Consider the following 52,335-nt stretch of genomic DNA (forward strand, 5'->3'; position numbering starts at 1 on the left):
CCCGGGTCGGCCAGCGCCGCCTTCTTGGCGCCGAGGACGCTGGCCAACGCCTTCAGGTCGAGCGAACCGGCCACGGGCACCACGGCCACGACCAGCTCGCCGCCGACGTCGACCAACAGCGTCTTGAAGATCCGGCGCGGGTCGACCCCGGTGGCCGCGGCCGCCTCGTCCCCGTAGTGCCGTTCCCCGTCGCTGTGGGCGTACGGGTGCAGCGTGTAAGCGACGCCCGCGCGGGTCAGCGCCACCGTCGCCGGGGTTCCCCCGCTCGCTCGCGCCATGGGAAAGTGATAGCAGACCCGGCCCCCGGCGTCCTCGGCGCCGCCTACCTGCTCCGACCCGTCCGACCGTGACGGTGCTCTGGCAGCCTGACGGTCTGACAGCTCGGTCAGGTCAGGAGGCGGAGGCCGGCGGTGACCGCGATGGCCACCAGGAAGACGACCAGGAAGCCGCGGCGGAGCAGCAGGGCGACCACGGCCGCGGCAACGCCGGCGAGGGTGCGCCAGTCGAGGGCGTAGTGGCCGCCGCCGTCGAACAGCTGGACGGCGACGAGCGCGGACAGCATGGCCACCGGCAGAAAGGCGGCGGTCCGCTGCACGCGGGGGCGGTTCAGGACCGACTCGGGCAGCGAGAGGCCGGCGAGCTTGAGCAGGTAGCCGCCCAACGCCGCCACCAGCAGCCCGACCCAGAGGCCGGTCACGGCTCCGGCGTCCGGGTCCGGCGCGGCAGCAGGCCGGCCAGTACGGCGACGCTCGCGGCCGCGATCACCGGGACTCCTTGGGGAACCAGCGGCACGAGCACCAGCGCCAGCCCCGCACCGGCCACGGCGACCCACCGCTGCGCCGCCCCGGCCAACCGGGGCCAGAGCAGCGCCAGGTAGACCGCCGGGGCCGCGGCGTCCAGCCCGAACGTGGCCGGGTCGATCGCCGCTCCGGCCAGCGAGCCGATGAGGGTGCCGACCTGCCAGAGCACGCAGAGGATGATCCCGGTGGTCCAGAACGCGTAGCGCTGCAGCGGCCGGGTCGGCTGGCCGACGGCCATCGCGGTCGTCTCGTCGATGACGAGGTGGGCGGTGCCCAGCCGTCGCCACCCGCGGGGCTGCAGGATCTCGGCCAGCGGCAGGCCGTAGAAGCCGTTCCGGACGCCGAGCAGCAGCGCAGCCGCCGCCGCCGCGAACGGCGACCCGCCCGCCGCGGCCACCCCGGCGAAGGCGAACTGGGACGCGCCGGAGAACATCACCAGGCTCAGCACCATGGTCTGGCCCAGGCTCAGGCCCGAGCTGACCGACACCGCCCCGAAGGATGCGCCGAACGCCGCCGCGTACAGGCCGATGCCGATCGCCGCACGGAGGACCGGTCGCCGTTCTGCCCGGTCGAGCGGGACAGGGACGGTCACCGCAGCGCCCCGAGCACCGCCACCAGCAGCGGCGCCACGACCAGCGCAGGCAGCAGGTTGCCGACCGGCACCTGCCGGATCCGCAGCAACCGCAGCCCGACGCCGATGAGCAGCAGCCCGCCAGCCGCGGTGATCGCGGCCAGGTGGGCCGCCGGCAGGACGTCGCCGAGCAGGTAGCCGACCACCGTGAGCAGACCCTGGACGACCGCGACGGTCAGCGCCGAGACCATCACGCCGACGCCGAGCGAGGCCGCGAAGGCGATCGCGGCGAAGCCGTCCAGGACCGCCTTGAGGACCAGCTGCTCCGGGCCGCGGCCGAGCCCGTCCGACAGGGAGCCGAGGATGGTCAGCGGTCCGACGCAGAAGACCAGCGAGGCCGTGACGAAACCCTCCAGGAAACGTTCTCGACCCGCCTCCCCAGCGCTGGCCCCGCCTCGGCTGAGCAGTCGACGCAACCAGCCGCCGAGGTCCTCGAGCCGGCGTTCGACGTCCACGAGCGAGCCGGCGATCCCGCCGAGCAGGACGGCGCCGAGCACGATCAGCACCGGTGCGGACGAGCCGACCTCAGCGGCCAGGTCGGCCGACTGCACCTCGACCGCCGCGAGCGCCCCGATCAGCAGGGTCACCAGACCGAGCCCGTCGGTGACGGTGTCGCGCGTCCGCTGGGGCAGCCGGTGGCCGAGCAGCAGGCCGACCCCCGAGCCGGCGAGCACCGTGGCCACGTTGACGGCCGTGCCCAGCCCGGGGAACGTCATGGTGGCCGACCCTACCGGGGGCTGGTCAGGTCAGCCGACGGTGACGGTGACGGTGACGGTGACGGTCGCGAGCGTGGGGTCGGCGGCGTACGCGATCCGGACGCCGGCGGCCCTGGCGTGGTGGAGCGCGGCGACGGTCCCGGCGGTGACCTGCTCGCCGGGGGCGAGGACAGGGATCCCGGGCGGGTACGGCGCGATCAGCTCGGCGCTGGTCCTCCCGACGGCCCGCGCGAGCGGCACGGCTTCGCGGCCGGCGAAGAACGCCTGCCGGGGGGCCATGGCCACCACCGGGTCGACCGTGTACGCGGTGGCCGGCGCCACCGGCCGTGGGGCACCGCGGTGCCGCGCGATCGCGTCGATGAGCGCGCCGACCAGGGCGTCCAGACTGGCGGCGGTGTCGGCCATGGTCGCGACGGCGACGATCACGTCACGGTCCGCCGACTCAACGGGCAGCCGGGCCGCCAGCAGGTCCCGCTCGATCGCGTTGCCGTCGGCTCCCGTACCGGGCAGCAGCACGGTCAGCTTGAGCGGGTCGACCCCCGCTCCGTCCAGCACGACGAGCCCGGGGACGTCGCACAGCCGGTCGCGCGCCGCGCGTACGGCGATGATGGCCCCGCCCAACAGCTCCCGCCCGTCCCGCTCGAGCAGCGCTCGCGCGGCGTCGGTGCTGGCCAGGACAGCGCCGGCCGGGCTCGTCGTCGCGGTCGCCTCGACGCCGGCCTCCAGCCTGGCCTGGTCGAGCCGGCCCGTCCGCGCCAGGATCAGCGCGGCCTGGCTCCAGGCCGGCAACGTCTTGTGCGCGCTCGTCACCATCACGTCCGCCCCGAGCTGCAGGGCGTGCGGGGGCAGGTCGGGGTGAAAGCCGAAGTGCGCCGCCCAGGCCGCGTCGACGACGAGCGGCACACCGTGTTCGTGGGCGGCCGCGGCCAGGCCGGCCACGTCGCCGACCGTCCCGACGTAGGAGGGGTCGCCGACCAGGACCGCTCGTGCACGCGGGTGTGCGCGCAAGGCCCGGCGGACGGTGTCCGGGGCGACGCCCAGCGGCAGTCCGGTCGCGGCGTCGACCTCCGGCCGTACCCAGACCGGGGTCAGCCCGGCCAGCACCAGGCCGAGCAGCAGCGAGCGGTGCAGCGTCCGGCTCACCACGACCTCGTCGCCGTCCCCGGCCAGGGCGAGCGCGACCGCCTGGTTGGCGTGGGTGGCGCCGCCGGTGGAGAACCGGCAGTAGTCGGCGCCCCACAGCTGCGCGGCCCGGGCCTCGGCCCGGGCCAGCACGCCGGTGCTGAGCTTCATCGTGTCCAGGCCGGCGTAGAGCGGGACGTCCCCGGCGACCACGTCGCCCACCAGGTCGGTCCGCTGCTTGTGCCCGGGGATCGTGAACGGGGCGGGCGGCTGCTCGTGGAACCTCAGCCACGCGTCCAGCAGCGGCGCGTCGCCCCTCAAGCCCCTCGGGTCAGTCGGCATGGCCGGTCCTCATGGCCGCGAGCCTAGGAGGGTGGTGTCGAACGGCCGCCGTTCGACACCACCCTCCTGCAGGCGGAGGGATGCTCGAGCGTCTCGCCTACGATGTTCCCCGTGCTTCGGATGATCGACCTACGCGGCCGGGCCGCGGCCGGCGAACCGCTCGACTACGCCACGGTGGTCCCGAGGGCCGCCTTCGACGTGACGGCGGCGGTCGAGGTCGTCCGGCCGATCTGCGATGACGTCGCTGCCCGAGGGGCCGTAGCCCTGGCTGAGTACTCCGAACGCTTCGACCACGTCGTCCCGGCCAGCTTTCGGGTGCCCGCCGAGGCCCTGGCCGCCGCGGAAGCCGCGCTCGACCCCGACGTCCGCGCGGCCTTCGTCGAGTCGATCCGACGCCGCCGTACGGTCAGCGAGGCCGAGCTGGGGCAGCGCGGCGTCGAGGTCACCCTCGCTCCCGGCGCCCGGGTGGCCCAGCGGATGATCCCGGTCCGCCGGGTCGGCCTCTACGTGCCCGGCGGGCTGGCGCCCCTGTCGTCCAGCGTGATCATGAACGTCGTCCCGGCCCAGGTGGCCGGCGTCGCGTCGATCGCCGTCGCGTCGCCGCCGCAGCGCGAGTTCGGCGGCCTGCCGCACCCCAGCATCCTGGCGGTCTGCTCGATCCTCGGCGTCGAGGAGGTGTACGCCGTCGGCGGCGCCCAGGCGGTCGCGATGTTCGCCTACGGGGTGCCCGACCTGTGCCCGCGCGTCGACCTGGTCACCGGTCCGGGCAACATCTACGTCGTCGCGGCCAAACGGCTGCTCAAGGGTCGGGTCAACATCGACTCCGAGGCCGGACCGACTGAGATCGCCGTGCTCGCCGACGCGAGCGCCAACCCGGTCCACGTGACCGCCGACCTGGTGTCCCAGGCCGAGCACGACCCGATCGCCGCGGCCGTCCTGGTCACCAGCTCCGCAGAGCTGGCCGCCGCGGTCCAGGCCGAGCTGGGTGGCCAGGTCGCTGCGACCAAGCACGCCGACCGGGTCCGGACCGCCCTCGGCGGCGCCCAGTCGGCCGTCGTGCTGGTCGACGACCTCGACCAGGGCACCGCGGTGGTCAACGGCTACGCCGCCGAGCACCTCGAGATCCAGACCGTCGACGCCGAGGCGCGCGCCGGGCTGATCACCAACGCGGGCGCCATCTTCGTCGGTCCGTGGTCGCCGGTCTCGCTCGGCGACTACTCCGCCGGCAGCACCCACGTCCTGCCCACCGCCGGCTGCGCCTGCCACTCCTCGGGCCTGAACGTGCTCAGCTTCCTCAAGGCCGTCAACGTCATCACCTACTCCGAAGCCGCGCTGGCTGAGGTCGCCCGGCACGTCGAGGTGTTCGCCGACGCCGAGGACCTGCCCGCCCACGGTGCTGCGGTCAGCCGCAGGTTCTCATCGTGAGCGCCCCGCCCCCGACGAGCACCGTGGCGGAACCGGCGGCGCTCCCCGTCCGGCCCGAGCTGGTGGGGGAGGTGCCGTACGGCGCCCCGCAGCTGGACGTGCCCGTCTGTCTCAACGTCAACGAGAACCCGTACCCGCCGAGCGAGGCGGTGGTCGCCGACATCGCTGCCGCCGTTGCGGACGCGGCGCGGTCGATGAACCGCTATCCCGAACGCGACGCGCTCGCGCTGCGCGCCGACCTGGCGGCCTACCTCGGCCACGGCCTGACCGGCGACCAGGTGTGGGCGGCCAACGGCAGCAACGAGGTGATGACCCACGTGCTGCAGGCCTTCGGCGGACCGGGCCGCAGCGTGGCGACCTTCACCCCGACCTACTCGATGTATCCCGAGTACGCCCGCAACACCCACACCGGCTGGCTGACCGTGCCCCGGGCTGCCGACTTCACCATCGACGTGGCCGCTGCGGTCGCGGCCGTGAAGCGGCTGCAGCCCGACGTCGTGCTGCTGACCAGCCCGAACAACCCGACCGGTACGGCGGTGAGCCTCGATACCGTCGCCGCCGTCTGCGCGGTAGCGCCCGGCGTGGTCGTCGTGGACGAGGCCTACCACGAGTTCGCCCGGACCGGGACGCCGAGCGCGCTCGAGCTGCTGCCCGACCACCCACGGCTGGCGGTCAGCCGGACGATGTCCAAGGCGTTCGCGTTCGCCGGCGGCCGGCTTGGCTACCTGGCCGCGTCGGCGGCGTTCGTCGACGCGCTGCGGGTGGTCCGGTTGCCGTACCATCTGTCTGCCGTCACCCAGGCGGTGGCGCGCGTCGCGCTGGCCCACGCCGAGGAGATGCTGGCCGCGGTCGACCGGCTCCGGACTGCCCGCGACGACCTCGCCCGCGACCTGGTGGCCCGCGGGCTGGCCGTGGCCGACTCCGACGCCAACTTCCTGCTCTTCGGCCGGTTCGCGGACCGGCACGCCGTCTGGCAGGGGCTGCTCGACCGCGGCGTCTTGATCCGCGAGGTCGGCCCCGACGGCTGGCTGCGGGTCTCCGCCGGGACCCCGGCGGAGATGGCCACCTTCATCGACGCGCTCGACCGCGTCCTCCAGATGAATCGCGTCCTCCAGGTGAGTCCCGTCCTCCAGGTGAATCCCGTCCTCCAGGTGACCCGATGACGGCCCCCCGCACCGCCAGCCTCGAGCGTTCGACGAGCGAGTCCAGTGTCCGGCTGTCGCTGGACCTCGACGGGACGGGGGAGTCCTCGATCTCCACCGGTGTCGGCTTCTTCGACCACATGCTGACCGCGCTGTCGAGGCACTCGCTGATCGACCTGCAGGTCGAGAGCACCGGCGATACCCACATCGACGCGCACCACACCGTCGAGGACACCACCATCGTGCTCGGCCAGGCGCTGCGGACCGCGCTCGGCGACAAGCGCGGCATCCGCCGCTTCGGCGACGCGGTCGTGCCGCTGGACGAGGCCCTCGCGTCGGCGGTCGTCGACGTGTCCGGGCGGCCGTACTGCGTGCACTCCGGCGAGCCCGAGGGCCAGGCGTACGTGCGGATCGGCGAGGTGCCCTACACCGGCTCGCTGACCCGGCACGTGATGGAGACCCTCGCGTTCCACGCCCACCTGTGCCTGCACCTGACCCTGCTCGCCGGCCGCGACCCGCACCACATCGTGGAGTGCCAGTTCAAGGCCGTCGCCCGGGCGCTGCGGTCCGCGATCGAACCCGACCCGCGGGTGACCGGCGTCCCGAGCACGAAGGGCGCGCTGTAGTGGCGGCTCCGGTCGTGGTGCTCGACTACGGCTCCGGCAACCTCCGCTCCGCCGAGCGCGCCGTCGCCGTGACCGGGGTCGAGGTCGTCGTCACGGCCGACCTCGACCAGGCGCGCGCGGCTGACGGCCTGGTCGTCCCCGGGGTGGGCGCGTTCGCGGCCTGCATGGCCGGGCTGGACGCCGTCCGTGGTGGGGCGCTGATCGCCGAGCGCGTCGCCGCCGGCCGGCCCACGCTGGCGATCTGCGTCGGCCACCAGGTGCTGTTCGGCTCCGGGGTCGAGCACGGCGTCCGCAGCGCCGGCGTCGGCGTCTGGCCCGGTGTGGTCGAACAGCTGCAGGCGCGTCGACTGCCGCACATGGGCTGGAACACCGTGCAGCCTGCCGCCGACAGCGGCCTGTTCGCCGGTGTCGAGGACGAGCGCTTCTACTTCGTGCACAGCTACGGCGTCCGGATCCTCGCCGAGGCGCCGGGCCGCCGGATCACCTGGGCCGAGCACGAGGGCGACCGGTTCGTCGCCGCGGTGGAGGAGGGCGCGCTGTGGTCGACCCAGTTCCACCCCGAGAAGTCCGGCAGCGCCGGCACCCGGCTGCTGACCAACTGGGTCGCCACCCTGTGAGCGCCTCCACCGACGGCTGGACCGTCCTGTTCGACCTCGGCAACGTCGTGCTGAGCTGGCAGCCTGCCCGCGCGTACGAGCAGGTCCTGGCGCCCGAGCTGGTGGGTGACTTCATGGCCAGGATCGACTTCGACGAGTGGAACCGCACCCACGACTCGGGCCGACGCTACGCCGACAGCGAGGCCGAGCTGGTCGCCCGGCACCCCGAGCACGCCGAGACGGTGCTGGCCTACCGCCGCCACTTCGACGCCACCCTGGACACGGTGCCCGGCACCGGCGCGGTGATCGCCGAGCTGCAGCAGGCCGGGGTCGGACTGCACGCGCTCACCAACTGGTCCGCGGAGACCTTTCCGGTCGCCCGCAGCCGGTTCGGCATCCTGCGCCGCTTCGCCGACATCCTCGTCTCCGGCGAGGAGCTGCTCGCCAAGCCCGACCCGGCGATCTTCACCCTCGCGCTGGACCGCTTCGGGCTGACCGCCCAACGCACGGTCTTCGTCGACGACTCACCGCCGAACGTCGAGGCCGCCCGGTCGCTCGGCATCACCGGGCTGCACTTCGTCGGCGCCGACCAGCTGCGCGAGGACCTGGTCGCCCTCGGTCTGCTCACGCCGCGCGAGCCACTCGGCCGGTCGGTGCTGCACCTCACCGAGCGAGTCTGGTGGGAACAGGCCCAGACGACGGGGGACTACCCCTGGTCGAGCCGCCGCGCCACGTACGAGGCCGAGGGCTTCGTGCACCTCAGCTTTCCCGACCAGACGCCCGCCACCCGACAGCGCTACTACGGCGACGTCCCCGACGCCGACCTCGTCGTGCTCGAGCTCGACCCTGACCGGCTGTCCGTACCGGTGGTGGTCGAGGACCTCGGCGCCGGACCGTTTCCCCACCTCTACGGGCCGCTGCCCGTGGCGGAGGTCGTCGCGGTCCACACCATCAGCGACGACCCGGGCTGACGGCGAGACGTCACGAGGCGTTCGGCTCGTGTTCACCCGGCCTGGCTAGCGTGCGGCACCCCGCACCCCTCTCCAGGACGGATCCCGATGCGACGCGCGCTCTACGTGGCAGCCTTCGACTCCCAGCTCAAGTGGTGCGGCCGGATCCGCGACGAGCTCGAGCTGCGCGGCTTCACGACCGAGGTGGTCCGGCCCGACAGCCGCTCAGCGCTCTCGGAGCAGCAGATCGCCGACGCGGGCTTCGACGAGGTGCCGATCCTCAGCAAGGACGAGCTCGTCGACCGGATGATCGCGTCCGACGTGGTGGTGCTCAGCCTGCAGGGACCAGCCACCCAGGTGCTGCTCTTCGCGCTGGCTGAACGGCTGGAGGCGACGGAGCGGCTCGACGGCGCAGCCGGACCCGGCCCGGTCGTGGTCACGGGCTGGGTGGGCGTGATCATCGAGAAGATCACCGCCGGCTACCTGGCCCGCTGCGGTTCCGACGTGGTCGCGGTCAACTCGGTGTCGGACCTCGAGCACTTCCAGCACGCCGCCCGCCACCTCGGGCTGCCCGCGGACAACCTGCTGCTGGCGGGGCTCCCTTTCCTCAGCGCGGCACCGTCGCCCGCGATCGAGGGCACGGTCAAGCGGCTGCTCTTCGCCGACCAGCCGACCGTCCCCTCCGCGGCGGCCGAGCGGGAGTACCTCTACGCCGGGGCGATCGCCTACGCGCGGGCCCACCCCGACCGCGAGGTGCTGCTGAAGCCCCGGCACCGGCCTGATGAGGACACGTTCCACAAGATGCGTTTCCATCCCGAGGTGTTGCTGGCCGGGGTGGACGTGCCCTCGAACTTCTCCATCGACTACACCGCGATCGCCGAGCTGCTGCCGAGCGTCGACCTGCTGGTCACGGTGTCCTCGACGGCCTGCCTGGAGGCCCTCGACCACGGTCGCCGGGTGGCGCTGGTGCTCGACCTGGGCGTGCACGAGCGCTACGGCAACCACGTCCTGCTCGAGAGCGGGCTGCTCCGGACCTGGGAGCAGATCAGCGCCGACGACCTCGGGACGCCGGACCCGCAGTGGCTGGCGAGCTACTTCTTTCCCCGGGACCGAAGCTCCAACCAGGCGATCGGGGACCGGGTCGAGGAGCTGCTCAGCTCCGGCGAGCGCCCCGCGGCAGGGGTGCGGGCGTCCGCCTACTTCCGCAGCGCCGCCGCCTACGACCGCGTCCGGCCCCAACGCGAGCTGCGCCCGGCCTCGTCGGGCCGCCGACGGCTGCGTCCCCGCGACTTCGTCCCGCCGGTGCTGCACCGGCCTGTCCGCTCCGGCGTCCGCGAGCTGCGTTCGGTGGTCACCCGGTTGCGGTTGCGGCACGTCGAGAGCGGGGTCGAGGCCCAGGAGCCAGACCAGGCACCGTCAGCTTCTCGCCGGATGTTTCCCTGACGTTCACAGGTTCTCGTCCGTCTGGCCACGTCGGCTGCCTACCGTTCCGCTTATGAACACCTCACCTGCAGTGCAGCCGGGATCTGCGCTCCTCGCAGCCCCCACCCGGCGTCTTGGCGCCCGCGAGGTTGGCCCGGGCCGTCCCGTGTACATCACCGGCGAGATCGGGATCAACCACAACGGCGACCTGGCCAACGCCTTCGCCCTCATCGACCAGGCGGCCGCCGCCGGCTGCGATGCGGTCAAGTTCCAGAAGCGCACCCCCGAGATCTGCACCCCCCGCGACCAGTGGGACATCGAGCGGGACACCCCGTGGGGGCGGATGAGCTACATCGACTACCGGCACCGGGTCGAGTTCGGCGAGGACGACTACCGCCAGATCGACGCCCACGCCCACTCCCGCGGTATTGCCTGGTTCGCGTCCCCCTGGGACGTCGAGGCGGTGGACTTCCTCGAGCAGTTCGACGTGCCGGCCCACAAGGTCGCCTCCGCCTCGCTGACCGACGACGAGCTGCTGCGCCGGCTGCGCGCCACCGGGCGGACCATCGTGCTGTCCACCGGGATGAGCACGCCCAAGCAGATCCGGCACGCCGTCGAGGTCCTGGGCAGTGAGAACATCGTGCTCTGCCACGCCACCAGCACCTACCCGGCGCGCCCGACCGAGCTCAACCTGAGGATGATCCACACGCTCCAGTCGGAGTTCCCCAACGTCCCGATCGGCTACTCCGGGCACGAGACGGGCCTGCAGACCACGCTCGCCGCGGTCGCGCTGGGGGCTGTCTTCGTGGAGCGGCACATCACCCTGGACCGCGCCATGTGGGGCTCCGACCAGGCCGCGTCGGTGGAGCCGCCCGGGCTGCAGCGGCTGGTCCGCGACATCCGGATCATCTCGGAGTCCCTCGGCGACGGCGTGAAGAAGATCTACGACGGCGAGCTGGCCGCGATGAAGAAGCTTCGCCGGGTCCAGGGTGCGTCCGAGGGCGAGCTCGTCGGCGCGAGCAGCTGAGATGGCCTCACCCGGGGGGACCCTCGCGCTCGTCGAGAGCCCGGCCCAGCTGCTGAACGTGGTCGAGTGGGCCCACCACGCTGCCGCGTCCGGACAGCTCGCGGGCGACGACCTGCACGTCGTCGTCCTCGCCCCGGTCAACGAGGTGTCCCGGCGCCAGCTGCGCGCCATGTCGGCGCTGGCCCGGGACGAGGGCCTGCACGTGTCCTGGCACGAGCCGCGCCACGGTGGGGCTTCGATCGCCCGGACCGTACGCTCGCTCGCCGCCGAGCTCACCGGCATCGGTCGGCTCGTGGTCGGTGACCCGTTCTCGGGCGTGCTGCAGGTGGTGATGAGCATCAGCCGGGCCCCCGAGGTGGTGATCGTCGACGACGGCACGGCCACGCTGGAGTTCGCCCGGCAGTGGGTGGCCGGTGAGCACCTCTCGCGCTGGCACAGCGTCGCCACCCCCGACCGGCGCCGCCAGATCAGCGCCTTCGCGCGCGACCAGATCTCCGGCTCGGTCCGCCGCCGGATCTCGTCGGAGTCGGGCTGCCGGCTCAGCCTGTTCTCCAGCCTGGACGTGACGTTGCCGAAGGTGCCGGTCCTCCGTAACGGCTTCGGCTGGGTCCGTGGCCGCTTCCCCGCGCCCGAGATCAAGCTCGGCTCGGACCTGATCGGCACCTCGCTGGTCGAGACCGGCGTCGTCGACGCCGACCACTACCTGCGGGGCGTCGCCAGCCTGGTCGACCAGTACGCGGTGGACCGCTACTTCGCCCACCGCAAGGAGGACGCCGCCAAGCTCGCCCAGATCGAACGGCTCGGCCTCACCGTGGTCCGGCCCGACCTGCCGCTGGAGATCGCCGCCCGCCTCGGCGTCCTGGCCCGGCGACTGATCAGCTTTCCCTCCACGGTGGTGCACACGCTGCCGCTGGTGCTGGCCGACACCCCGGCCGAGCTGCTGGTCTGCGACATCGACGACAGCTGGTACACCGCCCAGGCCTCGAGCCGGTCCGAGGACTTCCTCGACGAGGTCAGCTCCTCGGCGCGGCACCGCTTCGGCCTCGCCGCCGTCGCCTGCTGACCCGCGCCGCTCGGTCGGCCGGCCCGTTCGGCTCCGGTAGGGTCATCGGGTGATTTCGCCGCCCGAACCGCTGGTGCTGCTGCCCGCCGTCGACGTGGCCGGGGGCCAGGCCGTCCAGCTCGTCCAGGGCCGGCTCGGCTCGGGAAAGGTGTTCGGCGACCCCCGCGCCGCCGCCGAACGCTGGCAGGACGCCGGAGCCGAGTGGATCCACCTGGTCGACCTGGACGCGGCGTTCGGCCGCGGGAGCAACGCCGAGATCATCGCCGAGATCGTCACCCACCTGCGCGTCGACGTCGAGCTCTCAGGCGGCATCCGCGACGACGCCTCGCTCGAGCGGGCGCTGGCCACCGGCTGCCGCCGGGTCAACATCGGGACGGCCGCGCTGGAGCAGCCGCAGTGGTGCGACGAGGTGATCAGCACCTACGGCGACCGGATCGCCATCGGGCTCGACGTCCGCGGCCGCCGGCTCGCCGCGCGCGGCTGGACCGCCGAGGGCGGTGACCTCGACGAGACGCTGGACCGGCTCGAGACCGCCGGCTGCGCCCGCTACGTGGTGACCGACGTCGCCTCCGACGGCATGCTGTCCGGCCCGAACCTGGAGCTGCTGGGCCACGTCTGCGCCCGGACCGACGCACCGGTGGTCGCCAGCGGCGGCATCTCGACCCTGGAGGACCTGTTGGCCCTGCGCGCGCTCGTCCCCGAGGGCGTGGAGGGCGCCATCGTCGGCACCGCCCTCTACGTCGGCAGCTTCAGCCTCGAGGAGGCCCTCGTGGCCGCGTCCTCGCCCCTCGCGCCGCAGGACCGTTCGTGACCTTGTTGGAGGGCCGGCTGAGCGAGCTGCTGGCCGGCCAGAAGATCGTGCTGACCGGGGTGACCGGGTTCATCGGCGAGCAGCTGCTGTGGAAGATCCTGACCGAGCTGCCCGACACCACGCCGGCGGTCCTGGTCCGGCGCAAGGGCTCCGCGACGGCCCGGGACCGGATGATCTCCCTGGTCAAGCACAAGATCTTTGCCGAGGTGCGGGAGGCGGCCGGTGGCGCCGAGGCGCTGGTCGACACCCGGATCGAGGTGATCGAGGGCGACCTGCCGAACGTCCCCGCGCTGCCCAACGACCTCGACGTGGTGGTGCACTGCGCCGGCGACGTGTCGTTCGACCCGCCGATCGACCAGGCGTTCACCACCAACGTGGTCGGCACGAAGGCGCTGATGGAGCGGATGCTGGAAGCGTGCCGCGGCCGTGGGACAGAGCCGGCGCGGGTGCCGCACTACGTGCACATCTCCACCGCGTACACCGCGGGTCGCCGCCGCGGCGCGATCCCCGAAGGGCCGCAGGAACACAGCGTCGACTACGACGCCGAGACCGCGGCCGGGCTCGCGATGCGGGAACGGGTCGAGGCGCAGTCCCGGATGCCGGAGCAGCTGACCCGGCTGCGCAAGCAGGCCGAGCGGGTGCACCGCCGCGCCGGCTACCTGACCACCGCCGCCGACACCGAGCGACGGCGCAAGGAGTGGGTGAGTGCTGAGCTGGTACGGGCCGGCACCGAGCGCGCCCGGTCCCTGGGGTGGACCGACGTCTACACCTTCACGAAGGCCCTCGGCGAACGGGTGGTGGCCGACCTCGGCGCCGAGATCCACGTCTCGATCGTCCGGCCGGCCATCGTCGAGTCCTCCTGGGCCCACCCCTACCCGGGGTGGATCGAGGGCTTCAAGATGGCCGAGCCGCTGATCCTCGCGTACGGCCGGCACGAGCTGCCCGAGTTCCCGGGTTCGCCGGACTCGGTGCTGGACGTCGTGCCCTGTGACTTCGTGGTGAACGCGATCCTGGCCGTCTGCGCGACCCGGCCCACCACGGGAGAGTGCGCCTTCTACCACGTCAGCTCCGGGGCGCGGAACCCGCTGACGATCGCCGACATGTACCGCCACATCCGCGCGTACTTTCTCGCCCATCCGCTGGAGGTCACCGCCAAGCCGGGCTCCCCGTTGCCCGAGTGGGACTTTCCCGGCGCGGCGTCGGTGGGCCGGCTGCTCAACACCTCCGGGCGCGCCGCTGAGCTGGCCGAGCGGCTGATCACCAAGGTCCCGCGGTCCGACCGGACCCGGCGGGCCGCCCGTAACCTCGACCGCTTCCGCAGCCGGTTGGACGACCTCAAACGGTACAACAGCCTCTACAACGAGTACCTGCAGTCCGAGCTGCACTTCGTCGACGACCGCACCGCCGCCCTCTCGGCCTCCCTCGATCCGGCCGACGTCGAGGGGTTCGCCTTCGACACGGCCGTGATCGACTGGAAGACCTACATCGAGGACATCCACTGCCCCTCGATCACCAGCTCGGTCCGCCGGATGGACGCGCTCCGACGCAAGCGGGGCTCACGACCGAGCACGATGAAGGACCTCGGCACCAACACCGCCGGCGCCGCCGCCGTGGCGATCTTCGACCTGGACGGCACGATCATGTCGACCAACGTCGTCGAGCAGTACCTGTGGGCGCGGCTACCCGAGCTGGCCCCGGTGCGCCAGCTCGCCGAGGTGGGCCAGGTGGCGCGACGGCTGCCCGGCTACCTGCTGGCCGAGCAGCGTGACCGCGGCACCTTCCTGCGCGCGGTCTACCGCCGCTACCGGGGGATGGACCTGGCCGCTCTGGAAGAGCGGGTCGACACCACTCTCGCGCCGTACATCCTGGACCGGCTGTCCCCGGACGCGCTGAGCCGGATCCAGGCACACCGGGACGCTGGGCACACCACCGTGCTGATCACCGGCGCCGTCCGGACGCTGACCCGGCCGCTGCGGCCCTACTTCGACGTGATCGTGGCGGCAGACCTCGCGACCGGTCCGGACGGCCGCTGCTCGGGCTTCCTCGCGACCCCGCCGCTGGTGGGGGAGTCGCGGGCCGCCTGGCTCAAGCACTACGCCTCCCTGCACGGGGTCGACCTCGGCCGCAGCTTCGCCTACGCCGACTCCCACTCCGACCTGCCCATGCTGGAGAGCGTCGGCCACCCGGTCGCCGTGAGCCCGGACATCCCGTTGATGCGGGCGGCCCAGCGTCTCGGCTGGTCGGTCGTGGAGTGGCGGATCAAGCCCTCCACCCCGCGCTGGCGGATCCCCAAGTAATCTGTCCTCGCTCCGCTCGGACGCGTCGGGGGCTCTAACCCGCCGGCGTGTCCCCAGTAGGATCGTTCGCATGTCGGGACACTCCAAGTGGGCAACCACCAAGCACCAGAAGGCCGTCGTCGACGCGCGCCGGGCCAAGTCGTTCGCCAAGCTGATCAAGAACATCGAGGTCGCCGCCCGTCTCGGTGGCGGTGACGTCGACGGCAACCCGACGCTCTACGACGCGATCCAGAAGGCCAAGAAGACCTCCGTCCCCAAGGACAACATCGACCGTGCGGTCAAGCGCGGCTCAGGGGCGGAGTCCGGCGGGGCCAACTACGAGACGCTGATGTACGAGGCGTACGGACCGGCCGGGATCGCCATGCTAATCGAGTGCCTGACCGACAACCGCAACCGGTCGGCGTCGGAGGTGCGGATCGCCGTCACCCGCAACGGCGGCACGATGGCCGACGTCGGCTCGACCGCCCGGGTGTTCAGCCGCAAGGGTGTCGTGGTCATCCCCAAGCACCAGGAGGGCCGCGACGTGACCGAGGACGACGTCCTCGAGGCCACGTTGGACGCCGACCCGGACGAGGTGAACGACCTCGGTGAGTCGTTCGAGGTCGTCAGCGACCCGGCCAACACCGTCGCGCTGCGGACCGCGGTCCAGGAGGCCGGCCTCGACTACGACTCGGCCGAGGTCTCCTTCGTGCCCGAGTTCACCACCGAGGTGGACGCGGAGACGGCCGAGAAGGTCATGAAGATCATCGACGCCCTCGAGGACTCCGACGACGTGCAGAACGTCTACGCCAACTTCGACGCCTCCGACGAGGTCCTCGCCAGCATCGGGTGACCAGCTCAGCCCCAACGCCGGTGCGCCGCCCCGTCGCGGAGGTGCTCGTCCGCGCAGCCGCGCTCGGTGCTCGTCTCGGGCCTCGCCGATCACAGCTCCGAGGCCGTCGGCACCGCCCTCACCCAGCTCGCCAGTGTGGGGTACGAGGTGGTGTTCACCGGCATCGGCCTGGCGGTCGGAGTCGTCACCGGTCTCGCATCGGCCGGAGTCTGGCTTGCGCTCGTCGTCGTCGGAAAGGTACGGCCCTGGATCCGCCGTGGTCGTGGCGGCGGCAGCCAGCGTTATCCTCCGCTAGCGACTCCGGACCCTTGCTAGGTTTCGCTTACCAAGGTAAGGAGGGGGCAATGTCGACAGCCACCGTCACCAGCAATAGTCAGGTCACCATCCCGGGGGATGTGCGGACCGCTCTTGTTCTTCGCCCCGGATCCCGGCTCGCTTTTGTCATGAACGGCTCCGGAGCCTTCGAGCTCCACGTCGAAAGCGCTTCGATCCGCGACCTGGAGGGCATCGTGCCGGCTCCCGAGATACCCGTCACTCTCGAGGACATGGACAACGCCATTGCCGCCGGAGCCGCGTCGAGCCTCGAGTGATCGGGCTGGACACCAGTGTCGTTCCGGTTTCTCGTCAAGCAGTCCCGGTCTTTCGTGCCTCAGAGCGGGGATTACCTACTGCTCGAACGGCTGCCCGCGTGTCGTGGCTGACGGGACCCTCGCCGCCACCTAGGCTGCGAACGTCTGTTCGATAGCTGGCCGAGAGAGGGTGTTCCGATGCGCGTCCTCGGGATCGACCCCGGCCTGACGCGCTGCGGGCTCGGCGTGGTCGACGGCCGACCCGGTCAGCCGCCCACGATGGTGGCCGTCGGCGTGGTCCGGACGCACGCGGAGCTCGAGACGGCCCGCCGGCTGGTCCAGATCGAGGCGGCGATCGAGGAGTGGGTGGTCGAGCACAAGCCTGACGCCGTGGCGGTGGAGCGGGTGTTCGCCCAGCACAACGTGCAGACGGTGATGGGGACGGCCCAGGCCGCGGGCATCGCCATGCTGGTGGCGGCCCGGCGCGGCATCCCCGTGGCCCTGCACACCCCCAGCGAGGTCAAGGCTGCGATCACCGGGTCGGGCCGCGCCGGCAAGGACCAGGTGGGCGCCATGGTGACCCGGATCCTCCAGCTCGCCGAAGCCCCCAGACCCGCCGACGCGGCGGACGCCCTCGCGCTGGCCATCTGCCACGTCTGGCGCGGCGGCACGACCGCCCGGATGGACGCCGCCGTCCAGGCTGCCACCGCCCAGGCGGCCCGACAGCGCCGGGCGTACAGCCTGGCCCGACGCAAGGAAACCGCACCATGATCGCCTCGCTGACCGGCACCGTCCTCCAGGTGGGACCAACCTCCGCGGTGGTCGAGGTCGGCGGCCTCGGCGTGCTCGCCCTCTGCAGCCCGAACACCGTCGCCGGCCTGCGGGTCGGCCACCGCGCCACCCTGGCCACCTCACTGGTGGTGCGCGAGGACTCCCTCACCCTGTACGGGTTTGCCACGCCCGACGAGCGCGAGTTCTTCGAGCTGTTGCTGACCGCCACCGGCGTCGGACCCAAGCTGGCGCAGGCGGCGCTGGCCGTGCTGCCGCCGGACGAGCTGCGCAGCGCCATCGCGACCGAGAACCTCCTCGCCCTGATGCGGGTACCCGGCGTCGGCCGCAAGGGCGCCCAGCGAATGGTGATCGAGCTCAAGGACAAGATCAACGCCGTCGGCCTCAGCTCCGAGCCGCACACCCCGGCCGGGACGTCGACCGCTTGGCGCGACCAGGTCACCCAGGGGCTGATCGGGCTCGGCTGGCCGGCCAAGGACGCCGACGCGGCCTGCACCGAGGTCGAGCCGATGGTCCGCGACGACCCGTCCACCCCGGTCGCCGTGCTGATGCGCGCCGCCCTGCAGACCCTGGCTCGTCGATGAGGGGCGCTCGCCAGCTGAGGGGAGTCAGAGGATGAGCGACGCGGACCACCCGGACGTGAGCACGCTCGTCCGACCCGGGTCTGACCCGGACGAACGGGCCGCCGAGTCGGCGCTGCGGCCGACGACGCTGGCCGAGTTCGAGGGCCAGGCCCGGGTCAGCGACCAGCTGGGCCTGGTGCTCGAGGCCGCCCGCCGCCGGGGTGCGGTGGCCGACCACGTGCTGCTGTCCGGGCCGCCCGGGCTGGGCAAGACCACGCTGGCCATGATCATCGCCGCGGAGATGGCTGCCCCGCTGCGGATCTCGAGCGGGCCGGCGATCACCCACGCCGGCGACCTCGCCGCCATCCTGTCCGGCCTGGTCGAGGGCGAGGTCTTCTTCCTCGACGAGATCCACCGGATGTCGCGTCCGGCCGAGGAGATGCTCTACCTGGCGATGGAGGACTTCCGGGTCGACGTGGTCGTCGGCAAAGGTCCCGGCGCCACCGCCATCCCGTTGGAGATCCCGCGCTTCACCCTGGTGGGGGCGACGACCCGCGCCGGCCTGCTGCCGGGTCCGCTGCGGGACCGCTTCGGCTTCACCGCCCAGCTCGACTTCTACGACGCCGCCGACCTCGAGCACATCGTGCACCGCTCGGCCGCGCTGATCGGCGCCCGCCTCGACGACGCCGCGGCGGTCGAGATCGCCCGCCGCAGCCGCGGCACCCCCCGGATCGCCAACCGACTGCTGCGCCGGGTCCGCGACTACGCCCAGGTCCGGGCCGACGGCCGCGTCACCCGAGCGGTGGCGCGGGCCGCCCTCGAGCTCTACGAGGTGGACGAGCTGGGCCTGGACCGGTTGGACCGCGGCGTGCTGCTGGCGATGTGTCGCCGGTTCGGCGGCGGTCCGGTCGGCCTGTCGACGCTCGCCATCTCGGTCAGCGAGGAACGCGAGACCGTCGAGGAGGTGGCCGAACCCTTCCTGGTCCGGCAGGGTTTCCTGATGCGCACGCCGCGTGGCCGGGTGGCCACACCGGCCGCGTGGCAGCACCTCGGACTCACTCCGCCGCGCGGGGTCGGGGACGCCGACACCAGCCCCGACCTGTTTGGCTGAGGCTGCGTTCGGGCTCAGACTGGGTAGAGTACGTCGGTCGGTGCGGTCCCGCGCCGGTCACGGCCGGCCGTGGGAACAATCACGGGCGCACCCGACAACGAACGTTGGAGCCATGGAAAAGTACACCTCGCTGATCATGATCGCCCTGCTGGTGGTGGTCTTCTACTTCTTGATCCTGCGTCCGCAGAAGAAGCGTCAGCAGGCCGTCGAGCAGACCCAGCGCTCCCTGGAGCCGGGTGACCGGGTGCTGCTCGGCAGCGGCATCTTCGGCACCGTCGTGGCCCTCGGTGAGCGCCAGGCCGTGATCGAGCTGTCGCCGGGCGTGGAGCTGACCGTCCTCAAGCAGGCGATCGCGCGCAAGGCCACCGCAGCCGACGAAGACGTCCTGGACGACGACGACGACGACCCCGAGCTGGACGAGGCCGACGTGGTGCCCGAGTCGACCCACACCGAGTCGACCTACACCGATCAGACGTACACCGAGCCGCCGGTTCCTGAGCAGCCCCGGTCGGCGGGGGCCGACACCTCCCGCCTCTCCTGAGGCTGTCAACCCCCGAGGCCGGCTCATGCGGTCGGGCGCTGACCGCGCCTGACCCGACCGGCCTCCCCACAGCAAGGACTCACCGCACGTGGCAGTACGCAGTGGCCATCCCGGCCGCACCCTCATCGTTCTCCTGGCCCTGATCGTGGTCCTGGTCGGGCTGATGGCGCTCAGCAAGACCTGGACGCCCAAGCTCGGCCTCGACCTGCGGGGCGGCACGACGATCACGCTGACCGCCAAGAACACCACCGGAGACGGCTCGGTCGACCCGAACAGTCTGAAGCAGGCGCAGCAGATCATCCAGAACCGGGTCGACAGCCTCGGCGTGGGTGAGTCCGAGGTGACCACGTCGGGCAACAAGCAGATCAACGTCAGCGTCCCCAACATCCAGCAGGACCGGCTGGTCGCCCTCGTCGGCCAGACCGCCGTGCTGCGCTTCCGGGCCGTGTACGCGGCGGAGCAGGTCGCCCCGCCGGCCCCGGCCAGCCCCGAGCCGAGCGGCAGCGCCAGCTCCTCGAGCGAGCCCAGCGCCAGCGCGTCGGCCCAGGCGCCCGCCTCCGAGGGTGCGACCCCGAGCGCGAGTCCGAGCGGGGACAAGCGCCCGATGCCGGCCCTGCCGACCGCGCCGCCGGCTCCGTCGACGCCCAAGCCGACGGCCGAGGGCCAGGGCACCCCGCCCGACCAGGCCATCAGCTGGCAGCCGTCCGCGACCGACCAGAGTGAGTTCGCCGCCTTCACCTGCGACCAGCAGGCCACCCAGGTCGACGTGTCCGACCAGCCGCTGTTCTCCTGCGACCCGGCGGGCACCAGCAAGTTCCTGCTGGGCCCGACGCTGATCGAGGGTCGTGACCTGACCGGCGCCAACGCGGGGATCCCGCAGCAGGGCCTCACGTGGGAGGTCAACCTCCAGTTCAACTCAGCGGGAGCGACCGCGTTCGAGAACGCGACCCGCGAGATCGCCACCCGGACCAGCCCCGAGAACACCTTCGCCATCGTGCTGGACGGCAAGTCCATCTCGACCCCCTCGGTCAGCGAGGCGATCCCCGGCGGTCAGGCCCGGATCTCGGGCAGCTTCAACCAGCAGTCGGCGACCGAGCTGGCCAACGTGCTCAAGTACGGGGCGCTGCCGCTGGCCTTCACCGTGGACGAGGTCAACAACGTCTCCGCCACCCTGGGCGGTGAGCAGCTGACCGCCGGCATCGTCGCCGGGCTGATCGGGCTCGGCCTGGTCGTGGCCTTCTGCTTCCTCTACTACCGCGGCCTCGGCATCGTGGTCGTCGCCTCGCTCGCGGTGGCCGGGGTGCTCACGTACGCGTGCATGGTGCTGCTCGGCAGCTCGGTCGGCTTCGCGCTCAACCTGCCCGGCATCGCCGGAGCCATCGTGGCGATCGGGATCACGGCAGACAGCTTCGTCATCTACTTCGAACGGATCCGGGACGAGGTGCGCGACGGCCGCAGCCTGCGGACGGCGGTCGAGACCGGCTGGCGCCGCGCCCGCCAGACCATCCTGATCGCTGACACCGTCTCGATGCTGTCGGCCCTGATCCTGTTCATCCTGGCCATCGGCTCGGTCCGTGGGTTCGCTTTCACCCTCGGTCTCACCACCGTGATCGACGTGCTCGTGGTGTTCGCCTTCACCAAGCCGCTGATGACCCTGCTGGCGCGGACGAAGTTCTTCGGCGGCGGACACAAGCTCTCCGGGCTCGACCCGGAACACCTGGGAGTCCCGTCGCTGCCCGGGGTGCGGCGTGGCCGACAAGGTGTTGCGACCACGGGAGGTAACGCCTGATGTCGAAGTTCGGCCAGCTGGGGCACCGCCTCTACACCGGTGAGGTCTCCTACGACTTCCTCGCCCGCCGTCGCCGCTGGTACGCGATCTCGGCGATCCTGATCCTGATCTCCCTCGGTGCCCTCGGTCTCCGCGGACTGCAGTTCGGGATCGAGTTCGAGGGCGGCGCGGACTTCCGCGCCACCACCGCGGTCACGTCGCAGACCGTCGACCAGATGCAGACGGCGCTGAAGAGCTCGGGCGTGCCTAACCTCGACGACAGCACCATCAACACGATCGGCAGCACCCAGGTCCGGGTGCAGACCCGGACGCTCGATCCCACCACCGAGGTACCGAAGGTCCGTGAGGCGATCGGGGCTGAGGCCAAAATCCCCAGCGACCAGGTGACGTACAGCCTGATCGGGGCGTCGTGGGGCGACCAGATCACCGAGCGGGCGCTGATCGCCCTGCTGGTGTTTCTGGTGCTGGTCGGGCTGGTGATCTGGGCGTACTTCCGCAACGGCACCATGGCCGGCGCCGGCCTAGCCGCGTTGGGGCACGACCTGATCCTGACCGTGGGCATCTACGCCCTCGTCGGGTTCACCGTGACCCCGGCGACGCTGATCGGTGTGCTGACCATCCTCGGCTACTCCCTCTACGACACGGTCGTGGTCTTCGACAAGGTGCGGGAGAACACCCGCGACCTGCGCTCGAGCAGCTCCCGGACGTACAGCGACGCCGCCAACCTCGCGCTCAACCAGGTGCTGGTGCGCTCGGTCAACACCACCGTCATCGGCGTCTTGCCCGTCGCCGCGCTGCTGTTCGCCGGCGCGTTCATCCTCGGCGAGGGTCCGCTGAAGGACCTGGCGCTCGCCCTGTTCGTCGGCATGGTCTCCGGCGCCTACTCCTCGATCTTCCTGGCCACGCCGCTGCTCGCGCAGCTGAAGGAACGTGACCCGGAGATGAAGAAGCTGGCCGTCCGGGTCGCCAACCGCAAGGCCAAGGAGGCGGCGCGCAAGCGGGGCGACGCCGCGCCGGCCCCGGCGACCACGACCTCCGACAGCGCCGAGCCGGAAGACTTCGACCTGGTCGACGTGGTGCCGGGCGTAAGCAGCGGGGCCTCGAGCCACGCGACCTCGGCCCGCGACGGCGCCACCGCGCTGACGGTCACCCGGGGCCCGGCGGGCACCGTGCCGCTACGCCCGGTCAGCGAGGGCGGGGCCAAGCGGCCGCAGCCGCAGCACAAGCCGCGCAGCCAGCGTCGGAAGTAGCGCGACACCTATGCCGCTGGACCCCGACCCACCGGCGTGGGCGTCGCTCGTCGTCGACGTGCCCGACTTCCCGAAGCCTGGGGTCAGGTTCCTCGACATCACCCCGCTTGTCGGCTCGGCCGCCGGGCTGAGGGAGGTCGTGGCCGCTCTGGTCCGGGCCGTCCCTCGTGACGTCGACGTCGTGGTGGGGATGGAGGCGCGAGGCTTCATCTTCAGCGTGCCGGTGGCGCTGGCCCTGGGCGTGGGTTTCGCCCCCGTCCGCAAGCCGGGCAAGCTGCCCCGGCCGTGCGTCTCGGTCACCTACGACCTCGAGTACGGCACCGAGACCCTCACCTTGCACGAGGACGCGATCGCTCCCGGCGCCCGGGTCCTGATCGTCGACGACGTGCTGGCCACCGGTGGGACGGTCGTCGCGACCGCCGAGCTGGTCCGCCGCCTCGGCGGCACGGTCAGCCAGGTCGCGGTGGTGATGGAGCTGGACGTCCTGCACGGACGGGCGCTGCTCGCCGAGCACGGCCTGAACCAGGTGTCGGCGCTGATCCACGTCGGCTCCGAACCGGCAGGGGAGGCGTGAGCAGCCCGGCGCCCGGTAGCGGCAGCCGCGCCATCGGCCGGTCCCGGAGCGGCCGACGTCCCTGGACCACCGACGCCCTGGTCAACCTGCCGGCGCGGGTCACCTCACCGCTGATCGAGCTCACCCGCCGCGCCCTGCTGGCCCTGCTGTTGCTGCTGGCGATCGTCGTGCTGGTCTGGGTGGACCGCGACTCCTACACCGACAGCCACGACGGCACGGTCACCCTCGTCGACGCGGTCTACTACGCCACGGTGACCATCACCACCACCGGCTACGGCGACATCACCCCGATCACACCGCACGCCCGGATCCTGAACGCCGTCATCGTGGCGCCGCTCCGGATCCTGTTCCTGGTGCTGTTGGTCGGCACGACGCTGCAGGTGCTGGCCAACGAGGGCCGGCGGATGTTCTTGGACGGTCGTTGGAGGAAGCAGATGCGCAACCATGTCGTGGTCGTCGGGTACGGCACCAAAGGCCGCAGCGCGGTCGACACCGTCGCCGCCAACGGCGGCAACCCCGCGCAGATCGTCGTGATCGACGGCCGGGCGGCGGCGGTGGCGGACGCGACGCTGCGCGGCTACGCCGCCATCGAGGGCGACGCCACCCGACGGGAGGTGCTGCGCCGAGCCGAGATCATCAAGGCGCGCGAGGTGATCATCACCCTCGACCGGGACGACTCCGCGATCCTGGTCACCCTGACCGTCCGCCAGCTCAACCCGAGCGCGCACGTCGTGGTGGCCGTCCGCGAGGAGGACAACGCCTCGCTGCTGCGCCAGTCCGGGGCCAACGCCGTCATCACCTCCTCCGAGGCGGTCGGCCGGCTGCTCGGCCTCTCGGCGACCAGCCCCAACCTCGGCACGGTGATCGAGGACCTGCTCTCCTCCCGCGAGGGGATGGAGGTCGGCGAACGCCAGGTCACCCCCGCCGAGGTGGGGCTCTCCCCGGGTCAGGTCGAGGACGAAGCAGTGATCGCCGTCGTCCGCAACAAGACCTTGCGCCGCTTCTACGACCCCACGGTCGCCCGGCTCGAGACCGGTGACCAGGTCGTCGTGGTGAGACACGCGGCCGAGTCTGACTGACGGCCTAGACTGCGTAAGGTCGTCCTCCATCGTGGGGATCCGGACGAGGTGAGGGGCCAGCGGCGGTGACGGATCAGGGAGCGGCAGTGCGCAACGGGCTCGAGCCCGACGACGCGTCCGCCCCGACGACGCTCCCGACCGGCCCGTCGAGCACCGCGCCCACCGAGAACCTGCCCGTCCCGCTCGGCGTCCCCGGGGAACAGCCGCGCTTCCGGGTCCGGCAGCGACTGGCCCGGCTCGGCACCACCCGGCCGCAGACCCCGGTGCTGGACCCGCTGTTCCGGGTGGTCCGGGCCAACCACCCGAAGGCCGACCTCGCCGTCGTCGAGCGCGCGTACCGGATCGCCGAGCAGCACCACCGAGGTCAGCTCCGCAAGAGCGGCGACGCCTACATCACCCACCCGCTGGCCGTGACGACGATCCTGGCCGAGCTGGGCATGACCGAGACGACGCTCTGCGCCGCGCTGCTGCACGACACCGTCGAGGACACCGAGTACACCCTCGCCCAGCTGACCCGCGACTTCGGCGAGGAGGTGGCGCTGCTGGTGGACGGCTGTACCAAGGTCGACAAGATCACGTACGGCGAGTCGGCCAAGTCCGACACCATCCGCAAGATGGTGGTCGCGATGAGCCGCGACATCCGGGTGCTGGTGATCAAGCTCGCCGACCGGCTGCACAACATGCGGACGCTGCACTACCTGCGGCCCGACAAGCAGTCCCGGATCGCGTCGGAGACGCTGGAGATCTTCGCCCCCCTGGCCCACCGGCTGGGCATGAACGCGATCAAGTGGGAGCTCGAGGACCTCGCGTTCGGCACCCTGCACCCCAAGGTCTACGACGAGATCGTCCGGCTGGTCGCCGAGGCCGCCCCCAGTCGCGACGACTTCCTTGCCGGCGTGGTCGACCAGGTGCAGGCTGACCTCAAGGCTGCGAAGATCCGGGCCACCGTGACCGGGCGGCCCAAGCACTACTACTCGATCTACCAGAAGATGGTCGTCCGCGGCCGCGACTTCCAGGAGATCTACGACCTGGTCGGCCTCCGGGTGCTGGTCGAGGAGAACCGCGACTGCTACGCCGCCCTCGGCGTGCTGCACGTCCGCTGGAACCCCCTGCCCGGGCGGTTCAAGGACTACATCGCGATGCCGAAGTTCAACATGTACCAGTCGTTGCACACGACGGTGCTAGGCCCCGAAGGCAAGCCGGTCGAGCTGCAGATCCGGACCGAGGAGATGCACCGCCGGGCCGAGTTCGGCGTCGCCGCGCACTGGAAGTACAAGGAAGGCGCGTCGCCGACGGCCAAACCGGGCGACGCCGGCGAGCTGGTCTGGGTGCGTCAGCTGATGGACTGGCAGCGCGAGTCCGACGACCCGGGGGAGTTCCTCGACGCGTTGCGCTTCGAGATCAACTCCTCCGAGGTGTACGCCTTCACCCCCAAGGGCGACGTCATGTCGCTGCCGCAGGGCTCGACGCCGATCGACTTCGCGTACGCGATCCACACCGAGGTGGGCAACCGCACCATCGGCGCCCGGGTGAACAACCGGCTCGTCTCGCTGGAGTCGGTGCTGGCCAACGGCGACGTGGTCGAGATCTTCACCTCCAAGGCCGAGAACGCCGGCCCGAGCCGCGACTGGCTGGCCTTCGTCGCCAGCCCCCGGGCCCGGAACAAGATCCGGCACCACTTCACCCGTGAGCGCCGCGAGGAGTCCGTCGAGGCCGGTAAGGAGCTGCTGGCGCGTCAGCTGCGCAAGGCGGGGCTGCCGTTGCAGCGACTGCTCACCCTCGAGCACCTGACGGCGGTCGCCGGCTTCTTCAAGCTGCCCGACGTGACCGCGCTCTACGCCGCGGTCGGGGAGAACACGGTCGGTGCCCAGGCCGTGGTCAACCGGCTGATCAGCGTCGAGGGCGGCGACGAGGCCGCGGCTGATGAGACCGGCGAGGACCGGGTCGTGACCGGGCGGCGACGCCGGACCGCCGGTGGCAGCAGCGGCGAGAGCGGCATCCGGGTGGTCGGGGCGAGCGACCTCTGGGTCAAGCTGGCCAAGTGCTGCACACCCGTCCCGGGCGATGAGATCCTGGGCTTCGTCACCCGCGGGGCCGGCGTCTCGGTGCACCGGACCGACTGCGTGAACGCCGCCAGCCTGCGGACCGAGCCGGAACGGCTGATCGACGTCGAGTGGGCCCCCACCGCGAAGAGCTCGTTCCTGGTGGCCATCCAGGTCGAGGCGCTGGACCGCGCCCGGCTGCTCTCCGACATCACCCGATCCCTGTCGGACCAGCACGTGAACATCCTGTCCGCCGCCCTGAGCACCACCAAGGACCGGATCTGTCGGGCCAAGTTCACCTTCGAGACCGCCGACCCGACCCACCTCGACCACGTCCTCCGCGCCGTCCGCAACGTCCCGGCCGTCTTCGACGTGTACCGCATCTCCCAGTAGCCCGGCATCTCCCAGTAGCCCGCGCGGGTGCTGAGCCTGTCGGCGAGGCGGCGGCAGGCTAAACCCCTGACCCCCACCTACACGGTCACTTCACAGGCTCTAGGGCGACTTCCCACCTGCGCGCGCACCTGTGACGACGCCCGCCAGCATGTGAAGTGACCGGCCAGGGCATTCCCATGGTGGGTGCACCCGAGCCCCCGGGGCGGGGAGTCAGCCGGAGTAGTCGGCGACGGCCTTCTGGGCCTGCTCGAGCCACTCGCGGTAGGTGGCGGCCGAGCTGCGGGCCTCCCCGGCGCGGCGGACGTCGCCGCGGGCGTCGGCGGCTTCGGCCTGGGCGTCGAGCTGGGCGATCTGGGCTTCCAGCTTGGCGGCCGTCTCCTGGGCCCGGGCCAGCGCCTCGGGGTTGGTCCGCCGCCATTTGTCTTCCTCGGCGTGGTTCACCGCCTCCTCGATCGCACGCAGCCGGCTCTCCAGCGGCCGGATCGAGTCGCGCGGCACCTTGCCGAGCGCGGACCAGCGTTCCAGCAGGTCGCGGTAGAGCGCTCGCCCGGCCGCCGGGTCGGTCACCGGCAGCTGGGCCTCCGCCTCGCTCAGCAACGCCTCCTTCGCCTCGGCGTTGACCGCGAACTCAGCGTCCTGCTCGTTCATCGCCGCGGTCTTGGCGGCGAAGAAGCCGTCCTGGGCCGCCCGGAACCGCCGCCAGAGCGTCTCGTCGATCCCCCGCGGGGCGGGACCGGCCTGCTTCCAGCGGGTCATCAGCTCGCGGTAGGTGCCGGTGGTCGGGCCCCAGTCGGTCGAGCCGGCGAGCGCCTCAGCCTCCTCAGCCAGCTTTTCCTTGACCACCCGGGCCGACTCGCGCTGCTCCCCCTGCTGGGCGAACTGGGCTTTGCGGCGCCGGGTGTAGGTGGTCCGGGCGCTGGAGAAGCGGTGCCACAGCTCGTCGTCGGTCGCCCGGTCGAGCCGGGGGAGCGCCTTCCACTGGTCGAGCAGCGCGCGGAACCGGTTGACCCCACCACGCCAGTCGTTGCCGGCGGCGAACTTCTCGGCTTCGGCGACGAACGTCTCCTTGGCGGCGCGGGCCTCCTCGCTCGCCTTGGCCCGCTCCGCCCGCTTGACCGCTCGCTGCTCGGCGAGCTTGGGGGCCAGGGCGTCGAGCCGGGCGAGCAGCCCGTCCAGGTCACCGACGGCGTGGGCACCGTCGACGGCGGTCCGGACGGTCTTCACCGAGCCGGCCGCGTCGTCGGGGGAGAGCGCCCCGGTGCTCACCCGACGTTCGAGCAAGGACACCTCGAGCTCGAGGGAGTCGTAGCGCCGGGTGAAGAAGGCGATCGCCTCTTCGGCGGGAACCTCAGGCACCTGGCCGACGCTGCGTTCGCCCGCAGCCGTGCGGACGAAGACCGTACCGTCCGGATCGACCCGTCCGAAGGACGCAGGACCGGCTCCGGCCCCAGGGACCGGTGAGCCAGCGGCTTCAGTCATGCGCCCAATCCTGCCCGATAGTCTCGCGTTTGTGTTCATCGCGTCCTTCCCTGCGGGAGTGTGGCAGACCAACTGCTACCTCCTCGCGACCGAGCCGGGCGCGGAGTGCGTCATCGTCGACCCGGGCATGGAGGCGCTCGACACCGTCGTGGACGTCGTGGCCGAGCACCGGCTGAAGCCGGTCGCGGTGGTGCTCACCCACGGCCACCTCGACCACACGTTCTCGGTCACCCCGCTGTGCCGCAGCAGCGACGCCGCCTGCTGGATCCACGTTGCCGACCGCGCGCTGCTCGCCGACCCGTTCGCCGCGATGGGTCCCGACGCTTTCGCCCTGGTCGAACGGCTGGCCCCCGGCTCCACCTTCGTCGAACCAGACACGGTGCACGAGCTCACCGACGGCGCGACCATCGCCGTCGCGGGCCTGGAGCTGTCGGCCCTGCACGCACCTGGCCACACCCCCGGGTCGACGATGTTCTCCCTCGACCTCTCCTCGATGCCCGGTCCCCGTACCGACGTCGAGTCGCTGGTCCTCTCCGGCGACGTGCTGTTCGCCGGCTCGATCGGCCGAACCGACTTGCCGGGCGGCAGCTCCGTCGACATGCTGGAGAGCCTGCGTACCAAAGTGCTGCCCTTGCCCGACGCCGTCGCCATCCTGCCCGGACACGGGCCGCAGACCACCATGGCCCGCGAGCGTGCGCACAACCCCTATCTACAGGCGCCCTACCTACAAGCGCCCTACCTGCAGGACCCGTCACCGAGGAGCCCGTCGTGAGCCGCCCCAAGCCCTTGTCCGGGTTTCCCGAGCTGACCCCGCAGGAGCGGATCGTCGAGCAGCTCGTGCTCGACCGGCTACGGGAGACGTTCGAGCTGCACGGCTTCGGGTCGATCGAGACCCGGTCGGTCGAGCCGTTGGACCGGCTGGCCAAGCAGGGCGAGATCGACAAGGAGGTCTACGCCGTCCAGCGGGTGGCCGCCGAGCCCGGCACCCCGGCCGAGCTGGGCCTGCACTTCGACCTCACCGTCCCGTTTGCGCGCTACGTGCTCGAGCACGCCCACGAGCTGGCGTTCCCGTTCCGGCGCTACCAGATCCAGAAGGTGTGGCGCGGCGAGCGGCCGCAGGAGGGGCGCTACCGCGAGTTCACCCAGGCCGACATCGACATCGTCGACGCCGGCACCTTGGCCGCCCACCACGACGTCGAGCTGCCGCTGGTCACCCTCGGTGCGCTCGACCGGCTGCACGTCGACCTCGGACTGCCGCCGGTGCTGATGCGGGTCAACAACCGCCGGCTGTCCGAAGGTTTCTACCGCGGCCTCGACATCGCCGACCCGGCGGCGGTGCTGCGCCAGGTCGACAAGCTGGACAAGATCGGACCTGAACGGGTGACCGAGGTGCTGGTCAGCGACTCCGGTGTCAGCCTCGCCCAGGCCAGGTCGGTGGTCCAGCTGGCCCAGATCTCCGCCCCGGACGAGTCGTTCGTCGACGAGGTCCACCGCCTCGGCGTCCACAGCGACGAGCTGGACGAGGGTCTCGAGCTGCTCGCCGCCGTGGTGCGGGCCGCGCGCACCCACGTGCCCGGCCGGCTCGTCGCCGACCTCAAGATCGCCCGCGGCCTCGACTACTACACCGGCACCGTCTACGAGACCGAGCTGGTCGGCTACGAGTCGTGGGGCTCGATCTCCTCCGGCGGCCGCTACGAGTCGCTGGCCACCGACGGCCGGACCACCTATCCGGGCGTGGGCCTGTCGATCGGGGTCACCCGGCTGCTCGCGCCGCTGCTCGGCCGCAAGGTGCTGCAACCGACCCGGTCGGTGCCGACCGCGGTCCTGGTCGCGGTCGAGTCGGAGGAGACCCGGTCGAGCGCGGTCGCGGTGGCCGAGGCGTTGCGGGCCCGCGGCATCCCCACCGAGGTGGCGCCCAAGGCCGACAGGTTCGGCCGGCAGATCCGCTACGCCGACCGGCGCGGCATCCCGTACGTGTGGTTCGGCCCGGCCGCGTCGAGTGAGGTCAAGGACATCCGGACCGGCGAACAGCTGCCCGCCGACCCCGACCGGTGGAACCCCCCGGCCGCCGACCTGCACCCCCAGGTCCGGTCCTGATGGCTGACGCGACCAGCGGGTCGACCCCCGGCTCGAGCCGGGGGCACCAGGTCCTGGCCTCGGCCGACAGCGAGGTCTTCGCCTCGCTGCGGCGACGGCCGAGCTCGAGGTCGGACCGGTACGCGCTCGGGAAGGAGCTGCGGCACACCGTGCCCCGCTCGTCGCTGGGGGCCTGGAGCGCCCCCGCGGACCGGGCGGACCCCGTCGCGTTGCTCGAGGAGTCCCACCGCGGCCGCCTCGACTCCCTCATCCCGGTCCGGGTGGCGCGGATGGTCAGCTCGCCGTACGGGTTCCTGCGCGGGACGGCGGTCGTGATGGCCGCCGACGTGGCGGGGCTGCCGTCGACGGGCATCATGCCGGTGATCTGCGGCGACGCCCACCTCGGCAACTTCGGCTTCTACGCCTCGCCCGAAGGCGAGCTGGTGATCGACCTCAACGACTTCGACGAAGCCCACCCGGGCCCCTGGGAGTGGGACCTGCGGCGGCTGGTGGCCAGCACCTGGGTCGCCGGCCGCGAGAACGGGGCCAGCGAGGACCGGTGCCGCGACGCCGTTCTCGCCTGCGTCGCCGCCTACCGCGACGAGGTCCGCTTCCTCGCCGAGCAGCCGCTGCTGATGCGCAGCTACAACCGGCTCGACGTCGGCCGGCTGCACGAGACGGTGACCGAGAAGTCGCTCCGGGACGAGATCAGCCGCTCGGCCAAACGCGCCCGGTCGCGGACCAGCGACCGCGCGCTGCCCAAGTTCACCGCCGAGCGGGACGGGGTCCGCCAGATCGTGGAGGACCCGCCACTGATCACCCGCGTCGGCGCCGACGAGGCCGCTGGCGTCGCGGTCGCGCTGGACGAGTACCTGACCACGCTCGCCCCGCACTGGCGCCGAGCCCTCGGCGGCTACACGCTGATCGACCTGGCCCACAAGGTCGTCGGCGTCGGCAGCGTCGGGCTGCGCGCCTACGTGGCCCTGCTGGAGGGCAGCAGCCCCGACGACGTGGTCTTCCTGCAGCTCAAGCAGGCCCGGCGCTCGGTCCTCGCGCCGTACGTGCACGGCGACTCGGCCTGGCACGCCCACCAGGGCCAGCGGGTGGTGGAGTACCAGCAGGCGTTGCAGACGGTCAGCGACCCGCTGCTCGGCTGGACCACGGTGGCCGAGCGGCAGTACTACGTCCGCCAGTTCCGCAACATGAAGGGCACCATCCCGCTGGACGCGATCGACGCCGCCGCGCTCAGCGACTACGCCGGCATCGTCGGGCACCTGCTCGCGAAGGGGCACGCCCGGACCAGCGGCGCGTCCATGATCGCCGGCTACGCGGGTCCCTCCGACAAGCTCGACCGCGCCATGGCCGACTTCGCCCGGGCGTACGCCGACCAGACCGAGGCCGACTACACGACGCTGGTCGCCGCGGTCCGGCGCGGCCGGCTACCTGTGCTGGAGGGTGCCCTCGACCGTGTCGGGTCGGCCTTCCGCCCGGGCTGAGCGCCGCTCAGGTGCGGGTGGCGACCATCGCGATCGGCTTTCCCGAGGCCGGCCTGGCCGGCGACCACGATGTCGTCGTAGCGGAGCGAGAACGCGTAGGCCGAGCCGGCTTTGTCGGTGTCGCCGTGCTGCAGGAACACCTGCCGGACCCGGCGGACACCGAGAAAGGTCCGGCTGGTGCACCCGGCAGGTGGTCGGCGAGCAGGACGGGCAGGCCGGTCTCGTGCGCCGACCGGTTGAGCAGCACCACGGCGAGCAGCAGCACGACGAGCGCGCCCCGTAGGATCGACCACGGCATTTTTCTCGTTCGGAAGGAAGCACGTCTGTGATCCGCACCCACGGTGCCGGCACTCTCGGGGCCGAGCACGCTGGAACCTCCGTCACCCTCGCCGGCTGGGTCGCCCGCCGCCGCGACCACGGTGGCGTGGCCTTCCTGGACCTCCGTGACTCCACCGGGGTCGTCCAGGTCGTGGTGCGCGATGAGATGCTGGCCGCGTCCGGCGCCCACGACCTCCGGAACGAGTACTGCGTCCGCGTCGTCGGCCAGGTCGCACCGCGGCCCGAGGGCAACGCCAACCCCGACCTGCCCACCGGGGCCGTCGAGGTCGTCACCACCGAGCTCGAGGTGCTGAGCGCCGCCGCTGCGCTCCCGTTCCAGATCGACGAGCGGGTCACGGTGGGGGAGGAGGCGCGGCTCAAGTACCGCTACCTCGACCTGCGTCGACCGGCTCAGGCCGCCGCCCTGCGGCTGCGCAGCAAGGTCAACCAGGTCGCCCGGACCGTGCTGACCGACCGTGACTTCGTCGAGATCGAGACGCCCACCCTGACCCGGTCGACGCCGGAGGGGGCCCGGGACTTCCTCGTCCCGGCTCGGCTCAAGCCCGGTGCCTGGTACGCCCTGCCGCAGAGCCCGCAGCTGTTCAAGCAGCTGTTGATGGTGGCGGGGATGGAGCGCTACTTCCAGATCGCGCGCTGCTACCGCGACGAGGACTTCCGCGCCGACCGGCAGCCCGAATTCACCCAGCTCGACGTCGAGATGAGCTTCGTCGACCAGGACGACGTCATCGCCTTGAGCGAAGAGATCCTGACCCGGATCTGGGCCCTGATCGGCGTCGAGCTGAGCACCCCGTTCCCGCGGATCACCTACGCCGAGGCGATGAACCGCTACGGCTCGGACAAGCCCGACCTCCGCTTCGGCACCGAGATCACCGAGCTGACCAGCTATTTCGCCGACACGCCCTTCCGGGTGTTCCAGGCCCCCTACGTCGGGGCGGTCGTGATGCCGGGCGGCGCGTCCCAGCCGCGCAAGACCCTCGACGCCTGGCAGGAGTTCGCGCGTCAGCGGGGGCACCGCGGCCTGGCGTACGTGCTGGTCGGTGCGGACGGCGAGCTGGGCGGCCCGGTCGCCAAGAACTTGTCCGAGACCGAGCGGCAGGGACTGGCCGCGCAGGTCGGCGCCGTGCCGGGGGACTGTGTCTTCTTCGCCGCCGGCCCGCGCACCGGCGCCCAGTCCCTCCTCGGCGCCACCCGGCTCGAGATCGGGCGCCGCGTCGGCCTGGTGGACGAGTCGGCCTGGGCGTTCACCTGGGTGGTCGACGCACCGCTGTTCGAGCCGGCCAGCCAGGCGGTCGCCTCGGGCGACGTCGCCGTCGGCGGTGGCGCCTGGACCGCGGTCCACCACGCGTTCACCTCGCCCAAGCCGGAGTCGCTGGAGACCTTCGACACCGACCCGGGCTCGGCCCTGGCCTACGCCTACGACGTGGTCTGCAACGGAAACGAGATCGGCGGCGGGTCGATCCGTATCCACCGACGCGACATCCAGGAGCGCGTCTTCGCGGTGATGGGGCTCAGCCAGGAGGAGGCGAACGAGAAGTTCGGCTTCCTGCTCGACGCCTTCAGCTTCGGCCCGCCGCCGCACGGCGGGATCGCGTTCGGCTGGGACCGTATCTGCGCCCTGCTCTCGGGCACGGACTCGATCCGTGACGTGATCGCCTTCCCGAAGTCCGGCGGCGGCGTCGACCCGCTGACCGATGCTCCGGCGCCGATCACGCCCCAGCAGCGCCGTGAGGCCGGCGTCGACGCCGTAGCCGGGAAAAACTGAATTCCGACTGAGTTCCACCTCTAAAGTCAGCGCGAACTGTCCCTTTTGGCCGCATCCACCCGCCGGTCGGAAAGAAAGTCGCAAAATGCACCGATGAGGGTCTTGCGCGGGCTCGTCACAACCTGCTTGAGTCAGTCACGCCGGTCGAGAAGCGTGCCGCGTCCTCTGCTTCCCATGAAGAGAACGGCCTGGTCATGTCCACTGTCGAGTACTCCGCACCGTCTGTCGCCCCTCGTCCGCTCACCGATCTGGACAGCGAACCGCTGCCGCGTCCGACACCTCGGCGGCGGACCCCCATCGGCGCCGAACCCGAGCCGGACTGGCGGGACTCCGCCGCCTGCATCGGCATCGACCTCAACCTGTTCTTCCCGATCAGCACCATCGGGGCCATTGCCCAGGCCCAGATCGACGAGGCGAAGTCGGTCTGCGCCGAGTGCCCCGTCCGGCGCGACTGTCTCGCCTGGGCGCTGGCCGTCGGCCCCGAGTTCGGGATCTTCGGGGGCTGCACCGACGACGAGCGACGCCGGCTGCGGCAGCGGCTGAACGTCGAGGTCAACTAGCCTGCCAGAGTGATGTGGCGGCCGCAGCGATGACCGAGGACCTTTTCGGTGACGTGGCGGCTCCCATCGGCCCTGCGGCGGGCAGTCTTGCCAGTCCGACCGGCAGCCTGGCTGACTCCGCCGGCGATCACCTGCCGCTGGCGGTCCGGATGCGTCCGCGCACGGTCGAGGAGATCGTCGGCCAGCAGCACCTGCTCGGCGCGGGCTCCCCGCTGCGACGGCTCGCCGCGGGCGAGGCGATGTCGGTGTTCCTCTGGGGGCCGCCCGGAGTGGGCAAGACCACCATCGCCGCGGTCGTCTCCCAGAGCACCCAGCGCCGGTTCGTCGAGGTCAGCGCGGTCACGGCCGGGGTGAAGGAGGTCCGGGCGGTCCTCGATCAGGCACGGCGCGACCTGCGGACCGGCCAGGAGACGGTCCTCTTCGTCGACGAGGTGCACCGGTTTTCGCGTACCCAGCAGGACGTGCTGCTGCCGGCGGTGGAGAACCGGCTGGTCACGCTGGTCGCCGCCACCACCGAGAACCCGAGCTTTTCGGTCATCTCACCCCTGCTGTCCCGGTCGTTGCTGCTGACCTTGCGGCCGCTCACCGACGACGACGTGAGCGCCCTGCTCGACCGGGCGCTGACCGAGGAACGCGGTCTGCGGACCAGGGCCGGCGAGGCGTACGAGCTCACCGGACCGGCCCGCACCACCCTGCTGCGACTGGCTGGCGGCGACGCGCGCCGGGCGCTCACCTACCTCGAGGAAGCCGCAGCCGGGGCGGCTGCGGTGGGCAGCCGGACGGTCGACGACGACGCGCTCGCCCGAGCCGTCGACCAGGCCTCCGTCCGCTACGACCGGGACGGCGACCAGCACTACGACGTGATCAGCGCCTTCATCAAGTCGGTCCGGGGCTCCGACGTCCAGGCCTCGCTGCACTACCTGGCCCGGATGATCACGGCCGGTGAGGACCCGCGCTTCATCGCGCGCCGGCTGGTGGTGCTGGCGTCGGAAGACATCGGGCTCGCCGACCCGAGCGCGCTCACCACCGCAGTGGCGGCCGCGGACGCCGTCGCGCTGATCGGCATGCCCGAGGGGCGGATCAACCTTGCCCAGGCGGTGATCGCGCTCGCCCTCGCGCCGAAGTCCAACGCGGTCATCGCCGCGATCAGCGCCGCGATCGCCGACGTCGAGGCGGGACTGATCGGCCTGGTGCCGCCGCACCTGCGCGACGCCCACTACGCCGGGGCCAAGAAGCTCGGCCACGGCGAGGGCTACCGCTACGCCCACGACGAGCCACGCGGCATCGCCGCCCAGCAGTACCTGCCCGACGAGCTCACCGGCGTCCGCTACTACACCCCGACCGACCACGGGGGCGAGGCGGCGATCGGCGCCCGGCTGACCCGGATCGAGGAGCTCCTCGGACGGGCTACCGACGCCTCCCCTGAGAAGTGACCCCCAGATGGCCTTATCTGCCCTCAGTCGGGCCTCTTGGCCTGTCTCGAGGTCGATTTCCAGGGCCGACCGTGGTTCACCCGGACCAGGACGGGCCGCGCGCGAGCCGGAGCGCTCCGGTGGCAGTGGCCGGGTCGACCTTCTCGCCGCGCTGCCGCACCTCCAGCACCCCGTCGGCCGCCAGCTCCGCGGCCACCTCACGGGCCGCGTCCATCGCCGTCCGCCACGTCTCACCGCCCGCGACCCGGGCCGCGTCGCTCGGACAGATCGTCACCGTCGGCTCCCGGTGCCGCAGCAGCGTCCGCATCGCGGCCGCGAGCCGCTGTCGCAAGCCGTCGTCGGTCGGCGGCTCCCACCAGGGTTCGCCGCGTTCGCCGAGCGCGACCTTGGCGTCCTGCACCCGGGCCCGGGCCGCCGCGACGGCCTCAGCCTCCCCGGACGCAGCGTGGACCGCGCGTCTGGCCGCCATCAGCTCCCCGACCAGCTCGGCCCGCAGACCGTCCGGGATGGTCGGGTCGCTCGCCCGCCAGCGGCGGCTGTCGATCACGAGGTGGTGGCCGTCAGCGGTACGTTCCGGTTCTGGGCGTTCCGGTTCGGTCCGCTCGGGCTCAGCCACGATCCCAGCCTGCCAGGGCGCGATAAGGTTTCGCGAGCGGCCCACGTCGGGTCCGCCCCGCAACAGCCTGCCCCCAGCAGAAGGAAGTCCCATGTCGTTAGGAGCAATCGCCGGCCTCATCGCCGCCATTGCCTTCGTCGCCCTCGTCGCTATCGTGGCCGTCCCGCTGTTCAAGCTGGGACGCGTGCTCGAGGAGGTCCGGCTGGCGGTCCGTGACATCGGGCACGAGTCGGTCCCGATCCTGACCGAGCTGCAGGGGACCGTCCGCGCCACGAACGCCGAGCTGGAGAAGATCGGCGTCGTCACCGCCGACGTCGCGACCGTGAGCCGCAACGCCACCGTGGTCAGCGGCAACGCGGCGAACCTCACCACACTGTTCTCCGCGACCCTCGGCGGACCGCTGGTCAAGACCGCCGCGCTCACCTACGGCGTCCGCAAGGCGCTGAGCGGTGAGGGCTCGGGCAAGCGTCTGGCCAAGCGGAGCAAGTCGTGATCCGCCGGCTGGTGTGGTTTGCGGCCGGCGCCGGTCTGGCGCTCTGGCTGTGGTCGAAGGTACGCGGCTCGCTGCGCCGCGCCACCCCGGAAGCGGTCGGTCACCGGGTCGCGGAGTCCGCGATCGGGGTCGGCGAGTCGGCTCGCGACTTCATCGGCCGGGTACGAGCTGCGGCGGCCGAGCGCGAAGCGGAGCTCCGCGGTGCCTTCTTGGGCGGAGCAGAGTCCGACGCTCTCGGCCTGACCGAGCCGCCCACCTCCTAGGAGGGTGGTGTCAAACGCCGACCTACTGCGCGGCACCCGGGCACGCACCGGGCTTCGTTGCCGTCGTCGCGGAGAGAACCCCGCTATCCGACTCCTCCGGCGCCTTGCCCAGCACGTACCCGGGCACCTGCTCGCTACGGCCGCCGTTCGACACCACCCTCCTAGGCACCTGCCTGGCCCCTCCCCGAAGGACCCCCATGAACACCGCCGAGATCCGGCGCCGCTTTCTCGACTACTTCGCGTCGCGCGGCCACGAGGTGGTGCCCTCAGCACCGCTGCTCTACAACGACCCGACCCTGCTCTTCGTCAACGCCGGCATGGTCCCCTTCAAGCCGTACTTCACCGGCGCCGAGACGCCGCCGTACGACCGGGCCACGTCGGTCCAGAAGTGCGTCCGCACCCTCGACATCGAGGAGGTCGGCAAGACCACGCGACACGGCACCTTCTTCCAGATGAACGGCAACTTCTCCTTCGGCGACTACTTCAAGGCTGAGGCGATCCGGTACGCCTGGGAGCTCGTCACCGGCAGCCAGGACGCGGGCGGCCTCGGCTTCGACCCCGACAGCGTCTGGGTCACCGTGCTGCACAGCGACGACGAGGCGGCGGCCCTCTGGGCCAACATCGCCGGCCTGCCGGCCGAGCGGATCCAGCGCCGCGGGCTGCTCGACAACTACTGGCACATGGGGATCCCCGGCCCCGGGGGCCCCTGCAGCGAGATCTACATCGACCGCGGACCGGCGTACGGCCGCGACGGTGGGCCCGTCGTCGACGAGGACCGGTTCCTGGAGATCTGGAACCTGGTCTTCATGCAGGAGGAGCTGGCCACCGTCCGGGCCAAGGACGACTTCGACATCGTCGGTGACCTGCCGCGCAAGAACATCGACACGGGGATGGGCCTCGAGCGGGTCGCGCTGCTGCTGCAGGGCGTCGACAACCTGTACGAGATCGACCAGGTCTTCCCCGTCATCACCCGCGCCACTGAGCTGTCGAGCCGAACGTACGGCGCCGGCGGCCCGGAGGGTCACACCGATGACGTGCGGATGCGGGTCGTGGCGGACCACATCCGTTCCGGCCTGATGCTGATCGCGGACGGCGTGACCCCCGGCAACGAGGGCCGTGGCTACGTGCTGCGCCGGCTGCTGCGGCGGACGGTTCGTTCGATGCGGCTGCTGGGCGTGCACGAGCCGGTGCTGCCCGAGCTGCTGCCGGTCAGCCGCGACGCGATGGGGGAGGCGTACCCGGAGGTGGTGGCGAACTTCGACCGGATCTCCGCCATCGCCTACGGGGAGGAGGACGCGTTCCGGCGCACCCTCACCACCGGTACCCAGATCTTCGACCTCGCCGTGGCCGACGCCAGGCAGTCAGCGGCGCCCTCGCTCTCGGGGGAGCGCGCGTTCCAGCTGCACGACACGTACGGCTTCCCGATCGACCTGACCCTGGAGATGGCCTCGGAGCAGGGGCTGGCCGTCGACGAGACCGGCTTCCGCCGGCTGATGGCCGAGCAGCGCGACCGCGCCAAGGCTGACGCCAAGTCCAAGAAGGCGGGTGCGGTCGGCAGTGAGGTCTACCGCGAGCTGCGCGTTCTCGGGCTGACCCCGTTCACCGGGTACGAGGAGCTGGTCACCGAGTCGCGCGTCCGTGGCATCGTGCGCGACGGCGAGCTCGTGCCCGCGGCGTCCGAGGGTGACGTGGTCGAGGTCGTGCTCGACCAGACGCCCTTCTACGCCGAGTCCGGCGGCCAGGACTCCGACGCCGGGGTGATCACCGCCGACGGCGTCCGGCTCGAGGTCGTCGACGTGCAACGCCCGGTCAAGGGCCTGGTCGTGCACCGGGTCCGGGTGGCCGAGGGAGAGCTGCGCAGCGGTACCGAGGTGCTCGCGGCGGTCGACGGCGAGTGGCGGCTCGGCGCCTGCCAGGCGCACTCGGGCACCCACGTGATGCACGCGGCGCTGCGCCAGGTCCTCGGTCCGACCGCGCTGCAGAGCGGCTCCTACAACAAGCCCGGCTACCTGCGGCTCGACTTCGCGTGGCCGTCCGGGCTCAGCCCGGCCCTGCGGTCCGACGTCGAGGAGGCGGCGAACGCGGCGCTCCGGCTCGACCTGGACGTCACCGCGGCGTACATGACGCTGGCCCGGGCGAAGGAGCTGGGCGCGCTGGCGCTGTTCGGCGAGACCTACGGCGAGGAGGTCCGCGTCGTCGAGATGGGCGGGCCCTGGTCGCGCGAGCTCTGCGGTGGCACCCACGTGCAGCACGCGTCCCAGATCGGCCTGGTCACGATCAACGCGGAGTCCTCGGTGGGTTCCGGCGTCCGCCGGGTCGAGGCGTTCGTCGGCATCGAGGCGTTCCGCTACCTGGCGAAGGAGCGCGCGCTCGTGTCCGGGCTGAGCGACGCCCTCAAGGTGCAGCCCGACCAGCTGAGCGACCGGGTCTCCCGGCTGGTCGAGCAGCTGCGGGCGGCGGAGAAGCAGATTGCCGACCTCAAGAGCCGCAACGTGCTGGCCGAGGTCGGCGCCATCGTGGCCACGGCGCACGACATGTGGGGTGTCTCCTACGTCGGGCACCACGCCGAGGGCGTGACCGGCGGCGACCTGCGGACGCTGGCGCTCGAGCTGCGTAACCGCCTCCAGGACCGGGCCGCGGTGATCGCGGTGGTCGGCGGTACGCCGGACAAGCCGAGCGTCGTCATCGTCACCACCGCCGGCGCGCGGGACCGTCGGCTCAAGGCCGGCGACCTGGTCCGGGCGGCGAGCGAGATCCTCGGTGGCCGCGGGGGCGGCAAGGACGACATCGCCCAGGGTGGCGGCACCGACGGCACCAAGGTGGCCGACGCGCTCACCGCCGTCGAGCACGCCATCGGCCACACCCTCCAGTCCTGAGTCGGGCGGCGGCGTGGTGGCGGAGTTCCGGCGCGGCCGGCGCCTGGGTCTCGACTGGGGCGACGCGCGGATCGGGGTGGCCGAGTGCGACCCCGACGGTCTGGTCGCCTACCCACGGGACACCGTCGCGGCCGGCCCGGCCGAGCTCGTCCAGCTCGCCGCGATCGTGGCGGCGGTCGAGCCGCTCGAGGTGGTCGTCGGACTGCCCCGGTCGCTCAACGGCTCGGAGGGTCCGGCCGCCGTCAAGGTCCGGGAGCGCGCAGCGGCCCTCGCGGCGGCACTCATCGCCGGTGGGGTCGCCGTGCCGGTCCGGCTGGTCGACGAACGGCTGTCCACCGTCAGCGCGTCCCGCCGGCTGCGGGAGGGGGGCCGCAAGGCCAGAGCGCAGCGCGGCGTCATCGACATGGCGGCCGCCGCGGAGATCCTGGAGCACGCGCTCGCGGTCGAGCGTGCCTCGGGTGTCGCCGCCGGAGAGTTAGTATCGTCCACTGTTCCCGTCGACGAGGCGGTCAGGACCAGCGCAGACCTCGAGGGAGACCCACCGCGTGACATCGATGCTCGACCCGGAGGTCAAGCCGAGCCCGGCGCGTGAGATCGCCCACCGGGGCAAGGGCTGCCTGGCGGTCGTCCTGGCTCTCGCGGTGCTGGTCTTCGGCGGCTACTTCGTCTGGGACCGCACGAGCACGTTCCTCTCCGGCATCGGTGAGGTGCCCGACTACCCGGGACCGGGCAAGGCTGCCGTCACCATCACCATCCCCGAGGACTCCTCCCTCGACGGCATCGGGTCGGTGCTGCTCGAGGACGACGTGGTCAAGTCGAGCAAGGCCTGGGACGCCGCCGTGCGCGCGGAGCCCCGCGCCACGAGCATCCAGTCCGGCCGCTACCTGATGAAGACCCAGATGAAGGCCGTCGACGCCCTCAACCTGCTCATCAACCCCGGCGAGTCGCGGGTTCGCGCCCAGTTCACCGTGCCGGAGGGACTGCGGCTCAGCGCGCAGGTGACGGCACTGGCCAAGGCCACCAAGATCAAGAAGTCGGCGTACGAGAAGGCGCTGGACGACCCGTCGAGCCTGGGGCTGCCGAGCTACGCCAAGAACCGGCCCGAGGGCTTCCTGTTCCCCGACACCTACGAGCTCACCGCCGACGCGACCGCGACCTCGACGCTGCGCCAGATGGTCAGCCAGTACAAGAACGTCACCGACGACATCGGGCTGGAGGCCGAAGCGAAGAAGCTCGGCCGGTCGCCGTACGAGGTGCTGATCGTGGCCAGCATCATCGAACGCGAGGTCAACCAGAACCAGTACCGCGCCAAGGTCGCGCAGGTTCTATACAACCGGCTCGACGCGGGCATGAAGCTCGGCCTGGACTCGACCGTCATCTACGCCGAGAACCTGAAGACCAACACGACGACGCCGGAGGACCAGGCCAGCAAGTCCCCGTACAACACCTACCGCTACCAGGGCCTGCCGCCCGGGCCGATCTCCGCGCCCGGGAAAGCGGCGCTGGAGGCCGCGGCCAACCCGGAGCAGGGTGACTGGCTCTTCTTCGTCACCGTCAACTTCAAGACGGGTGAGACGAAGTTCGCGTCCAACGAGGCCGACTTCGAGAAGATCCGGGCCGAGTTCCAGCAGTACTGCCGGGACAACCCGGGCACCTGTGACAGCTGAGGTCGGCCGTTCGGGTCGGCGCTGCGCCGTGCTCGGTTCGCCGATCGCGCACTCGCTGTCGCCGGCGCTGCACCAGGCGGCGTACGGCGTGCTCGGGCTGGACTGGAGCTACGACCGGTACGAGGTCAGCGAGGCCGACCTGACTGGTTTTGTCGCCGGCTGCGACGCGTCCTGGCGCGGGCTCAGCCTGACGATGCCGCTCAAGGTCGCGGCCCTCGCGCTCGGTGAGGTCGATCCCGTCGCCGCTCAGGCCGGCGCGGCGAACACGCTCGTCTGGGAGCCCGAGGGTCGACGCGTCCTGTTCAACACCGACGTTGCGGGGCTGGTCTGGGCACTGACCCGGGCCGGCGTGGCCCGGCTGCCGCGGGTGACGATCCTCGGCGCGGGGGCCACCGCCCGTTCGACGCTCGTCTCGGTGAGCCAGCTCGGCGCCGGGACGGTGACGGTGGTGGCGCGGACGCCCAGCCGCGCCGAGCCGCTGCAGGTGCTCGGCGCCGAGCTGGGGGTCACCGTCGACGTGCAGCAGTGGGCCGCGCCGCTGCCGTTGGCGGACGCGCTGCTCAACACCGCCGTCGCGGGGGCGGCAGACACGCTGGCCGGCGCGGCCGCCGCCAGCGCCCCGCTCGTCTTCGACGCGATCTACGACCCCTGGCCGACGCCGCTCGCCCTCGCGGCCACCGCCGCCGGCCGGACGGTGGTCAGCGGCCTCGACCTCCTGGTCGGCCAGGCGCTGCGCCAGCTCGAGCTGATGACCGGCTCGTCGGTCGACCCCGACGTCCTGTACGCCGCCGGACGGGCCGCCCTCGCCGCGCGCGTGGGAGACTGATCCTCATGCTCAGATGGCTGACGGCAGGGGAATCGCACGGTCCGGCGCTGGTGGCGGTGCTCGAGGGACTACCCGCTCACGTGCAGGTGACCAGCGCCGACATCGCCGACGCCCTGGGGCGGCGTCGACTCGGCTTCGGCCGCGGCGCCCGGATGAAGTTCGAGGCGGACGCGGTGACCATCCTCGGTGGCGTCCGGCACGGCGAGAGCCAGGGCGGACCCGTCGCGATCCAGGTCGGCAACACCGAGTGGCCCAAGTGGGAGACCGTGATGTCGGCCGACCCGGTCGACGCCGACGTGCTCGCCGGGCAGGCCCGCAACGCGGCGCTGACCCGACCCCGTCCCGGGCACGCCGACCTGGCCGGGATGCAGAAGTACGACTTCGACGAGGCCCGTCCGGTCCTCGAACGGGCCAGTGCCCGCGAGACCGCGGCGCGGGTCGCCCTCGGCCGGGTCGCTACCGCGTTCCTGCAGCAGGCCCTCGGGGTCCAGGTGCTGAGCCACGTGGTCGAGCTGGGGACGGTCGCCGCGCCGGCCGGCGTGGTGCCGACCTGGGCCGACCTGGCGGCCGTCGACGCCGACCCGGTGCGGTGTTTCGACCCGGCCGCCGCGGCGGCCATGGTGGCCGAGGTCGAGGCGGCGCAGAAGGACGGCGACACCCTCGGCGGCGTGGTCGAGGTCGTCGTCTGGGGCCTGCCGCCCGGGCTCGGCTCGCACGTGCACTGGGACCGGCGGCTCGACTCCCGGCTCGCCGGCGCGCTGATGGGCATCCAGGCGATCAAGGGGGTCGAGGTCGGCGACGGCTTCACCCTCGCCCGGACCCGCGGCAGCGCGGCGCACGACGAGATCGTCGCGGGTGAGCACGGAATCGCCCGCGCCTCGCACCGCTCCGGCGGGACCGAGGGCGGGATGAGTACCGGCGAGGTGCTTCGGGTCCGAGCCGCGATGAAGCCGATCGCCACCGTGCCGCGGGCGCTGCGGACCATCGACACCACGACCGGGGAGAACGCGGTCGCCCACCACCAGCGGTCCGACGTCTGCGCGGTGCCGGCCGCCGGCGTGGTCGCGGAGGCGATGGTCGCCCTGGTGGTGGCCGACGCCGTGCTGGAGAAGTTCGGCGGCGACTCGGTCGAGGAGACCAAGCGCAACTACGAGGGCTACCTCAAGCAGGTCGCCGAGCGCGGCCTCGCGGTCGACAGCCGGTGAGCGTGTCGATCGTCCTGGTCGGCGCGCCCGGATCGGGCAAGTCGACGGTCGGGGCGCTGCTGGCGGAGCGTCTCGGGTGTGAGTTCGTCGACGTGGACGCCGAGATCGAGGACCGGACCGGCCGCACCATCGCCGAGATCTTCGCCGACGACGGCGAGCCGGCCTTCCGTGCGTTGGAGGAGGAGACGACCGCCGAGCTGCTCGGCCGTGGCGGCGTCCTGTCCCTGGGCGGGGGAGCGGTGCTCTCCGCCACGACCCGGGCTGCGCTCAGCGGCCACCGTGTCGTCTGGTTGCGGGTCAGTGCGTCCACGGCGGTCTCCCGGGTCGGGCTGAACGAGGCCCGGCCGCTGCTGCTCGGCAACGTCCGCGGCCGGCTGATCAAGCTGCTCGCCGAACGCGCCCCGCTGTACGCCGAGGTGGCCACCGAGCAGGTCGCGACCGACGTCCTCAGCCCGGACGCGGTCGTCGACTCGCTCCTCGGCACGGAGCGGGTCGATGCCTGAGCCGACCCGGATCGCCGTCTCGGCCGAACGGCCGTACGAGGTGCTGGTCGGCCACGACCTGCTGTCCTCGCTCGCGGGGCTGCTGGGGTCGAAGGTGCAGCGGGTGGCGGTGCTGCACCCGCCGCCACTGATCGCCCTCGCCGAGTCGGTCGTGCACCGGCTGACGGCGGCCGGGTACGTCCCCGTCCGGATCGACGTCCCGGACGCCGAAGCGGCCAAGACCGCCGAGGTGGCGGCACGCTGCTGGTCCGTCCTCGGCCAGGCCGGTTTCACCCGCTCCGACGCGGTCGTCGGCGTCGGCGGCGGATCGACCACCGACCTCGCGGGCTTCGTGGCGGCCACCTGGCTGCGCGGCGTCCGGCTCGTCCAGGTACCGACCAGCGTGCTCGGCATGGTCGACGCCGCGGTCGGGGGCAAGACCGGGATCAACACTCCCGAGGGCAAGAACCTGGTTGGTGCGTTCTACGAGCCGGCTGGGGTGCTCTGCGACCTCGACGTCCTCACCACCTTGCCGCGGCCGGACCTGGTGGCCGGGCTCGCCGAGGTGGTCAAGTGCGGTTTCATCGCCGACCCGGAGATCCTGACGCTGGTCGAGGCGGACCCAGACGCCGCGACGGCCGCCGGGTCGCCGGTGCTGCGGGAGCTGGTCGAACGCTCCATCCGGGTCAAGGCCGACGTCGTCTCGGCGGACCTCAGGGAGGCAACCTCGGTCGGTGGCCAGGTGGGCCGCGAGCTGCTGAACTACGGCCACACGCTCGGCCACGCCGTCGAACGGCGCGAGCACTACCGCTGGCGACACGGTGAGGCGGTCAGCGTCGGCCTGGTCTTCGCCGCCGAGCTGGCCCGGCGGGCCGACCTGCTCGACGACGCCACCGCCAGCCGGCACGCGGCGGTCCTGACCAGCCTCGGCCTGCCCACCAGCTACGCCGCCGACGCGTTCGACGACCTGGTCGCCACGATGGGTCTGGACAAGAAGACCCGCGGCTCGACGCTCCGCTTCGTCGTCCTGAACGGCCTTGCGTCGGCCGAGATCCTGGCGGGCCCCTCACCGGAGCTGCTGCGCTCGGCCTACGCGGCCGTATCGACTGCCTAGTGTCGGACTCGGTCCACGACATCTCGGTGTCGGTCCAGGCGCGGTTGGACGAAGGCCGCCGTCGGCTATCCGTTCTGGCGGTCGGCGCAGGGCAGCCTGTCCCCTGGGGCCGGTTGACGTCCGGCGACGGCCCGATCATCGGCTCCGGCGCCGCCAACCGGAGCCGAACGGAGGCGATGGAGGCCAACCCCCTGGGCGGTGAACTCCACCGTGACGTTCCGGCCACCGCGTGGTCACGAGGACGCCTCGGCCGATCTGTGGACAACTCGTGGCCCGGGAGGACGTGGGGAAGAATCGACCCATGACCTCCTACGAGCACTTCGCCGAGGCGGCCCACGCGTACGCGGACCTGGTTGCGCAGATCCGACCGGATCAGTGGGACAGCCCCGGTCTCGGCGTCTGGGACCTGCGCGCCCTCGTCGGCCACGGCGCCCGCGCTCTGATCACCGTCGACACCTACCTGGACCGACCTGCGGCCGAGGTCGTGCTGGACGGTCCGGTCGCCTACCTCACGTCGGTCGGCGCGAGCGGCAACTCAGCGGGCGGCGACCCGGGGGCGGTGGCCGAACGCGGCCGCCAGGCCGGGGCATCGCTCGGCGCCGACCCGGCCGCGGCCGTCCGGGTCCTGGTCGAGCGCGTGCTGCCCCGGGTGGAGCGGGCCGGCGACCCGGTGATCGAGACCATCGGCGGCGGGATGCGGCTGAGCGACTATCTGCCGACCCGGACGTTCGAGCTGGTCGTCCACGGCCTCGACGTCGCGCGGGCGAGCGGCCAGCCGCCGTCCGCGCTGGGCGAGGAGGTCCTCGACGAGGTCACCGTCCTCGCGGCGTCCGCCGCCGTCCGGCACGGCGGCGGAGCGGTGCTGCTCGCGGCCCTCACCGGACGGGCGCCGCTGCCCGAGGACTTCTCGGTCGTCTGACCGAGTCGGCCGGGGGACTAGCACGAGGGACTAGAGTGAGTGGCTGCCCATGACCGGACGGGCGGAGCGTGACACGGGCGACCGTGGCACGAGACCAGAGTGATGAGAAGGGTATGCGTACGTGGCGTCGACGAATGATCTGAAGAACGGCATGGTCCTCGACCTGGACGGCCAGCTGTGGTCGGTGGTCTGGTTCCAGCACCACAAGCCGGGCAAGGGCAACACGGTCGTGCGGACCAAGCTCAAGCACGTGCTGTCCGGCAAGGTGGTCGACCGGACCTTCAACTCCGACACCAAGGTCGACACCGCCAGCGTCGACCGCCGCGACATGCAGTACCTCTACCACGACGGCGCGGGCTTCGTCTTCATGGACACCAGCTCCTACGAGCAGGTGACGATCAGCGACGAGACCGTCGGCGACGCCAAGAACTACCTCCTCGAGGAGCAGATCGCCACGGTCGCGATCCACGAGGACAACCCGCTCTACATCGACCTGCCCGCCTCGGTCGAGCTGCTCATCACCTACACCGAGCCCGGCCTGCAGGGCGACCGCAGCACCGGTGGGACCAAGCCGGCGACGCTGGAGACCGGCCTTCAGATCCAGGTCCCATTGTTCATCACCAACGGCGAGAAGGTGAGGGTCGACACCCGGACGAGCGACTACCTCGGTCGCGTCGGCTGACGGTGCCCGCACCCGACCAGCCCGCACCCGACCAGCCCGCACCCGACCAGCCCGCACCAGACCGCGTCCGCACCCACCTGTCGACGCGGAGCAAGGCCCGCAAGCGGGCCCTCGACATCTTGTTCGAGGCCGACCTGCGCGGTGAGGACCCGATCTCGACCCTGGACGTCCGGGCCGACCTCGCCGACCCGCCGGTCCGCGACTACACCGCCGACCTCGTCCGCGGCGTGGTCCGGCACGGCGGGGAGGTCGACCGACGGATCGCCGCCTGCATGAGTGGCGGCTGGTCCCTCGAGCGGATGCCGCGGGTCGACCGCGCCGCCGCCCGGATCGCCGTCTACGAGATCGACCACAGCGACACCCCGGACGAGGTGGCGATCGCCGAGGCCGTCGCGCTGGTCGGCGACCTGTCGACCGAGGAGTCGCCCGCCTACCTCAACGGGCTGCTCGGCGCGGTGCTGACGACCAAGCAGCCGGACCAGGGCGACGATGTCGCCGCGGTGAGCTCGGTCGCGGACCCCGGCTGAGCCAAGCCTTCCGGTCGGAGCCCGGCTGCTCAGCTCGACCACGTACATGGCGGCGAGCAGCAGCAGGGCGCCTAGCACCGTCCGTCCGGTCAGGGCGGTGCCGGCCAAGGCGGCGGTGATCCCGGCCACCGCAGGCTCCAGGGTCAGGATCACCGCAGCCCGGGTCGCGCGTACCCGGGACTGCGCCCAGCTCAGCAGGGCCATCGCCACGGCACTGGCGAGGACGGCGAGGAAGAGCACGCTGCCCCACGCCGCAGCGTCCGGCGGCAGGACCGGCAGCGGCGAGCCACCCGTGGCCACCGGCCGGACGAGCAGGACGAGCAGCCCCAGTCCGGTCACGGTGGCTGCTTGGGCTCGGGCCAGCCGCAGCGCGTGCCCGGGGGCCGACCACCGCGACAACAGCACGAGGTGCAGACCCCAGACCGTCGCGGAGGCCATCGTGACCAGCTCACCAGCGCCGAGCCCGGTCGAGCGCAGCCCCAGGACCAGCACCCCGGTCGCGGCCAGCCCGACCCCGACCGCGGTGGCCCGGCCGAGTCGCTCGCGATACAGCAGCCAGCCGGCCAGGGGAGCGATCACCACCAGCAGGCCGGTCAGGAACCCGGAGGTGAGGGCGTCGGTGCTGGTGAGGGCCCAGGTCTGCAGCAGGAAGCCCACCCCCCAGCAGACCGCCCAGGACCAGGGCACGACGCCGCAGCCCTACCGGTAGCGGCGGCGCGGAGCGGGTGAGGAGGCTCAGCACGACAGAGCCCAGCCCGAAGCGCCAGACCACCAGGTCAACCGGCGGGACGACCTCGGTCGCGCCGTCGGCCACCGTGAAGGTGACGCCCCAGATCACCGCCACCAGACCGAGGGCGGCGGGCGGCAGCCAGGGGATCCGGCTCAGCGATGTCGCAGCGGTCACACGAGGAGGAGCGTCCCGCGGTCCCCGCGATACCCCCGGCGGTCACCGACCTGAGCGGACCAGCTCTTCGACCCGCGCGCTCAGCTCGGCCTCGGCCCGGCGGAGGGTCTCCAGCCGCTGCTGACGGACAGCCAGCTCCTCGTCGGCCTCGGTCAGGATCCGCTCAGCCTCGAGCCGCGCCAGCCGGATGACCCGGTCGGCCGTCCGCTGGCTGTCCAGCAGCAGCCCGTACTCGTACGACCGGAGACTGTCCGCACCCACGGTGTCCGGGTCCGGAGCGGCTCCGGCGTCGGTCGGGGCGATCCGCGACCGGATCTCGGCCAGCCGGGTCTGCACGTCGGCGATCAGCTCGCGGAGCTCTCGGCTTGCGGAGTCGACCGTGAGGTGCTGCTGGGCCTGGTCCCGCGCAGCGGTCAGCACGTCGAGGGCCGCGACCGACAGCCGTTCGGTGGGGTCGTCGAGCGCCCCCACGTCGAAGGAGGCCGTGTGGAGGGACGACGTGTCCAGGTCGCGCGTGTCGGCCTCCTTCAGGGCCGGGATCTCCTCGGCCACCTTTTCCGCGGTCGCGTCGCCGGCAGCCCCGGCCGGGACGAGGGCGACGGTGTTGCGCAGCGGCACTTCCCGGACCGCGAGGACCGCGACCAGGGTGGCGATCGAGATGGCGGCGGCGATACCGAACAGCAGGCCGAACGAGTCGCCGTACGCGGCGTGCACGATGGCCTGCACGGGGGCGGGCAGGTCCTTGATGTCGAGGGTGCCGGTGGAGCTGCCGCCGGCGATGCCGGCCCCCTGCAGACCGGTGGTGATCTTGTCGCTCACCTGGCTGGCCAGCACCGCGCCCAGCACGGCGACGCCGACCGCACCGCCGAGCGAGCGGAAGAAGGAGATGGTGGCGGAGGTGGCGCCGACGTTCGCGACGTCGACGGTGTTCTGGACGGCGAGGACGATGTTCTGGATCAGGGCGCCGACGCCGATGCCCATCACGCCCATGGCGATCGCCACGAACCAGTACGGGGTGGTGTGGTCGATGGTGGCCAGCCCGGCGAGCCCGACGAGCAGCGCGACCGAACCGACGGCCATCAGCGGCTTCCACCGACCGGTCCGGGTGACGATCTGGCCGCCGATGGTGGAGGTGAACATCTGGCAGACGATCAGCGGGATGGTCATCAGCCCGGCCCGCGTCGGCGAGTGGCCGCCGGCGAGCTGGAAGTACTGGGTCAAGAACGTGCTGCTGCCGAACATCGCCACGCCCACCCCGAGGCTGGCGATGATCATCAGCACGGTGGTCCGGTTGTTGAGCAGCCGGATCGGCACCATCGGCTCCGACACGCGCAGCTCGGTGACGACGGCGAGAACGACCGCGACCAGGAAGCCGGCGAGGAAGAGACCGGACGGCCAGGAGATCCAGGCGTACTCGGTACCGGCGAAGGTCACCCAGAGCATCGGCAGCGCAGCGACCACGGCGATCAGCGCGGCGCCGACGTAGTCGATGGACACCTTGCGCTTGGTGAAGGGCAGGTGCAGGTTCAGCTGCAGCATGACGAGAGCGATCACGGCGAGCGGCACGCAGACGAAGAAGCACCAGCGCCAGTTGGCGTTGTCGGTGATCACGCCGCCGAGCAGCGGGCCCGAGACGGTGCTGACCGCCATCACCGCGCCCATGTAGCCGGAGTAGCGACCGCGCTGCCGCGGCGGGATGAGAGCGCCCATGATCGACTGGGTGAGCGCCACCAGCCCACCCATGGCGAGTCCCTGCAGCGCCCGGAACGCCATCATCGGCGGCACGGTCTGGGACAGTCCGGCGCCGATCGACCCGGCCACGAACAGCACGATCGCGAGCTGGACCAGCAGCTTCTTGTCGAACAGGTCGGAGAGCTTGCCCCAGATGGGGGTTGAGATCGTCATGGCCAGCAGGGAGGCGGTGATCACCCAGGTGTACTGGCGCTGGGTGCCGTGCAGGTCGGCCATGATCGTCGGTAGTGCGGTCGAGACGATGGTCGAGGACAGCAGCGCGGTGAACAAGGCGGCCAACAGGCCGGACATCACCTTGAGGATCTGCTTGTGCTCGGCGTCAGAGGCGCGGGTGGTGGCGGTCGCAACCGCGGTCGTGGTCATGCGTGGCCTTCGGTGGTCGATGAGCTGGTGCGGTGGGCGGGGGTCTGGGACTGAGCCGGTTCGAGGTCGTAGGTCGGGAGCGTCGGCAGCGTCTGGGTCGTTGGAGCGTCGTAAGCCTGCTCCAGCTGCCGGCAGACCGTGGTGTCGAGCCGGGCCATCAGGGTGGTCAGCGAGGCGATGTCGTTGTCGCCCCAGTCGTCGAGCATCGGCGCGAGCCGGTCGACGAGCTCGTGGCGGGCCGCTTCGAGCCGACGACGGCCGGTGTCGGTGAGTCCGAGCCGCCAGGCCCGCGCGTCGGCGGGGTCGAGACGTCGCTCGACGAGCCGGGCCTGCTCGAGCGGGACCACGGCGCGGGACACGACGGACGGGGCGATCTGCAGCCGGACAGCGACGTCGCCCGGTCGGGCGTCGCCCTCGGCCAGTGCCTTGAGGATGCCGATCGGCGTGCCGGCCAGGTCAAACGCTGTCGTCTGGCGGTGGGTGACGGCTCGCGAGGTGCGGATCAGCCGGCTCAAGGTGTCGAGGAGTCCGGCCGTGGCCTCGCGGCGGTCGCTGGTGGTCGTCATGAGCGTGCTCCTTGGTTGCTGTACGCAACGATATGACGCGGCGTTGCATAGCGCAACTATTCACGACGGCGGCTGCGCGGCCGCGGGCTGATAGCGTGTTCTGCGATCTACCAACCTTTAAGACCTGTCCTGTGAGGCAGGAAAGGACGGGCATGACCGCAGCCGGCTCGACGAGCTCCTCCCTGTTTCCACCGCCACCGTCGGCCCTGCTCGTTCTGGAGGATGGCCGGACCTTCGCCGGCCACGCCTTCGGCGCCGTCGGTGAGACCTTCGGCGAGGCGGTCTTCGCCACCGGCATGTCGGGCTACCAGGAAACCCTCACCGACCCCAGCTATCACCGCCAGGTCGTCGTAGCCACCGCGCCGCACATCGGCAACACCGGCTGGAACGACGAGGACGACGAGTCCGGACAGATCTGGGTGGCCGGCTACGTGGTCCGCGACGCCGCCCGGGTACCGTCCAGCTGGCGCTCCCGCCGTGGGCTGGAGGACGAGCTCCGCGCACAGGGCGTCGTCGGCATGTGCAACGTCGACACCCGCGCCCTCACCCGGCACCTGCGCGACCGCGGCGCCATGCGGGTCGGGCTCTCCAGCGTGGAGACCGACCCCGCGGCGCTGCTGCAGCGGGTCCGGGAGACGCCGGCGATGTCGGGGGCCCACCTGGCCGAGGAGGTGACGACTGCCGCCGCGTACGTGGTGCCGGCCGAGGGGGAGACCCGCTACCGGGTGGTCGCGGTGGACCTGGGCATCAAGTCGATGACCCCTCGCCAGATGGCAAAGCGGGGGATCGAGGTGCACGTCGTGCCGTCCACCACCTCCTTCGCCGCGATCGCCGCGCTGGAGCCGGACGGGGTCTTCTTCTCCAACGGGCCGGGCGACCCGAGCGCGACCGAGCATCCGGTCGAGCTGTTGCGGGCGGTGCTGGAGGCGGACATCCCGTACTTCGGCATCTGCTTCGGCAACCAGATCTTCGGCCGGGCGCTCGGCTTCGGCACCTACAAGCTGGGTTACGGCCACCGCGGCCTCAACCAGCCGGTGATGGACCTGCGCACCCGGCGGGTCGAGGTCACCTCGCACAACCACGGCTTCGCGGTCGACGCCCCGATCGGTGAGCCGGTGGCCACCCCCTACGGCACGGCGACGGTCAGTCACGTCGGGCTGAACGACTCGGTGGTCGAGGGGCTCGAGCTGCGCGACGCCGAGGGCCGGGTCCGCGGCTTCTCCGTCCAGTACCACCCCGAGGCCGCCGCCGGCCCGCACGACGCCAACTACCTCTTCGACCGGTTCGTCGACGTGATCAGCGCGCGGCAGGCGGTGGCCTGATGCCCCGCCGTACCGACATCGAGTCCATCCTCGTCATCGGCTCGGGGCCGATCGTGATCGGCCAGGCCTGCGAGTTCGACTACTCCGGCACCCAGGCCTGCCGGGTGCTGC

General features: G+C 71.9%; 50 protein-coding genes and 2 pseudogenes (1 of these 52 cut by a window edge). 41 read left to right on the plus strand and 11 right to left on the minus strand.

Features of this window, described 5'->3' with window-relative positions; genetic code table 11:
• From ybaK to ACFE76_RS10815, 5 genes are all read right to left on the minus strand, one after another.
• A protein-coding gene (gene ybaK / locus ACFE76_RS10795; RefSeq protein ID WP_375431759.1) for a Cys-tRNA(Pro) deacylase crosses the window boundary here: on the minus strand, positions 1–278 show its 5' portion. It extends 205 nt beyond the left edge of the window; only the first 278 of its 483 coding nucleotides appear in the window; the start codon lies at positions 276–278; the stop codon falls past the left edge of the window.
• Between the two features lie 107 nt (positions 279–385).
• Positions 386–697 carry an AzlD domain-containing protein gene (locus ACFE76_RS10800; RefSeq protein WP_375431760.1) on the minus strand — a complete coding sequence of 104 codons (312 nt, stop codon included), beginning with the start codon at positions 695–697 and terminating at the stop codon, positions 386–388.
• Positions 694–1,392 carry an AzlC family ABC transporter permease gene (locus ACFE76_RS10805; RefSeq protein WP_375431761.1) on the minus strand — a complete coding sequence of 233 codons (699 nt, stop codon included), beginning with the start codon at positions 1,390–1,392 and terminating at the stop codon, positions 694–696. The genes ACFE76_RS10800 and ACFE76_RS10805 overlap by 4 nt, the downstream gene beginning before the upstream one ends.
• On the minus strand, positions 1,389–2,147 hold the full coding sequence (locus tag ACFE76_RS10810; RefSeq protein WP_375431762.1) for a DUF554 domain-containing protein: 759 nt from the start codon (positions 2,145–2,147) through the stop codon (positions 1,389–1,391). The genes ACFE76_RS10805 and ACFE76_RS10810 overlap by 4 nt, the downstream gene beginning before the upstream one ends.
• A 30-nt stretch (positions 2,148–2,177) precedes the next feature.
• A complete protein-coding gene (locus ACFE76_RS10815) occupies positions 2,178–3,611 on the minus strand; it encodes an aminotransferase class I/II-fold pyridoxal phosphate-dependent enzyme (protein WP_375431763.1) in 1,434 nt (477 codons plus the stop codon).
• A gap of 111 nt (positions 3,612–3,722) precedes the next feature.
• Here ACFE76_RS10815 and hisD point away from each other — a divergent pair, with 111 nt between their 5' ends.
• The 21 genes from hisD to ACFE76_RS10920 all read left to right on the plus strand — a co-directional run bounded on the left by hisD (position 3,723) and on the right by ACFE76_RS10920 (position 26,502).
• Positions 3,723–5,036: a histidinol dehydrogenase gene (gene hisD, locus ACFE76_RS10820; RefSeq protein WP_375431764.1), complete on the plus strand. Its 1,314-nt coding sequence runs from the start codon at positions 3,723–3,725 to the stop codon at positions 5,034–5,036.
• Positions 5,033–6,199 (plus strand): histidinol-phosphate transaminase, encoded by a 1,167-nt coding sequence (locus tag ACFE76_RS10825; RefSeq protein WP_375431765.1) that lies wholly within the window; start codon positions 5,033–5,035, stop codon positions 6,197–6,199. The genes hisD and ACFE76_RS10825 overlap by 4 nt, the downstream gene beginning before the upstream one ends.
• A complete protein-coding gene (hisB, locus tag ACFE76_RS10830) occupies positions 6,196–6,804 on the plus strand; it encodes an imidazoleglycerol-phosphate dehydratase HisB (protein ID WP_375431766.1) in 609 nt (202 codons plus the stop codon). Before ACFE76_RS10825 ends, hisB begins: the two co-directional genes overlap by 4 nt.
• Positions 6,804–7,421: an imidazole glycerol phosphate synthase subunit HisH gene (gene hisH, locus ACFE76_RS10835; RefSeq protein WP_375431767.1), complete on the plus strand. Its 618-nt coding sequence runs from the start codon at positions 6,804–6,806 to the stop codon at positions 7,419–7,421. The genes hisB and hisH overlap by 1 nt, the downstream gene beginning before the upstream one ends.
• Positions 7,418–8,371: an HAD-IA family hydrolase gene (locus ACFE76_RS10840; RefSeq protein WP_375431768.1), complete on the plus strand. Its 954-nt coding sequence runs from the start codon at positions 7,418–7,420 to the stop codon at positions 8,369–8,371. Before hisH ends, ACFE76_RS10840 begins: the two co-directional genes overlap by 4 nt.
• Positions 8,372–8,458: 87 nt before the next feature.
• Positions 8,459–9,793 (plus strand): DUF6716 putative glycosyltransferase, encoded by a 1,335-nt coding sequence (locus ACFE76_RS10845; RefSeq protein WP_375431769.1) that lies wholly within the window; start codon positions 8,459–8,461, stop codon positions 9,791–9,793.
• A 52-nt stretch (positions 9,794–9,845) separates the two neighbouring features.
• A complete protein-coding gene (locus ACFE76_RS10850) occupies positions 9,846–10,799 on the plus strand; it encodes an N-acetylneuraminate synthase family protein (RefSeq protein WP_375431770.1) in 954 nt (317 codons plus the stop codon).
• A 1-nt stretch (position 10,800) separates the two neighbouring features.
• Positions 10,801–11,862, plus strand: a complete 1,062-nt coding sequence (locus tag ACFE76_RS10855; protein WP_375431771.1) for a hypothetical protein — start codon at positions 10,801–10,803, stop codon at positions 11,860–11,862.
• 49 nt (positions 11,863–11,911) lie between these two features.
• Positions 11,912–12,673 carry a bifunctional 1-(5-phosphoribosyl)-5-((5-phosphoribosylamino)methylideneamino)imidazole-4-carboxamide isomerase/phosphoribosylanthranilate isomerase PriA gene (gene priA, locus ACFE76_RS10860; RefSeq protein WP_375431772.1) on the plus strand — a complete coding sequence of 254 codons (762 nt, stop codon included), beginning with the start codon at positions 11,912–11,914 and terminating at the stop codon, positions 12,671–12,673.
• Complete coding sequence (locus ACFE76_RS10865) at positions 12,670–14,970, plus strand: HAD-IB family hydrolase (RefSeq protein ID WP_375431773.1); 2,301 nt, start codon at positions 12,670–12,672, stop codon at positions 14,968–14,970. The genes priA and ACFE76_RS10865 overlap by 4 nt, the downstream gene beginning before the upstream one ends.
• Before the next feature lie 70 nt (positions 14,971–15,040).
• A complete protein-coding gene (locus tag ACFE76_RS10870) occupies positions 15,041–15,802 on the plus strand; it encodes a YebC/PmpR family DNA-binding transcriptional regulator (RefSeq protein ID WP_375431774.1) in 762 nt (253 codons plus the stop codon).
• 344 nt (positions 15,803–16,146) lie between these two features.
• A complete protein-coding gene (locus ACFE76_RS10875) occupies positions 16,147–16,392 on the plus strand; it encodes an AbrB/MazE/SpoVT family DNA-binding domain-containing protein (protein ID WP_375431775.1) in 246 nt (81 codons plus the stop codon).
• A gap of 177 nt (positions 16,393–16,569) precedes the next feature.
• A complete protein-coding gene (gene ruvC / locus ACFE76_RS10880; protein ID WP_375431776.1) occupies positions 16,570–17,142 on the plus strand; it encodes a crossover junction endodeoxyribonuclease RuvC in 573 nt (190 codons plus the stop codon).
• Positions 17,139–17,744 (plus strand): Holliday junction branch migration protein RuvA, encoded by a 606-nt coding sequence (ruvA, locus tag ACFE76_RS10885; RefSeq protein WP_375431777.1) that lies wholly within the window; start codon positions 17,139–17,141, stop codon positions 17,742–17,744. The genes ruvC and ruvA overlap by 4 nt, the downstream gene beginning before the upstream one ends.
• Positions 17,745–17,775: 31 nt before the next feature.
• Positions 17,776–18,834: a Holliday junction branch migration DNA helicase RuvB gene (gene ruvB, locus ACFE76_RS10890; protein ID WP_375431778.1), complete on the plus strand. Its 1,059-nt coding sequence runs from the start codon at positions 17,776–17,778 to the stop codon at positions 18,832–18,834.
• A gap of 112 nt (positions 18,835–18,946) precedes the next feature.
• Positions 18,947–19,375 (plus strand): preprotein translocase subunit YajC, encoded by a 429-nt coding sequence (gene yajC / locus ACFE76_RS10895; RefSeq protein WP_375431779.1) that lies wholly within the window; start codon positions 18,947–18,949, stop codon positions 19,373–19,375.
• 88 nt (positions 19,376–19,463) lie between these two features.
• Positions 19,464–21,164, plus strand: coding sequence for a protein translocase subunit SecD (secD, locus tag ACFE76_RS10900; RefSeq protein ID WP_375431780.1), 1,701 nt, complete (start codon positions 19,464–19,466; stop codon positions 21,162–21,164).
• A complete protein-coding gene (gene secF / locus ACFE76_RS10905) occupies positions 21,164–22,414 on the plus strand; it encodes a protein translocase subunit SecF (protein ID WP_375431781.1) in 1,251 nt (416 codons plus the stop codon). The genes secD and secF overlap by 1 nt, the downstream gene beginning before the upstream one ends.
• Positions 22,415–22,424: 10 nt before the next feature.
• Positions 22,425–22,988: an adenine phosphoribosyltransferase gene (locus tag ACFE76_RS10910; protein ID WP_375431782.1), complete on the plus strand. Its 564-nt coding sequence runs from the start codon at positions 22,425–22,427 to the stop codon at positions 22,986–22,988.
• A gap of 32 nt (positions 22,989–23,020) precedes the next feature.
• A complete protein-coding gene (locus tag ACFE76_RS10915; protein ID WP_375431807.1) occupies positions 23,021–24,067 on the plus strand; it encodes a potassium channel family protein in 1,047 nt (348 codons plus the stop codon).
• Positions 24,068–24,237: 170 nt separating this feature from the next.
• A complete protein-coding gene (locus ACFE76_RS10920) occupies positions 24,238–26,502 on the plus strand; it encodes a RelA/SpoT family protein (protein WP_375431808.1) in 2,265 nt (754 codons plus the stop codon).
• A gap of 210 nt (positions 26,503–26,712) precedes the next feature.
• Here ACFE76_RS10920 and ACFE76_RS10925 read toward each other — a convergent pair whose 3' ends face one another.
• Positions 26,713–28,020 (minus strand): DUF349 domain-containing protein, encoded by a 1,308-nt coding sequence (locus ACFE76_RS10925; RefSeq protein WP_375431783.1) that lies wholly within the window; start codon positions 28,018–28,020, stop codon positions 26,713–26,715.
• Here ACFE76_RS10925 and ACFE76_RS10930 point away from each other — a divergent pair.
• The 7 genes from ACFE76_RS10930 to ACFE76_RS10960 all read left to right on the plus strand — a co-directional run bounded on the left by ACFE76_RS10930 (position 28,013) and on the right by ACFE76_RS10960 (position 35,647).
• The gene (locus ACFE76_RS10930; protein ID WP_375431784.1) at positions 28,013–28,753 is read left to right on the plus strand and encodes an MBL fold metallo-hydrolase; all 741 of its coding nucleotides are present in this window, start codon (positions 28,013–28,015) and stop codon (positions 28,751–28,753) included. The two genes, ACFE76_RS10925 and ACFE76_RS10930, sit on opposite strands and share 8 nt — an antisense overlap.
• Positions 28,750–30,078 carry a histidine--tRNA ligase gene (hisS, locus tag ACFE76_RS10935; RefSeq protein ID WP_375431785.1) on the plus strand — a complete coding sequence of 443 codons (1,329 nt, stop codon included), beginning with the start codon at positions 28,750–28,752 and terminating at the stop codon, positions 30,076–30,078. Before ACFE76_RS10930 ends, hisS begins: the two co-directional genes overlap by 4 nt.
• Entirely contained in the window at positions 30,078–31,553 is a 1,476-nt protein-coding gene (locus tag ACFE76_RS10940) for a DUF2252 domain-containing protein (RefSeq protein WP_375431786.1), read from the plus strand. The genes hisS and ACFE76_RS10940 overlap by 1 nt, the downstream gene beginning before the upstream one ends.
• Positions 31,554–31,570: 17 nt before the next feature.
• Positions 31,571–31,882: a hypothetical protein gene (locus ACFE76_RS10945; protein ID WP_375431787.1), complete on the plus strand. Its 312-nt coding sequence runs from the start codon at positions 31,571–31,573 to the stop codon at positions 31,880–31,882.
• Positions 31,879–33,654, plus strand: a complete 1,776-nt coding sequence (gene aspS, locus ACFE76_RS10950) for an aspartate--tRNA ligase (protein ID WP_375431788.1) — start codon at positions 31,879–31,881, stop codon at positions 33,652–33,654. Before ACFE76_RS10945 ends, aspS begins: the two co-directional genes overlap by 4 nt.
• 194 nt (positions 33,655–33,848) lie before the next feature.
• The gene (locus ACFE76_RS10955) at positions 33,849–34,214 is read left to right on the plus strand and encodes a WhiB family transcriptional regulator (RefSeq protein WP_375431789.1); all 366 of its coding nucleotides are present in this window, start codon (positions 33,849–33,851) and stop codon (positions 34,212–34,214) included.
• A gap of 29 nt (positions 34,215–34,243) precedes the next feature.
• Positions 34,244–35,647: a replication-associated recombination protein A gene (locus tag ACFE76_RS10960; protein WP_375431790.1), complete on the plus strand. Its 1,404-nt coding sequence runs from the start codon at positions 34,244–34,246 to the stop codon at positions 35,645–35,647.
• Positions 35,648–35,723: 76 nt separating this feature from the next.
• Here the strand turns inward: ACFE76_RS10960 and ACFE76_RS10965 are convergent, their stop codons facing one another.
• The gene (locus tag ACFE76_RS10965) at positions 35,724–36,263 is read right to left on the minus strand and encodes a DUF3253 domain-containing protein (RefSeq protein WP_375431791.1); all 540 of its coding nucleotides are present in this window, start codon (positions 36,261–36,263) and stop codon (positions 35,724–35,726) included.
• Positions 36,264–36,354: 91 nt separating this feature from the next.
• Here ACFE76_RS10965 and ACFE76_RS10970 point away from each other — a divergent pair, with 91 nt between their 5' ends.
• From ACFE76_RS10970 to nusB, 12 genes are all read left to right on the plus strand, one after another.
• The gene (locus tag ACFE76_RS10970; RefSeq protein WP_375431792.1) at positions 36,355–36,756 is read left to right on the plus strand and encodes a DUF948 domain-containing protein; all 402 of its coding nucleotides are present in this window, start codon (positions 36,355–36,357) and stop codon (positions 36,754–36,756) included.
• Positions 36,753–37,019: a hypothetical protein gene (locus ACFE76_RS10975; RefSeq protein WP_375431793.1), complete on the plus strand. Its 267-nt coding sequence runs from the start codon at positions 36,753–36,755 to the stop codon at positions 37,017–37,019. Before ACFE76_RS10970 ends, ACFE76_RS10975 begins: the two co-directional genes overlap by 4 nt.
• Positions 37,020–37,216: 197 nt before the next feature.
• Entirely contained in the window at positions 37,217–39,895 is a 2,679-nt protein-coding gene (gene alaS, locus ACFE76_RS10980) for an alanine--tRNA ligase (protein ID WP_375431794.1), read from the plus strand.
• Positions 39,896–39,911: 16 nt separating this feature from the next.
• Positions 39,912–40,487: a Holliday junction resolvase RuvX gene (gene ruvX, locus ACFE76_RS10985; protein WP_375431795.1), complete on the plus strand. Its 576-nt coding sequence runs from the start codon at positions 39,912–39,914 to the stop codon at positions 40,485–40,487.
• Positions 40,450–41,562 (plus strand): endolytic transglycosylase MltG, encoded by a 1,113-nt coding sequence (mltG, locus tag ACFE76_RS10990; RefSeq protein WP_375431809.1) that lies wholly within the window; start codon positions 40,450–40,452, stop codon positions 41,560–41,562. Before ruvX ends, mltG begins: the two co-directional genes overlap by 38 nt.
• Positions 41,552–42,388 (plus strand): shikimate dehydrogenase, encoded by an 837-nt coding sequence (locus ACFE76_RS10995; RefSeq protein ID WP_375431796.1) that lies wholly within the window; start codon positions 41,552–41,554, stop codon positions 42,386–42,388. Before mltG ends, ACFE76_RS10995 begins: the two co-directional genes overlap by 11 nt.
• 5 nt (positions 42,389–42,393) lie before the next feature.
• The gene (gene aroC / locus ACFE76_RS11000; protein ID WP_375431797.1) at positions 42,394–43,593 is read left to right on the plus strand and encodes a chorismate synthase; all 1,200 of its coding nucleotides are present in this window, start codon (positions 42,394–42,396) and stop codon (positions 43,591–43,593) included.
• A gap of 2 nt (positions 43,594–43,595) precedes the next feature.
• Complete coding sequence (locus ACFE76_RS11005) at positions 43,596–44,096, plus strand: shikimate kinase (protein ID WP_375431798.1); 501 nt, start codon at positions 43,596–43,598, stop codon at positions 44,094–44,096.
• Positions 44,089–45,189, plus strand: coding sequence for a 3-dehydroquinate synthase (aroB, locus tag ACFE76_RS11010; RefSeq protein WP_375431799.1), 1,101 nt, complete (start codon positions 44,089–44,091; stop codon positions 45,187–45,189). Before ACFE76_RS11005 ends, aroB begins: the two co-directional genes overlap by 8 nt.
• Before the next feature lie 301 nt (positions 45,190–45,490).
• A complete protein-coding gene (locus ACFE76_RS11015) occupies positions 45,491–46,108 on the plus strand; it encodes a maleylpyruvate isomerase N-terminal domain-containing protein (RefSeq protein WP_375431800.1) in 618 nt (205 codons plus the stop codon).
• Positions 46,109–46,229: 121 nt separating this feature from the next.
• Positions 46,230–46,790, plus strand: a complete 561-nt coding sequence (efp, locus tag ACFE76_RS11020; protein ID WP_375431801.1) for an elongation factor P — start codon at positions 46,230–46,232, stop codon at positions 46,788–46,790.
• 2 nt (positions 46,791–46,792) lie between these two features.
• Positions 46,793–47,317 (plus strand): transcription antitermination factor NusB, encoded by a 525-nt coding sequence (gene nusB, locus ACFE76_RS11025; RefSeq protein WP_375431802.1) that lies wholly within the window; start codon positions 46,793–46,795, stop codon positions 47,315–47,317.
• A gap of 48 nt (positions 47,318–47,365) precedes the next feature.
• Here the strand turns inward: nusB and ACFE76_RS11030 are convergent.
• From ACFE76_RS11030 to ACFE76_RS11045, 4 genes and pseudogenes are all read right to left on the minus strand, one after another.
• Positions 47,366–48,004: pseudogene (locus ACFE76_RS11030) on the minus strand (EamA family transporter); the annotation flags it as partial.
• 49 nt (positions 48,005–48,053) lie between these two features.
• Positions 48,054–48,221: pseudogene (locus ACFE76_RS11035) on the minus strand (EamA family transporter); the annotation flags it as partial.
• Between the two features lie 42 nt (positions 48,222–48,263).
• Positions 48,264–50,336: an MFS transporter gene (locus ACFE76_RS11040; RefSeq protein ID WP_375431803.1), complete on the minus strand. Its 2,073-nt coding sequence runs from the start codon at positions 50,334–50,336 to the stop codon at positions 48,264–48,266.
• The gene (locus ACFE76_RS11045; protein WP_375431804.1) at positions 50,333–50,902 is read right to left on the minus strand and encodes a MarR family winged helix-turn-helix transcriptional regulator; all 570 of its coding nucleotides are present in this window, start codon (positions 50,900–50,902) and stop codon (positions 50,333–50,335) included. Before ACFE76_RS11045 ends, ACFE76_RS11040 begins: the two co-directional genes overlap by 4 nt.
• A 152-nt stretch (positions 50,903–51,054) precedes the next feature.
• Here ACFE76_RS11045 and carA point away from each other — a divergent pair, with 152 nt between their 5' ends.
• Positions 51,055–52,224 carry a glutamine-hydrolyzing carbamoyl-phosphate synthase small subunit gene (gene carA, locus ACFE76_RS11050; RefSeq protein ID WP_375431805.1) on the plus strand — a complete coding sequence of 390 codons (1,170 nt, stop codon included), beginning with the start codon at positions 51,055–51,057 and terminating at the stop codon, positions 52,222–52,224.
• The last annotated feature ends 111 nt before the right edge of the window (positions 52,225–52,335 follow it).

This window comes from uncultured Friedmanniella sp. (assembly GCF_964244005.1).
In the GTDB taxonomy this organism is placed as follows: domain Bacteria; phylum Actinomycetota; class Actinomycetes; order Propionibacteriales; family Propionibacteriaceae; genus Microlunatus.

What these genes read in the sequence shown, in the direction of transcription:
- ACFE76_RS10810 (WP_375431762.1), bottom strand. Translation starts at nt 2,147, where the DNA reads ATGACGTTCCCCGGGCTGGGCACGGCCGTCAACGTGGCCACGGTGCTC.
- ACFE76_RS10815 (WP_375431763.1), bottom strand. Translation starts at nt 3,611, where the DNA reads ATGCCGACTGACCCGAGGGGCTTGAGGGGCGACGCGCCGCTGCTGGAC.
- hisB (WP_375431766.1), top strand. Translation starts at nt 6,196, where the DNA reads ATGACGGCCCCCCGCACCGCCAGCCTCGAGCGTTCGACGAGCGAGTCC.
- ACFE76_RS10845 (WP_375431769.1), top strand. Translation starts at nt 8,459, where the DNA reads ATGCGACGCGCGCTCTACGTGGCAGCCTTCGACTCCCAGCTCAAGTGG.
- ACFE76_RS10850 (WP_375431770.1), top strand. Translation starts at nt 9,846, where the DNA reads ATGAACACCTCACCTGCAGTGCAGCCGGGATCTGCGCTCCTCGCAGCC.
- ACFE76_RS10855 (WP_375431771.1), top strand. Translation starts at nt 10,801, where the DNA reads ATGGCCTCACCCGGGGGGACCCTCGCGCTCGTCGAGAGCCCGGCCCAG.
- ACFE76_RS10870 (WP_375431774.1), top strand. Translation starts at nt 15,041, where the DNA reads ATGTCGGGACACTCCAAGTGGGCAACCACCAAGCACCAGAAGGCCGTC.
- ACFE76_RS10875 (WP_375431775.1), top strand. Translation starts at nt 16,147, where the DNA reads ATGTCGACAGCCACCGTCACCAGCAATAGTCAGGTCACCATCCCGGGG.
- ruvC (WP_375431776.1), top strand. Translation starts at nt 16,570, where the DNA reads ATGCGCGTCCTCGGGATCGACCCCGGCCTGACGCGCTGCGGGCTCGGC.
- ruvA (WP_375431777.1), top strand. Translation starts at nt 17,139, where the DNA reads ATGATCGCCTCGCTGACCGGCACCGTCCTCCAGGTGGGACCAACCTCC.
- ruvB (WP_375431778.1), top strand. Translation starts at nt 17,776, where the DNA reads ATGAGCGACGCGGACCACCCGGACGTGAGCACGCTCGTCCGACCCGGG.
- yajC (WP_375431779.1), top strand. Translation starts at nt 18,947, where the DNA reads ATGGAAAAGTACACCTCGCTGATCATGATCGCCCTGCTGGTGGTGGTC.
- secF (WP_375431781.1), top strand. Translation starts at nt 21,164, where the DNA reads ATGTCGAAGTTCGGCCAGCTGGGGCACCGCCTCTACACCGGTGAGGTC.
- ACFE76_RS10910 (WP_375431782.1), top strand. Translation starts at nt 22,425, where the DNA reads ATGCCGCTGGACCCCGACCCACCGGCGTGGGCGTCGCTCGTCGTCGAC.
- ACFE76_RS10925 (WP_375431783.1), bottom strand. Translation starts at nt 28,020, where the DNA reads ATGAACACAAACGCGAGACTATCGGGCAGGATTGGGCGCATGACTGAA.
- ACFE76_RS10940 (WP_375431786.1), top strand. Translation starts at nt 30,078, where the DNA reads ATGGCTGACGCGACCAGCGGGTCGACCCCCGGCTCGAGCCGGGGGCAC.
- ACFE76_RS10955 (WP_375431789.1), top strand. Translation starts at nt 33,849, where the DNA reads ATGTCCACTGTCGAGTACTCCGCACCGTCTGTCGCCCCTCGTCCGCTC.
- ACFE76_RS10960 (WP_375431790.1), top strand. Translation starts at nt 34,244, where the DNA reads ATGACCGAGGACCTTTTCGGTGACGTGGCGGCTCCCATCGGCCCTGCG.
- ACFE76_RS10970 (WP_375431792.1), top strand. Translation starts at nt 36,355, where the DNA reads ATGTCGTTAGGAGCAATCGCCGGCCTCATCGCCGCCATTGCCTTCGTC.
- alaS (WP_375431794.1), top strand. Translation starts at nt 37,217, where the DNA reads ATGAACACCGCCGAGATCCGGCGCCGCTTTCTCGACTACTTCGCGTCG.
- mltG (WP_375431809.1), top strand. Translation starts at nt 40,450, where the DNA reads ATGCTCGACCCGGAGGTCAAGCCGAGCCCGGCGCGTGAGATCGCCCAC.
- aroC (WP_375431797.1), top strand. Translation starts at nt 42,394, where the DNA reads ATGCTCAGATGGCTGACGGCAGGGGAATCGCACGGTCCGGCGCTGGTG.
- aroB (WP_375431799.1), top strand. Translation starts at nt 44,089, where the DNA reads ATGCCTGAGCCGACCCGGATCGCCGTCTCGGCCGAACGGCCGTACGAG.
- ACFE76_RS11015 (WP_375431800.1), top strand. Translation starts at nt 45,491, where the DNA reads ATGACCTCCTACGAGCACTTCGCCGAGGCGGCCCACGCGTACGCGGAC.
- ACFE76_RS11040 (WP_375431803.1), bottom strand. Translation starts at nt 50,336, where the DNA reads ATGACCACGACCGCGGTTGCGACCGCCACCACCCGCGCCTCTGACGCC.
- ACFE76_RS11045 (WP_375431804.1), bottom strand. Translation starts at nt 50,902, where the DNA reads ATGACGACCACCAGCGACCGCCGCGAGGCCACGGCCGGACTCCTCGAC.
- carA (WP_375431805.1), top strand. Translation starts at nt 51,055, where the DNA reads ATGACCGCAGCCGGCTCGACGAGCTCCTCCCTGTTTCCACCGCCACCG.